Source organism: Flavobacterium sp. (assembly GCF_044349645.1).
Taxonomy (GTDB): Bacteria; Bacteroidota; Bacteroidia; order Flavobacteriales; family Flavobacteriaceae; genus Flavobacterium.
The window spans coordinates 1-42730 of sequence record NZ_JBIKQP010000019.1 but is presented as its reverse complement, the minus strand read 5'-3'; the positions used below and the strand labels follow the sequence as shown (position 1 = coordinate 42730).

The 42730-nt window shown below is 31.8% G+C and carries 38 protein-coding genes and 1 tRNA gene; 20 read left to right on the top strand and 19 right to left on the bottom strand.

What is annotated here, in order from left to right; translation table 11 throughout:
- The first annotated feature begins 105 nt into the window (after positions 1-105).
- The gene (locus tag AC9UFV_RS05595) at positions 106-783 is read left to right on the top strand and encodes a hypothetical protein (protein ID WP_509573685.1); all 678 of its coding nucleotides are present in this window, start codon (positions 106-108) and stop codon (positions 781-783) included.
- Between the two features lie 628 nt (positions 784-1411).
- On the opposite strand, the gene AC9UFV_RS05590 is transcribed toward AC9UFV_RS05595, so the two are convergent.
- From AC9UFV_RS05590 to AC9UFV_RS05570, 5 genes are all read right to left on the bottom strand, one after another.
- A tRNA-Val gene (locus AC9UFV_RS05590) sits at positions 1412-1486 on the bottom strand.
- Between the two features lie 58 nt (positions 1487-1544).
- A complete protein-coding gene (locus AC9UFV_RS05585) occupies positions 1545-2765 on the bottom strand; it encodes a bifunctional folylpolyglutamate synthase/dihydrofolate synthase (protein ID WP_509573683.1) in 1221 nt (406 codons plus the stop codon).
- 40 nt (positions 2766-2805) lie between these two features.
- Positions 2806-3690 carry an energy transducer TonB gene (locus AC9UFV_RS05580; RefSeq protein ID WP_509573681.1) on the bottom strand — a complete coding sequence of 295 codons (885 nt, stop codon included), beginning with the start codon at positions 3688-3690 and terminating at the stop codon, positions 2806-2808.
- Between the two features lie 82 nt (positions 3691-3772).
- Positions 3773-4999, bottom strand: coding sequence for a Glu/Leu/Phe/Val dehydrogenase dimerization domain-containing protein (locus tag AC9UFV_RS05575; protein ID WP_509573679.1), 1227 nt, complete (start codon positions 4997-4999; stop codon positions 3773-3775).
- A gap of 54 nt (positions 5000-5053) precedes the next feature.
- Positions 5054-6124 carry an anhydro-N-acetylmuramic acid kinase gene (locus AC9UFV_RS05570; RefSeq protein ID WP_509573677.1) on the bottom strand — a complete coding sequence of 357 codons (1071 nt, stop codon included), beginning with the start codon at positions 6122-6124 and terminating at the stop codon, positions 5054-5056.
- A 93-nt stretch (positions 6125-6217) separates the two neighbouring features.
- On the opposite strand from AC9UFV_RS05570, the gene AC9UFV_RS05565 reads away from it, so the two are divergent.
- Entirely contained in the window at positions 6218-7357 is a 1140-nt protein-coding gene (locus tag AC9UFV_RS05565) for an acyl-CoA dehydrogenase (protein WP_509573674.1), read from the top strand.
- Between the two features lie 71 nt (positions 7358-7428).
- Here the strand turns inward: AC9UFV_RS05565 and AC9UFV_RS05560 are convergent, their stop codons facing one another.
- The gene (locus AC9UFV_RS05560) at positions 7429-8661 is read right to left on the bottom strand and encodes a zinc-dependent metalloprotease (RefSeq protein ID WP_509573673.1); all 1233 of its coding nucleotides are present in this window, start codon (positions 8659-8661) and stop codon (positions 7429-7431) included.
- Positions 8662-8782: 121 nt separating this feature from the next.
- A complete protein-coding gene (locus AC9UFV_RS05555; RefSeq protein WP_509573671.1) occupies positions 8783-10933 on the bottom strand; it encodes a S46 family peptidase in 2151 nt (716 codons plus the stop codon).
- A gap of 404 nt (positions 10934-11337) precedes the next feature.
- Here AC9UFV_RS05555 and AC9UFV_RS05550 point away from each other — a divergent pair, with 404 nt between their 5' ends.
- Together AC9UFV_RS05550 and AC9UFV_RS05545 are read left to right on the top strand one after the other, a co-directional pair.
- Complete coding sequence (locus AC9UFV_RS05550) at positions 11338-12153, top strand: UDP-2,3-diacylglucosamine diphosphatase (RefSeq protein ID WP_509573669.1); 816 nt, start codon at positions 11338-11340, stop codon at positions 12151-12153.
- Positions 12154-12171: 18 nt separating this feature from the next.
- Complete coding sequence (locus tag AC9UFV_RS05545) at positions 12172-13161, top strand: glycosyltransferase family protein (protein WP_509573667.1); 990 nt, start codon at positions 12172-12174, stop codon at positions 13159-13161.
- 33 nt (positions 13162-13194) lie between these two features.
- Here AC9UFV_RS05545 and obgE read toward each other — a convergent pair whose 3' ends face one another.
- From obgE to hpt, 3 genes are read right to left on the bottom strand one after another with little or no spacing between them, the layout of a single operon-like run.
- Positions 13195-14229, bottom strand: a complete 1035-nt coding sequence (gene obgE / locus AC9UFV_RS05540) for a GTPase ObgE (RefSeq protein ID WP_509573665.1) — start codon at positions 14227-14229, stop codon at positions 13195-13197.
- Positions 14230-14267: 38 nt separating this feature from the next.
- A complete protein-coding gene (locus AC9UFV_RS05535; protein ID WP_509573662.1) occupies positions 14268-14840 on the bottom strand; it encodes an adenylate kinase in 573 nt (190 codons plus the stop codon).
- A gap of 32 nt (positions 14841-14872) precedes the next feature.
- Entirely contained in the window at positions 14873-15400 is a 528-nt protein-coding gene (gene hpt, locus AC9UFV_RS05530) for a hypoxanthine phosphoribosyltransferase (RefSeq protein ID WP_509573660.1), read from the bottom strand.
- Between the two features lie 193 nt (positions 15401-15593).
- Here hpt and AC9UFV_RS05525 point away from each other — a divergent pair, with 193 nt between their 5' ends.
- The 5 genes from AC9UFV_RS05525 (at position 15594) to AC9UFV_RS05505 (ending at position 22824) form a co-directional block, all read left to right on the top strand.
- Positions 15594-17240 carry a DUF1800 family protein gene (locus tag AC9UFV_RS05525; protein WP_509573658.1) on the top strand — a complete coding sequence of 549 codons (1647 nt, stop codon included), beginning with the start codon at positions 15594-15596 and terminating at the stop codon, positions 17238-17240.
- A gap of 11 nt (positions 17241-17251) precedes the next feature.
- Positions 17252-18898, top strand: coding sequence for a DUF1501 domain-containing protein (locus AC9UFV_RS05520; protein WP_509573657.1), 1647 nt, complete (start codon positions 17252-17254; stop codon positions 18896-18898).
- 63 nt (positions 18899-18961) lie between these two features.
- Positions 18962-20107, top strand: coding sequence for a 5-(carboxyamino)imidazole ribonucleotide synthase (locus tag AC9UFV_RS05515; RefSeq protein ID WP_509573655.1), 1146 nt, complete (start codon positions 18962-18964; stop codon positions 20105-20107).
- Positions 20108-20193: 86 nt separating this feature from the next.
- Positions 20194-20676: a 5-(carboxyamino)imidazole ribonucleotide mutase gene (purE, locus tag AC9UFV_RS05510; RefSeq protein WP_509573653.1), complete on the top strand. Its 483-nt coding sequence runs from the start codon at positions 20194-20196 to the stop codon at positions 20674-20676.
- A gap of 120 nt (positions 20677-20796) precedes the next feature.
- On the top strand, positions 20797-22824 hold the full coding sequence (locus tag AC9UFV_RS05505; protein ID WP_509573651.1) for a M3 family metallopeptidase: 2028 nt from the start codon (positions 20797-20799) through the stop codon (positions 22822-22824).
- A 31-nt stretch (positions 22825-22855) separates the two neighbouring features.
- Here the strand turns inward: AC9UFV_RS05505 and AC9UFV_RS05500 are convergent, their stop codons facing one another.
- A complete protein-coding gene (locus AC9UFV_RS05500; RefSeq protein ID WP_509573649.1) occupies positions 22856-23677 on the bottom strand; it encodes a UbiA prenyltransferase family protein in 822 nt (273 codons plus the stop codon).
- 140 nt (positions 23678-23817) lie between these two features.
- Here AC9UFV_RS05500 and gcvP point away from each other — a divergent pair, with 140 nt between their 5' ends.
- The 3 genes from gcvP (at position 23818) to AC9UFV_RS05485 (ending at position 28295) form a co-directional block, all read left to right on the top strand.
- A complete protein-coding gene (gcvP, locus tag AC9UFV_RS05495; RefSeq protein ID WP_509573647.1) occupies positions 23818-26667 on the top strand; it encodes an aminomethyl-transferring glycine dehydrogenase in 2850 nt (949 codons plus the stop codon).
- A gap of 68 nt (positions 26668-26735) precedes the next feature.
- Positions 26736-27119 (top strand): group III truncated hemoglobin, encoded by a 384-nt coding sequence (locus AC9UFV_RS05490; protein WP_509573645.1) that lies wholly within the window; start codon positions 26736-26738, stop codon positions 27117-27119.
- 117 nt (positions 27120-27236) lie between these two features.
- Positions 27237-28295: a 3-oxoacyl-ACP synthase III family protein gene (locus AC9UFV_RS05485; protein ID WP_509573643.1), complete on the top strand. Its 1059-nt coding sequence runs from the start codon at positions 27237-27239 to the stop codon at positions 28293-28295.
- Here the strand turns inward: AC9UFV_RS05485 and AC9UFV_RS05480 are convergent.
- Together AC9UFV_RS05480 and AC9UFV_RS05475 are read right to left on the bottom strand one after the other, a co-directional pair.
- A complete protein-coding gene (locus AC9UFV_RS05480) occupies positions 28292-29758 on the bottom strand; it encodes an MATE family efflux transporter (protein WP_509573641.1) in 1467 nt (488 codons plus the stop codon). The two genes, AC9UFV_RS05485 and AC9UFV_RS05480, sit on opposite strands and share 4 nt — an antisense overlap.
- A 2-nt stretch (positions 29759-29760) precedes the next feature.
- Positions 29761-30663, bottom strand: a complete 903-nt coding sequence (locus tag AC9UFV_RS05475; protein ID WP_509573639.1) for a glycosyltransferase family 2 protein — start codon at positions 30661-30663, stop codon at positions 29761-29763.
- Positions 30664-30724: 61 nt separating this feature from the next.
- On the opposite strand from AC9UFV_RS05475, the gene AC9UFV_RS05470 reads away from it, so the two are divergent.
- The 3 genes from AC9UFV_RS05470 to AC9UFV_RS05460 all read left to right on the top strand — a co-directional run bounded on the left by AC9UFV_RS05470 (position 30725) and on the right by AC9UFV_RS05460 (position 33171).
- On the top strand, positions 30725-31576 hold the full coding sequence (locus tag AC9UFV_RS05470; RefSeq protein ID WP_509573637.1) for a glycosyltransferase family 2 protein: 852 nt from the start codon (positions 30725-30727) through the stop codon (positions 31574-31576).
- Between the two features lie 84 nt (positions 31577-31660).
- Complete coding sequence (locus AC9UFV_RS05465) at positions 31661-32407, top strand: MlaE family ABC transporter permease (RefSeq protein WP_509519582.1); 747 nt, start codon at positions 31661-31663, stop codon at positions 32405-32407.
- Positions 32407-33171 (top strand): ABC transporter ATP-binding protein, encoded by a 765-nt coding sequence (locus AC9UFV_RS05460; protein ID WP_509573635.1) that lies wholly within the window; start codon positions 32407-32409, stop codon positions 33169-33171. The genes AC9UFV_RS05465 and AC9UFV_RS05460 overlap by 1 nt, the downstream gene beginning before the upstream one ends.
- Before the next feature lies 1 nt (position 33172).
- Here AC9UFV_RS05460 and AC9UFV_RS05455 read toward each other — a convergent pair whose 3' ends face one another.
- The 3 genes from AC9UFV_RS05455 to AC9UFV_RS05445 are packed head-to-tail and all read right to left on the bottom strand — an operon-like array spanning position 33173 to position 35522.
- On the bottom strand, positions 33173-34231 hold the full coding sequence (locus tag AC9UFV_RS05455; RefSeq protein ID WP_509573633.1) for a mannose-1-phosphate guanylyltransferase: 1059 nt from the start codon (positions 34229-34231) through the stop codon (positions 33173-33175).
- Positions 34232-34234: 3 nt separating this feature from the next.
- Positions 34235-34834: a SprT-like domain-containing protein gene (locus tag AC9UFV_RS05450; RefSeq protein ID WP_509573631.1), complete on the bottom strand. Its 600-nt coding sequence runs from the start codon at positions 34832-34834 to the stop codon at positions 34235-34237.
- Between the two features lie 10 nt (positions 34835-34844).
- Positions 34845-35522 (bottom strand): SDR family NAD(P)-dependent oxidoreductase, encoded by a 678-nt coding sequence (locus AC9UFV_RS05445; protein WP_509573629.1) that lies wholly within the window; start codon positions 35520-35522, stop codon positions 34845-34847.
- Between the two features lie 342 nt (positions 35523-35864).
- On the opposite strand from AC9UFV_RS05445, the gene AC9UFV_RS05440 reads away from it, so the two are divergent.
- From AC9UFV_RS05440 to AC9UFV_RS05425, 4 genes are read left to right on the top strand one after another with little or no spacing between them, the layout of a single operon-like run.
- A complete protein-coding gene (locus AC9UFV_RS05440; protein WP_509573627.1) occupies positions 35865-37220 on the top strand; it encodes a UDP-N-acetylmuramate--L-alanine ligase in 1356 nt (451 codons plus the stop codon).
- Between the two features lie 52 nt (positions 37221-37272).
- A complete protein-coding gene (radC, locus tag AC9UFV_RS05435; RefSeq protein ID WP_509573625.1) occupies positions 37273-37965 on the top strand; it encodes a RadC family protein in 693 nt (230 codons plus the stop codon).
- Positions 37966-37989: 24 nt separating this feature from the next.
- Positions 37990-38670 (top strand): YjjG family noncanonical pyrimidine nucleotidase, encoded by a 681-nt coding sequence (locus AC9UFV_RS05430; protein ID WP_509573623.1) that lies wholly within the window; start codon positions 37990-37992, stop codon positions 38668-38670.
- Between the two features lie 3 nt (positions 38671-38673).
- Positions 38674-39384: a hypothetical protein gene (locus tag AC9UFV_RS05425; protein WP_509573621.1), complete on the top strand. Its 711-nt coding sequence runs from the start codon at positions 38674-38676 to the stop codon at positions 39382-39384.
- Here the strand turns inward: AC9UFV_RS05425 and AC9UFV_RS05420 are convergent, their stop codons facing one another.
- Positions 39385-40662 (bottom strand): replication-associated recombination protein A, encoded by a 1278-nt coding sequence (locus AC9UFV_RS05420; protein WP_509573619.1) that lies wholly within the window; start codon positions 40660-40662, stop codon positions 39385-39387.
- A gap of 297 nt (positions 40663-40959) precedes the next feature.
- Between AC9UFV_RS05420 and AC9UFV_RS05415 the strand changes: the two genes are divergently transcribed.
- A complete protein-coding gene (locus AC9UFV_RS05415; protein ID WP_509573686.1) occupies positions 40960-41712 on the top strand; it encodes a rhomboid family intramembrane serine protease in 753 nt (250 codons plus the stop codon).
- A 39-nt stretch (positions 41713-41751) separates the two neighbouring features.
- Here AC9UFV_RS05415 and rlmB read toward each other — a convergent pair whose 3' ends face one another.
- Both rlmB and AC9UFV_RS05405 read right to left on the bottom strand, forming a co-directional pair.
- Positions 41752-42486: a 23S rRNA (guanosine(2251)-2'-O)-methyltransferase RlmB gene (gene rlmB / locus AC9UFV_RS05410; RefSeq protein ID WP_509573616.1), complete on the bottom strand. Its 735-nt coding sequence runs from the start codon at positions 42484-42486 to the stop codon at positions 41752-41754.
- Between the two features lie 63 nt (positions 42487-42549).
- The coding region (locus AC9UFV_RS05405) for a hypothetical protein (protein WP_509573614.1) at positions 42550-42730 on the bottom strand (181 nt) is incomplete at its 5' end.

The following is a 42730-nucleotide window of genomic DNA, read 5'->3' as shown; positions in this document are numbered from 1 at the left end:
CTAAAATGTTAAAAGACATTAAGAAATCTATAGGTAACAACGTTCAAAATTTGAGGATATTAAAAAAAATATCAGACGAAAGGGGTATTAAAATATAATTTTATTATGATTGATGTATTAGGCAATTTTCAAAAAAACAAACTTACTTTTATTACAGCTGGTTTTAGTGTATTTACTTTTCTAAGAGATATAGAAGATATGATTACACATTTTTTTTCCAACTTGAAGTATTTGCTTATTGCATTTGGGTTTTTATTAATTGTATTAATTTATAATTCATTAAGACGTAAAACAATGTTTAAAGACAGCTATAAAGAGTCTGAAGATTCTCCCCCTGTTTTTCAACATATTAATGGAAGAAGTAATTCAATAAAGAAGATTTCTTTTAAAATAGCAATTGTATTTTGTACTGCTTTTTTTATTTTCGGATTATTGTCATTGTCTTATGTAAAAAATTACCCAATATATTATATTAAAGTAAAAACATTTAAGTCTGAAGCTGAGGCAGTAGATTTTATGAATAAAATAAATATTTCCTTTAACAAAAATTCTGAAAATAATATTAAAGCAAGATGTTTAAAGCGATCTACCAATCCAAATAAATACTTAGATGGAAATTATATGGTTACTCTAAATGGTGGCTATTTAAGTAAAAATGCTGCGCTTAAAAAATTAAATAAAGCTAATATTATTTTAAATAATAAATATAATTTAACAGTTACAAATCCAACTAGAAATATATCGGTTAAAAAGAAAATTATGTATTTAATGGAAAACAATTAACTTTTTGATATTTAAATAATCATTTTGTAATATTTAGTATATTAATTATGAATAAAAATTATAAAACAATCCTATTTATATTATTTTTAATTACTGTCACAATTGGTTTTATAATTAAGATTCCAGTTCCACTTAGAAAACTTGGCGATAAAAATCTCCATACTTTGTTTTATTTTTTGCGTCAATTTTTTTATATGTATTAAGTAAAAATAATATTATTAATATTATTTTTTTAATTCTATTTGGAATTTTTATAGAGTATCTTCAGGAATTTTCTATTAGATTTTTCAATAATCATATACACGCTAAACATGACTTTGAAGATGTTTATGCTAATATTAAAGGAATTATTTATTATTTGATTTTATGTTATTTACTTTTTTAGTTCTCTGAATAAATCAATTTCATCAAAAAAATAAAAGATAAATTGCTCATTATTTTTTTTGCGTAACGTAAATTTTAATTATTTTTTTTCAAAATATAATCAATATTACTAAACCATTTTCTTCAATCACTAGGCCAATTTCGATTTTACATTTTATTATATCTATAAATTTCATTGAAATGTATAATGGGAATTGTATTGTATAAAATAAAAAAGACAAACTTTTTAGTTTGTCTTTTTTTGTGGGCGATGAGGGGTTCGAACCCCCGACCCCCTCGGTGTAAACGAGGTGCTCTGAACCAGCTGAGCTAATCGCCCTAAATAGGAGTGCAAATATAAGTCTCTTTTCGGTATTTGCAAACTATTTTTAAAATAATTACAATATTTCTGCTACTACAAAAGTGCTTCCTCCAATGTAAATAAAATCGGTTGAAGTTGCATTGTTTTTGGCGCTTTCATAAGCCTCTGAAACTGAATTATATACTTTTCCGATTAATCCAAATTCAATTGATTTTTGCTCTAAAATTTTAGCATCCAAACCGCGTGGCATATTTGGTTTACAAAAATAATAAATTGCATTTTTGGGAAATAAAGGCAGGATTTCATCCAAATCTTTGTCATTGACTACTCCAAATACAAAATGTAAAGTGTCAAATTGTTCTTTTTCTAGTTGGTTTAATACAATCTCTAAACCATGTTTATTGTGTGCGGTATCGCAAATGGTTTTTGGGGCATGATTTAATTGTTGCCATCTTCCCTGAAGCCCCGTATTTTTCCCAACATTTAAAAATCCATATTTCAAATCACTTTCTGAAATTTCAAAACTGGGAATTGAATTTAATATTCTTAAAGTTTGAATTGCAGTTTTCTTATTAGAAACTTGATATTCTCCTTTTAAATCGGAGGGATAGTCATTAGAAATGGTATCGGATGCAAAGAAAATTTCAGAATGAGTTGTATTTGCTTTAGCAACAAATACTGGTTTTGTTTCCGAAGTATATTCACCAATAACTACTGGAATATTATTTTTTATAATGCCCGCTTTTTCTTTTGCAATAGCTTCAAGCGTGTTTCCTAAAAACTGAACGTGGTCTTTTCCTATATTGGTAATAACCGAAATCAAAGGGGTAATAATATTGGTAGAATCCAATCGACCCCCTAATCCAACTTCTATAATTGCGATGTCAACTTTTTCTTTTTTGAAATAATCAAATGCCAAACCAACCGTCATTTCAAAAAAACTCAACTCATTTGATTTAAAGAAATCAATGTGTTTTTCTATAAATTCACAAACAAATTCTTCAGAAATTTCAATTCCGTTGATTTTGATTCGTTCTCTAAAATCTCTTAAATGAGGTGAGGTATACAAACCCACTTTATATCCTGCTTCTTGCAAAACAGAAGCGAGTAGGTGAGAAGTAGACCCTTTTCCATTGGTTCCCGCAACGTGAATAAATTTTAAATCATTTTCAGGATTTCCTAAATAATCAGACAATAAAATGCTATTCGTTAAATCTTCCTTATAGGCGGATGCACCTTGTTGCTGGTACATAGGAAGTTGGTTGAACATCCAATTTAAAGTTTCCTGATAGTTCATTAAATCTTGAAATGATTTAGGGTTTACGCTTTGTAAGTAATTATTGCGTCAGTTTAAAATTGTAAATTATTTTTCCTATTTGAGTTTCTGCAGCAGTTGCATCTGCTTGCCACTTTGTATTCATTGCTGCAATTTTGGCTTGTTCTAAAAGGCATTTTGCTGAATTTGTGGTACCCCTTACACCTGGATTTGCATTAGTAACTGTTCCTGATTTGTCTACTGAAATTTGAACCACCACAACGCCTTCTTCGCTACATGTATATTTTGGCTTAGGGGTGCTTAGTGCTTTTCTATTTCCTAATTGATAATTTCCATTTCCAGAACCTTTCCCAGATCCACTTCCTGTTCCGTAACCACTTCCCGTTCCTAATCCTTCACCTGATCCATTTCCACCTCCAGAACCCGTTCCACTTCCACCGCCACCATTGTAACCTTTTGAATTGGTATCGCCATTAGATTTCCCTTTATTTCCAGCCGTTTTATCGTTTCCGTCTCCTTCTTTATTGGAACCGTTTAATAAATTTGACAAGGCATCTGAGGTTGATTTTGAAGGCTTTGGTGTTGATTTTACAACCGGTTTATCTTCTTCTTTCTTTTCAATTTTAGTATCTGGTTTTTTAATTTCGGCAATTGCTGGAGATTCTTCATTTTCAGAAACTACAATTTCCTTTTCTTCAGCAGGAGTTTCAATAACTTCTTCAGGAGCTGAAGTTACGACCTCTTTAGAAGTATAATTATCTCCCGATCCAAAATCACTGTCTCCAAAATTTACCGCGATTTCTCCACCGCCACCGCCGCCTTCCATTTCAGGAAGTGGTAAGCTGTCACTAAATTTCAAAAAGAAAAACAATAAAAAAAGCAATACAAAACTTGAAGAAGTAATGATTATTGATTTTTTTTCTTGTTCAGTTTCAAATAGTTTCATTGATAGTAAAATTGAGATTTAAAGATAATACAATATTTAAAACGAAAAAGGAATCAAAAAATTGTTACTATCTTTTAGTAAATTACACCAATTGTTTTAATGCAATTTCAAATGCTGTGGCGCTAATATTAGTTTTTGAATTACTTATAGAATGTGCTTTTGCAATAGCATTTTTAATTGTATTTGAAGTATCATTAAATATAGATTCATCAGTCATTTGCACTTTTTTCTCCATAAAATAAGCAAATACTCTAGCCATTCCACAATTAGAAATGAAGTCGGGAATCAAGCTGATTTTTTGATCTACTTGTTCCATAATTGAGCCAAAGAATATTTCTTTATCAGCAAAAGGAACATTCGCACCGCAAGAAATTACTTCTAATCCTGAGGCGATCATATTATCAATTTGTTGTTGAGTTACCAATCTTGAAGCCGCACAAGGTGTAAAAATTTCTGCTCCAATTGTCCATATTTTTTCATTGATTACGTCAAAAGGAATCATATTGTCGGCAACCAATTTATTGCCATCTTTATTTAAGAATAAGGTTCTTATTTCTTCAAATGTAAATCCGTTTTCATTGATAAGACCACCGTCTCTATCGATGATTCCAACTACTTTTGCTCCCATTTCTGCTAAGTAAAAAGCGGCTGCAGAACCTACATTTCCAAATCCTTGAACAATCGCTTTTTTACCTTTTACATCACCTCCGTAAATAGTGTAAAAATGACGAACTGCCTCTGCAACTCCATAACCTGTAATCATATCGGCAACAGTATATTTTCGATTAACATCAGGAGAAAAAACTGGGTTTTCAATCACCTTCACAACTCCTTGTCTTAATTGCCCAATTCTATTGATTTTATCTGCTTCACTTGGTTTGAAATGTCCATTAAACACTCCTTCTTGAGGATGCCAAACACCGCATTCTTCTGTCATTGGGATTACTTCGTGAATTTCATCCACATTTAAATCCCCTCCAGTTCCATAATAACTTTTTAACAACGGTGAAACTGCTTTGTACCAACGCTGTAATACTCCTTTTTTTCTAGGATCATTTGGGTCAAAATTAATTCCTGATTTTGCTCCACCAATTGCCGGTCCAGAAACAGAAAATTTAACTTCCATAGTTTTTGCCAACGATAAAACTTCGTTCATATCCAACCCTTTTCTCATTCTTGTTCCACCACCAGCAGCGCCACCTCGCAATGAGTTAATTACCGTCCAACCTTCCGCTTCCGTTTCTTGATCTTTCCAGTTAAAAATAATTTCAGGTTCTTTATTTTCGAATTTTTTAAGTAAATCTTTCATTAATTTTTCCTTTTTTAGAATTGCAAATATAGGTAACTTTAATTTTTTATAGTATTATTTTGGATGGTATATTTTTCCGGAACTATGGTCTTTTGAAGCTCCAGTAACACTGCATAATGTATTGATTTCATTTCTTAATTTTAAAACTCCCAACATTCCAAATATTAATGCTTCTTTGAATTCAATTATTTTCTTTTCTGGTATTAATAATTTAGTTTCCTTTAAATAAAATTGAATTCTACCAATTAAAAAATCATTATAGGCACCTCCACCGGTAATCAATAAATTGGATTTTTTATTGGATAAAGCCAATCCAATTTGATAAGCAATGTGTTCTGTAAATGTTGCTAATTTATCTTCAATTGAAATATTATAACTTTCAATTATTGGTAAAACGATTTCTTTTACAAATTCAAATCCCAATGATTTTGGGTAAGATAAATTGTAAAATTCTATGTCATTCAATTCGTTTAGTAATTCTGAATTAATTTTTCCTGAACCTGAAATCGTTCCTTTATCATCATATTCTAAACCTAATTTATTGGCATAAAAATTCAAAACGGTATTCACAGGAGAAATATCAAATGCAATTCTTTTTCCATTTTCTTCAAAGGAAATATTTGAAAAACCACCTAAATTCAAACAATAGTCTGCTTCTGAAAATAATAATCGATCGCCAATTGGAACTAATGGTGCGCCCTGACCACCCAATTCAACATCTTGAATTCTAAAATCGCAAACCACTTTTTGGTTACAAATTGTTGCTATTTCTGGTAAGTTACCTATTTGTAAAGTAATTCCATTTTTTGGTTGGTGTAAAATGGTATGTCCATGGGAACAAACAGCATCTATAGATTCAAGTTTATATTTTGAAATAAATTTTGAAATAATATTTCCTAAAAATAAGGTGTATTCTTCGTCTAATTGTTGTAATTCTGGTTCAGAAAATCCAACAGCAATTTTTAAACGGTCAATCCATTCATGGCTGTAGCCAATAGTTTCAGATTCAAGGATTTGAAAATTCCATTTTCCATTTGTTATTTCAAAATTAAGGTGTGCTAAATCAATTCCGTCAAGTGAAGTGCCTGACATTACACCAATAATGTTATATTTTTCTTGAATCATCGGCTAAAATTAATAAATCATTTTGAGAATATGATAATTTAGAAGTATATTTGTTTGCGTTTTTTATATTAATCACAATTATTATTCCCGATTATGGATTTTAAACTTACAGAAGAGCATTTAATGATTCAACAAGCAGCTAGAGATTTTGCTAAAATGGAATTGTTACCAGGTGTAATTGAAAGAGATGAGCATTCAAAATTTCCAACAGAACAAGTGAAGATGATGGCTGAACTTGGATTTATGGGAATGATGGTTGATCCAAAATATGGAGGTTCTGGTTTAGATAGTATTTCCTATATTCTAGCAATTACTGAAATTTCAAAAATTGATGCCTCTGCAGCGGTAATTATGTCGGTTAACAATTCATTAGTTTGTGCCGGAATTGAAAAATATTGTAATGAAGAACAAAAACAAAAATACCTTGTGCCACTTGCAAAAGGAGAAGTTATAGGTGCATTTTGTTTGTCGGAGCCTGAAGCGGGTTCGGATGCAACTTCCCAAAAAACAACTGCAATTGATAAAGGAGATCACTATTTATTGAATGGTACAAAAAACTGGATTACCAATGGAAGTTCAGCCTCTACCTATATTGTGATCGCACAAACAGATATTGAAAAAGGACATAAAGGAATCAATGCCTTTATAGTTGAAAAAGGATGGGCTGGTTTCGAAATTGGACCTAAAGAAAAGAAAATGGGAATTCGAGGTTCTGATACTCATTCTTTAATGTTCACTGATGTTAAGGTTCCAAAAGAAAATAGAATTGGTGATGATGGTTTCGGATTTAATTTTGCTATGGCAGTTTTAAATGGAGGTAGAATTGGTATTGCTTCTCAAGCTTTAGGAATTGCAAAAGGAGCTTATGAATTGGCTTTACAATATGCTCAAGATAGAAAAGCTTTTGGAAAAGAAATTTTCAAACATCAAGCAATTGCTTTCAAATTAGCCGATATGGCTACTCAAATTTCAGCCGCTGAAATGTTGGTTTTAAAAGCAGCCTCTGAAAAAGATGCAGGTCAAGATATTTCTCAATCAGGAGCTATGGCGAAATTATTTGCTTCTCAAACGGCAATGGACACCACAATTGAGGCAGTTCAAATACATGGTGGTAACGGATATGTTGCCGAATATCATGTAGAAAGAATGATGCGTGATGCTAAAATCACTCAAATTTATGAAGGTACTTCTGAAATTCAAAGAATCGTAATTTCAAGAACGTTGATTTCATAGTAATTAATAAAATAAAAAAAAAGTCCTAAAGCATATGTTTTAGGACTTTTTTATTTATGGATAAATAAAATTTATTCTATAATTATTTTCTTTGTAAGACAATCTCCCTTACTTCTGATAGATATCAAATAAATACCTTTCATAGTGTCATTCAAAGTAATAATTTGATTTAAATCGCTATTGTTTACATATTCTTTTTCAAATACAATTCTACCAGTTGTATCATATATTACAATTGAATAATCATCTAAAATTGATTTTAATTGAATATCAAAAATCCCTTTATTTGGATTTGGAACAATAGAAAAATTATTTGTAAAAAAACTATTTGTACTTAATACATCGGTTAAAAACTGACTTGATATTGTATTGTAATAAGCAAGCATTCTAGTTGCTTGACCAGCAGTAAACATATACATGCATGCATCATTCGTATAATCCATGTAATTGACAGTTAAAGTATTCTCGCCATTACATTGTGATGTTGCTCCAGCTGCAGGACATCCATATACAGGTGCACTTGAAGGCGGTGTGTCGCACACTCGATCTCCTTGAGTATTACAATTTGAATTAGTACAGCCCGCGAAGGTGTGATTTAAATTAAAAAAATGTCCTAATTCGTGAGTTAGTGTTCTCCCTAAATTATAAGGAGACCTTGGAACAAAACCTGGGCAACCAGCTCCTTTTCCAAAGGCACTATTTGAAATAACTACTGTTTGACCATTTGATGGAGAACCTCCTAGTGGCGAATATCCCAATAAATTTTGCCCTGCATTTCTACAAACCAAATTCATATAACCGCTCCAATTTCCATCTGAGTCGGCGCCTCCTAAAAAATTAGTTCCAAAGGTTACCGCTAAATCTCCATTGACTAAATTTGATCCACCAGGATGATTTTGATTTGCCAATACAAATCGCACGTCCAAGCTACCAGTATTCACACCTGGATAATTACTACTTGCGTTTGTCCATTGAGAAATATCCGGATTTAATCCATTATAATCCAAATTCAATATGTCAACTTGAGTTTGAGCTAAAGCTCTTAAACATGCTGTTGGTGCTGTTGCATCAGGAAAATGAACTGCAACCGGAATTATTATTGTAGCATTTGTACTGGATGTGGCGTTAGAGTTTCTCTGTAATTTTGCCAATTCAATTTCAAACTTTGCTTGAAGGTTCAAGTAGTTTTGTCTTGCAATCGGATCGTTCATTATTTGTTCCATTTTTTGTTCCATACCACAAGTTCTGTCTTGTGAGTAACCCATTTGAACAATCAATAAAGCAATTAGCAATTTAAGTTTCATATAATTTATTTTAGACCTCAAAAGTAACAATTATTTATATTTAAATTTATTTAATTTAAAAAATAAAAAAAGTCCTAAAAACAAACGATTTTAGGACTTTTAAATTATTTATAGTTGGATATTATTTTGTCAATGTCATTTCATCAACAATGTGTTTTGCACCAGAGTATTTTTCAATAACCCATAATACATAACGAATATCAACATTAATTGTACGTTGTAATTTTGGATCGAAAATAACATCACCAGCCATAGCTTCAATGTTACCATCAAATGCCAACCCGATTAATTCTCCTTTTCCATTCAATACTGGAGAACCTGAATTTCCACCTGTAATATCATTATCAGTTAAGAAATTTACGTGAAGTGAACCGTCTTTATCAGCAAAACGACCGTAATCTTTGTTTTTGTTCATTTCTAATACACGAACAGGTAAATCAAATTCTTCATCACCTTTTTTGTATTTTTTCACTTGTCCATCTAAAGTGGTGTAGTTGTTAATCTTAGCATCATTTCTTTTATCCGCAGGTAAAGAACGAACTTTTCCATAAGTTAAACGCAAAGTAGAATTTGCATCTGGATATTTAATAGTTCCAATTTTTGACTCTCTTAACCCTTCCACTAATAAACGGAATGCAGCACCATAATCATTTTGTGCTTTTGCAACAGCATCCGATTTATTATTCATATGTGCAACTAAATCATTTGAAAGTAAGTACAAAGGATCGCTTGCTAAAACAGCATCACTTGGATAATCTAAAAATGCTTTTACTTTATCTAAAGAAGTTAAAACACTCATTTCAAAAGCAGCATTTACAAATTTAGAATAATCGTAGTTACTGTCTTTTCCAATTTTTTCAACCATTGGAGCAATTCCATATCCAACAGATTTTGTAGCATATAATTTTAATTGTGCAGTCAAAATATCTTTTTCAGCAGGAAGGTAGGAATCTTTGAAGAAACCATCAGCCATTTCAACAATTTTAGGAGCCATTGTAGCACGTTTAGCAGCATCTGCTTTTGCATAAGCATCCAATTGTCTTCCTAATGTACGGCCAATTGTTCCATAAGAGGAAGTTCTCATCAACTGTTGAAGGTAATTATCGTGACGCGATTTTTCATTCGTCAACGCATAGTAAGCATTAATTGTAGCTACAACATTACCATATTTAGCTTTGTTTTCTTTTTTATTTGCCCATTTGTTGAATTTTGCTTCTTGAGCTGCTTTAGATTTTGATGTTTCAAATTTGCTTAAAGCATCGATCATTCCTTGACGGTTTTTCCAATAATTTGCAGTTGATGCGAATTTTGAAGCGTAAACTAAACGAATTGCAGCACTTTGATCCATGTATTTTTTCATGTTGTCCATACCCGTTTTTGCTCCTTCAACCCATGCAGGATAAGCAAATTTTACGTTTTGCTCAATACCACCAGCTGGCATCCAACGGTTTGTTCTTCCAGGATAACCTAAAATCATAGCGTAATCACCTTCTTTTACTCCGTTTAAATTTACTGGTAAATAGTGTTTTGGACTTAACGGAACATTCGAAGTAGAATAATCTGCAGGATTTCCGTCTTTATCAGCATAAATTCTGAACATTGAGAAATCGGCAGTATGACGTGGCCATTCCCAGTTGTCAGTATCGCCACCAAATTTTCCTAGACTTTCTGGAGGAGTTCCTACCAAACGAACGTCTTTATAATCTTGGTAAACAAAATAGTAATATTCATTTCCTTGAAAAAAGGGACGAACAGAAACAGTGTATTTCCCGCCTTCATTGTTTTCTTTTTCAATCGCTGCAATTTCTTGATTAACCGCTTTTTCTCTTTCCGCCTCAGTCATTTTATCATTTACTTTGGCTAAAATTCTTTTGGTACAATCGTCCATACGAACGAAAAAACGAACGTACAAGCTAGAAGGTTTCATTTCTGAAGCTCTGTTAGCAGCCCAATAACCGTCTTTCAAGTAGTTTTTCTCGGCAGTAGACAATTCAGCAATAGCATCATAACCACAATGGTGGTTCGTTAATACCAATCCGTCTTTCGAAATAACTTCAGCAGTACAACCGCCATTAAATTGAACAATTGCATCTTTCAAACTGTGGTTATTGATGCTGTAAATTTCTTCAGCGGTCAATTGCAACCCCATTTTTTGCATGTCTCGGTGATTCAAACGCTCAATGAACATTAAAAACCACATTCCTTCATCGGCCTTAACGGTCGTTGGAATTAATAGGACCCCAATAATTAGGGATAAAATAAATTTTTTCATATTTAGTTTGTTTTTTTTAATAACTGCGAATATAAATCATTTTCATTATTTTATTGTTATTCAACGTTTAAAAAGTGATGATTTTAAATTTTCGTTTTTTTATTTGGGCGAATGGCCGGGCTCTACGCTATATCCACGTGTTTGTTTCGTCGTGCCTCCTTCCAATCACGCGGGATGCCGCTGCTATCCCTATCGCGGTTTTGTGTTAGTAACAACTTGAAAATTTTGATTTGTCAATCTGAATTTATTTCAGATTCTATAAAGTGCTAAAATTATTTCTTTATCACAAATTTTCAAGATTAGTAGTTTTCAATTTATTAACTTTTGCAAAAACAAATAACCTTATGATAAAATAAAAAGCACGATAAATTAACACTACAATAGGAATTTTGTCAAAACTAAAAATGAAAAATAAAAGAAAAATTCCATTAGTAGTAATTAGTGATGTTCACCTCGGAACCTTCGGATGTCAAGCTACTGAATTACTCCAATATTTAAAATCTATACAACCCAAAACCTTAGTTTTAAACGGCGATATCATAGACATGTGGAATTTTTCGAAAAGTTATTTTCCGCCTGCTCACATGAATGTTTTGCGTCACATTATCAAAATGTCGGCCAACGGAACTCGACTTATATACATCACCGGAAACCACGATGAAGTATTGAGAAAATATTCCGACCTTATTTTGGGCAAATTCGAATTGGTTGACAAATTAGTTTTAGAATTAGATGGAAAAAAAGCCTGGATTTTTCATGGTGATGTATTCGATTCTTCCACACAAGGATATGCAAAAATATTAGCCAAAATTGGTGGTAAAGGCTACGATTTATTGATATTAATCAATAGTTTCTTGAATTGGATAATGGTTTTATTAGGAAAAGAAAAGCGAAGTTTCTCCAAGAAAGTGAAAGACAGTGTTAAAAAAGCAGTCTCGTTTATCACCAATTTTGAAGTTACAGCCGCGGAAATTGCCATCGATAAAAAGTACGATTATGTGGTTTGCGGTCACATTCATAAACCTCAAATGAGAGTGGTTAGTAACGAAAACGGATCGGTATTGTATTTAAACAGTGGCGATTGGGTGGAAAACTTAACCGCATTAGAATATAAAAATGCTGAATGGAGCATTTATGAATACAAAAAGGAACATTATCAAAATTCTGAAGCAAACGAAGATTTGGTTCCTGAAGATTATGCTTCAAAAATTCTCTCCTAATTTAGATTAAATTTACAAATGAAAATATTCTACGCAATACAAGCAACGGGCAACGGTCATATAAGTAGGGCGGTGCAGTTGTATCCCTATTTGAAGAAATTTGGCACTGTTGACTTTTTTATGAGCGGTAACAATGCAAGTTTGAATGTTGATATTCCAATAAAATATAAAAGTAAAGGTTGTAGTTTACATTATTCTAAATGCGGAGGTTTGGATTATTGGGAAACAGCTAAAAACATCAATCCTGTGCAAATGTATCAAGATGCAAAAGCACTGCCATTAAAGGATTATGATATGGTAATTAACGATTTTGAATCGATAACTGCATTGGCGTGTAAGCTCCAAAAAGTGAAATCGGTGCAATTTGGTCACCAGGCAAGTTTTAAATCAAAGTTGACTCCGCGGTCAGAAAATAATAATTTAATGGGAGAGTTGGTTTTGCAAAAATATGCTCCTTCAAATAAATATATTGGACTTCATTTTAAAGAATACGATTCTTTTATTCATCCTCCAATAATTAAAGACGATATTGTAAATGCTACTCCCACCAACTTAAATCACATTTCTGTTTACTTGCCCTCTTTTGATAAAGAGTGTTTGCAAACAGCATTTAATAAAGTGAGCGATATTCAATTTCATTGGTTTTTAGGTGATGTTAATGAGCAATATACCATTGGAAACATTACTTATTTTCCGGTAAACCAAAAACTTTTCAACGATAGTTTGATTACAAGCCATGGAATTATAACTGGAGGTGGATTTGAAACTCCCGCTGAAGCATTGTATTTAAATAAAAAGGTACTTAGTATTCCAATTCAAAACCATTATGAACAAGAATGTAATGCTGCAGCTTTAAAATTATTGGGGGTTCCCGTGCTTAGCAAAGTGGGTGACAATTTTAATATTGAAATTGAAAATTGGCTAAACGGAAAAATCATTTATCCAAAAATTGAGGCCAATGATATTCCAAAAACACTGCAATATTTATTTGACACTTATAATGATTAATAAAAAAAAGCCATCAATCGATGGCTTTTTAATTTATAAATTATGACTATTTTCTGGAAGTTCATCTTCCATATTGAGCATGTTCCAAAGCTTGTCTTTTAACTCTGTTAGCCCTTGTTGAGCAACAGACGAAATGAATAAATAAGGAGTTCCTGCAAACTCTTTATCCAATTCTATTTTTAGCTCCGCTTTGAGTTCATCATCCAACATGTCGCATTTTGAAATTACAACAATGCGTTCTTTGTCCAACATTTCGGGATTGTATTTAGTCAATTCGTTGACTAGAATATCGTATTCTTCTTTAATATTTGGAGTATCAACAGGTATTAAAAATAACAACGTTGAATTTCTTTCGATGTGTCGTAAAAAGTAATGACCTAGCCCTTTTCCTTCAGCAGCACCTTCAATAATACCGGGAATATCAGCAATCACAAACGATTGAAAATCACGGTAAGCTACAATTCCTAAGTTTGGTTTTAAAGTAGTAAACGGGTAATCGGCAATTTTTGGTTTTGCTGAGGTTAATACGGAAAGTAAAGTCGATTTTCCGGCATTTGGGAAACCTACCAATCCAACATCTGCAAGTACTTTTAATTCTAAAATAATATCAATCTCAGTAGAAGGCAATCCAGGTTGAGAATACCTCGGCGTTTGATTTGTTGAACTTCTAAAATGCCAGTTTCCTAAACCACCTTTTCCTCCTAGTGCAACAATTTTTTTCTCGCCGTGTTCAGTAATTTCGAATAATATTTCGTTAGTTTCTTTATCACGAACTACCGTTCCTAGTGGCACCTCAATGTATTTATCTTCTCCATCAGCACCGGTGCTTCTATCGGAACCTCCATCGCCACCATGACCTGCTTTTACGTGTTTGGCAAATTTTAAATGAAATAATGTCCAAAGGCTTTTGTTTCCAACAAGATATACGTGTCCACCGCGACCACCATCACCACCATCAGGACCTCCTTTTTCAATAAATTTTTCCCGGTGCAAATGGGTAGAACCCTTTCCGCCTTTGCCAGAGGAAACATATATTTTTACGTAATCTACGAAATTTCCTTCAGTCATTTTCTTGTTTTTTATTCTAAATTAGTAGTAATTAAAAATTATAAGCTTTCAATTACAGCGCTCAATCTTTTGGTGATATCTTCAATAGAACCAATTCCGTCAACTGGATAAAATTTATTTTGGTAACTATAAAAATCTATTAAAGGAGCTGTTTTTTCATTGTATTCTTGGTATCGATTTCGAATTTTATCTTCGTCTTGATCGTCCACGCGCCCACTGGTTTTTCCTCTTTCTAATAATCTTTTTATTAAGATTTCATCGTTTGCTTCCAATGCAATAGTTGCAGTGATATTCCAATTTTTTGTAGCTAAAAAAGCATCTAAAGCTTCTGCTTGTGCTAGTGTTCTTGGAAATCCGTCAAATAAAAATCCTTTAGTATCAGGGTTTTTTTCAACAGTGTCTTGTAACATTTTTATGGTAACTTCATCAGGAACCAAATCTCCTTTATCCATGTAACTTTTGGCCAATTTACCTAAGTCAGTTTCGTTTTTAATATTGTATCTAAAAATATCACCAGTTGATAAATGAGTTAGATTGTATTTTTCTTTTAAAAATTCTGCTTGAGTTCCTTTTCCAGCCCCTGGCTTTCCAAATAAGACAATGTTAATCATGATTGAATGTTTGTTGTATTTGTAGTTATTTATTATTTTAATTGATAAACTTCTGTTAAATTTCTGCCTAAACCGTCATAATCTAATCCGTAACCTACGATGAACTTGTTTGGAATTCGTATTCCAATATAATCCAATTTCAGGTCTTTTTTATAAGCTTCTGGTTTGAAAAATAAAGTGGCAATTTTAAAATGTTTTACATTTTGTTTTTTGAATAATTCTTTTAATTCCTCTACTGTATTTCCAGTATCAACGATATCTTCAATAACAATCACAGTTCTTCCTGTTAAGTCTTGGTTTAAACCAATTAATTGTTTTACTTCATCGGTGGAAGAAGTCCCTTCATATGAGGCTAATTTAATAAAACTTACTTCACAAGCCTTTTTATAATGTTTCATAAAATCCGAAACAACCATAAAAGAACCGTTCAAAACCCCAATAAATACAGGAATTTCATCAGCAAAATCAGCTTCAACTTGAGAGGCCATTGTTGCAATTGCAAAATCTATTTCTTCAGAAGAAATAATAGGAACAAATTGTTTATCGTGTAATTGAATCAATTTTCTGATTTTTTATAAGCCGCAAAGATATAGAATTCACATTTTACAATTGGTAAAGCAACTATATATTTTATTTTTCCAGATAATAATTCATTATAAAACAAGTAATTAAAGCAACTTTTTTTATAAAATGTTAATTTTGTATTAAACTAATTTGTATTTTCGAAGTCTAAATGGTATTAATCAATTTGTTATGGCTTCATTAGACCAACATACCGGTGTTTTAGGACAAAGAAATGCAAGGCATTTATTAAGACGAGCTTCTTTTGTTTACAGTAGATCTTTAATTGATCAATATGCGCTTTTAACGCCAAATCAGGCATTGAATTTACTATTCTCAACTAGTACACCTTTGGTAAATTTGCCGTATGACCCTCTTCCAACAACTGCTCCTGATGGATTTTGGACAGAATCTACAGCCTCACCTACTTCTTTTGCTAGACAAAGCGCAAAAGGTGCAATTGTAGCAGGCTGGTGGTGGTATAATGCAATAAACAGTCCTAATTTAAAATATAAATTATCTCATTTTTTATCAACTTGTTTTACTGTTGAAATAGACGCTTCATCTTCTGCAACCGATTTTTATGATTATATCCGATTGCTATTACATTATTCCTACGGGAATTATAAAACCTTAGCAAAAAAAATGACGTTGAATAATAATATGTTGTACTATTTGAATAATACTTCAAATATAAAAACAGCGCCGAACGAAAATTATGCTAGGGAGTTTTTTGAGCTATTTACAATCGGGAAAGGACCACAGATAGGGGTTGGAAATTACACGACATACACTGAAGCTGATGTTGTTCAAGCAGCACGTGTTTTAACAGGTTTCAGAAGAATGAGTAATCGATCTGTAATTGATCCAGAAACCTCTTTACCAAAAGGTTATAACGTTTTTTCATTTCATCATACCAGTAATAAAACCTTTAGCAGCGCTTTTAATAATACCGTAATTACTGCTGCTACTAATGATGCTGGGATGGACACTGAGTTAAATGATTTTGTGAATATGGTTTTTAACCAACAAGCCACTGCCAAAAACATTTGTCGCAAAATGTACATTTATTTTGTGAAAGGAACTATAACTCCTGAAGTTGAAGCCGACATAATTACTCCATTAGCCCTAGATTTTTATAACAATGGTTATGAAATTGCTCCTATAATTAGAAAATTATTAGAAAGTAAGCATTTTTATGATTTGGATGATTCCGATTCTACAAATGAAACTATTGGTGGTATGATAAAATCTCCAATAAATCAGCTTTCTGAAATTTGTACTTTCTTGAAAGCAACCATTTCTGATCCAAATACTAGCGCCTACGATTTTTATTATAAGTTTTGGTCCCTGTTTGTATACAATAGCTTTTTAACCGGATCAAATATGATGCTTTTTAATCCTGAAAATGTTGCCGGACATCCTGCTTATTATCAAGCGCCAGGGTTTGATAAAAATTGGATTTCTGCAACTAATTTAATTTCGAGGTATCGTTTAGGTGAATCATTATTAGATGGAATAAATAGAATTAGTGGAAATGCAACTATAATTACTAAAATTAATATTTCAAATGTAGTTAGATTCGGAAATATTATTTCCGTTGCCAATGATCCATTTATTTTAACATCTGAATTGTGTAATGCACTTTTTGCTCAAAATCCAGATACTAATCGGGTTAATTATTTTATGAGTACTTTTTTACTTCAAGGGATGGCAAATTTCTATTGGACAAATGCTTGGGATGATTATATCGCAACTGGAGTAAATACAGTTGTAGAATCAAGATTGAAATTATTGGTAACAAATATTTTGAGAGCGCCAGAATCTCAAATGTTTTAATACTATTTTATATGAAAAGAAGGAACTTTATTCAGTTAACCGCATCAGCATCAGCATTATCGCTTTTGCCAACGGAAGTATTCGCTCTATTTAAATCGGCTGGAATGACTACTTGCCCAAATGTGAATGCAAAAAAAATAGTATTGGTTCAATTATCTGGTGCAAATGATGGACTAAATACGGTAGTCCCCTTAAATCAATACGATACTTATGCAGCTTTGCGCCCTAACATAAAATTAAATAATGCAGGCCAAACTAATGGTTTAATTAATTTAGACACTACCTTGCCTTTGGCAAATCAAATTGGACTTCACCCAGCACTAACGGGATTTAAAAGTTTGTACGACCGAGGATTAATGAGAATTGTTCAAGGTGTTGGATATCCATCTCAAGATAAATCACACTTTAAGTCTACCGATTTATGGTTGACTGGTGGTGACGGAACTTCTGCCAATAATAATATTGATAGTGGTTGGATTGGAAGATTTTTAGAAAATTATTATAGTAATTTCTTATCTGCTAGTTTTCCTTTGGGGATCCAATTAGGAAGTAGCGATAATTCTTTGGGATTTCATGGAGAAATTGAACACGGAATGTCAATTAATATAAATGGGCAAGATCCTGCTGGTTTTTACTCAGTTTTAAATGGTTTAGGAGGGGCACCGCCAACTTCAATTCCCAATTCTGAATATGGAGATTTAATCCGTTTTATTTTAGCTAGCGATGCCGAAACAAATTTATATGCTCAAAGTATTTCATCAGCTTTTAGAGGTGGAACCAACTCAGCAAGTGTTACCTATCCTTCAACAAGTTTGGCAAACCAGTTAAAAACAGTAGCTAAATTCATTTCGGGAGGTTTACAAACAAAGGTGTATTTAGTAAAAATAGGAGGTTTTGATACCCATGATATTCAAGTTGCTTCAAATACAACTACTCATTTAGGGACTCATGCCAATCTTTTAACACAAGTTTCAGAAGCTATAAATTCTTTTATTACCGATTTAAATAATCAGAATTTAGGAGATGATGTAATTGCAGTTCCCTTTTCTGAATTTGGAAGAAAAGCGGGTGAAAATGGTAATTTAGGAACTGATCATGGTGAAATTGCTCCAATGTTTGTTTTTGGAAAATCAATAAATCCTGGGGTTTCAGGAACAAATATCAATCTTTCAGAAGCAGTATCTGCTAATAACTATCAAGTACAAACTGTACAGCACGATTATCGTCGCGTTTTTAGTACAATTCTTCAAGATTGGTTTGGAGCCAGTAACCAAACATTAGATTTAACTTTTTATAATGCTACTACGAATCAAGGTTTTGCAAATAGTAAAGTCAGTAATATGATAAAAACTGAATTCGCAGTACCTCCTAACTGCTACAACAATTCGTTATTATCAACTAACGATTTTACAAATAGAAGTGATATTGTAGTATACCCAAATCCAACAGTGGAAACTGTAAATATAAATTCAGTTAATAATTCAATTAATGTAGTTTCTGTGTATTCTTTGGATGGTAAATTAGTTGCTACCTTTAGAAATCCAATGACTTCAGATAGTTATTCTATAGATGTTCAAAATTTAGCAACTGGAATTTATACATTAAAAGTAGAGACCAATAATGGAAGTTTTACAAAGAGAATAATTGTCCGTAGATAATTTTAAATAGTGTAACTTTTTATTTTTACTCTTTTAAAGTATCTTTGTGAAAAATTTATTTTAATGAATTATTTTTCTTCAGATTTTAAATTAGGAATCCTTGGCGGAGGTCAGTTAGGAAAAATGATGTTGTACGATACTCGAAAATTCGATATTCAAACTTTCGTACTCGATTCAAGTCATGAAGCACCATGTAAAATAGCTTGTAATAAATTTTTTCAAGGAAATTTAATGGACTTTGATACCGTTTATTATTTCGGAAAGCAAGTCGACGTGTTAACTTTCGAAATTGAATTGGTAAACCTAGATGCTTTAGAAAAATTAGAAAGCGAAGGAGTTAAAGTTTTTCCATCTCCAAAAACACTTCGATTAATTCAGAATAAAGGAATTCAAAAAGATTTTTATTCGAATAATAATATTCCTACAGCAGCTTACAAAAGATTTGAAAATTTAGAATCGCTTATTGAAGAGTCACAAAATTTGAAATTACCATTTGTATGGAAATGCACTGAATTTGGCTATGACGGAATGGGAGTAAAAATTATTCGAACACTTTCAGATTTAGACAATTTACCAAATGTAGAATGCATTTCTGAAGAAATGATTCCGTTCAAAAATGAACTATCTGTGATTGTTTGTCGAAATGTGTCTGGAGAAATTAAAACGTATCCCGTAGTTGAAATGGAATTCCATCCAGAAGCAAACCAAGTAGAATATGTAATTTGTCCAGCACGAATTGATGACAAAGTAGCTGAAAAGGCTCGTGCAATTGCTTTAAATGTTTCTGAAAAATTCAATCATGTTGGACTTTTAGCAGTCGAAATGTTTCAAACAATCGATGACGAAATTATCGTTAATGAAGTTGCACCACGTCCACATAATTCGGGACACCACACTATTGAAGCTAGCTATACATCCCAATTTGAAAACCATATCCGAGCAATTTTAGATTTACCTTTAGGAAATACTGATAGTAAAGTCGCAGGGATAATGGTAAATTTGGTTGGTGCCGAAGGGTTTTCAGGTGATGTGGTTTATGAAAACATAGAAACCATAATGGGTTGGAATGGAGTAACGCCTCATATTTATGGTAAAAAAGAAACGCGCCCTTTCAGAAAAATGGGACACGTTACTATCGTAAATGAAAATATGGTTGAAGCCCGAAAAATTGCCGAAAACGTTAAAAATACAATTAGGGTAATAAGTTGAAAATAAAAAATTAAATGATTTAAAGATTCAAAAAGTAGTACAAATTTTTTTAAATCTTTAAATTTCAATATTTAAATATTAAAAAAATGAAAGTAGCCGTAATAATGGGAAGTATTTCCGACATGCCAGTAATGCAAGATGCAATTGACATTCTAAATGGTTTTGATATTGAAACTGAAGTAGATATTGTTTCGGCACACAGAACCCCAGAAAAATTAGTAGAGTTTAGTAAAAATGCACATCTACTTGGGATTTCAGTTATAATTGCTGGAGCAGGAGGAGCTGCTCATTTACCCGGAATGGTCGCTTCAATGTCGCCACTTCCAGTAATTGGAGTCCCAGTTAAATCAAGTAATTCTATTGATGGTTGGGATTCTATTCTGTCAATTTTGCAAATGCCAGGCGGCGTTCCAGTGGCAACTGTAGCCTTAAACGGAGCCAAAAATGCAGGAATTCTTGCAGCCCAAATCATCGGCACTCAAGATAAATGTGTATTAGACAAAATTATTTTGTATAAAGAAGGCTTGAAAGATTCGGTAAATAAATCTTCTGAAAATCTTAAAAAGTAATCATTTTAGAAGCTATTTCCCGCTATACATTTCAATCTTTTCTTTTTTAAGAAAAAAAGAAAAGGATTTCCATTGCTATCGGGGCTAACCATAACATCTTGCAATTCAAATAAACATAACATGAATATCTTAACTCAGTATTTCAATACAAAACACAATACGGCTCCTTTTTCTCAAATTAAAAATGAAGATTATCTTCCAGCAATAAAAAAGGGTATCGAAATTGCAAAAGCCGAAATCGATGCAATTGTTAATAATCCAGATAAACCAACTTTTGAAAATACAATTGTGACGATGGAATTTTCAGGTGATGTTTTGGATAGAGCCTCAAGTATTTTCTTCAATTTGAATTCGGCAGAAACAAGTGATGAAATGCAAAAAATAGCCCAAGAAATTTCACCATTATTATCAGAATTTGGAAACGATGTTCGATTAAATTCAGTTTTATTTGCAAAAGTAAAAGCAGTTTACGATCAAAAAGAGTCACTTAATTTAAATACTGAACAAGCCACATTATTAGAAAAAAAATACAAGAGTTTTTCTAGAAACGGCGCTAATTTATCGGAAGATAAAAAAAGTAAATTACGAGAAATCGACATGCAATTGTCTAAATTAAGTTTGCAATTTGGGGAAAATGTATTGGCCGAAACACAAGCTTTTCAATTGCATATCACCGATGAAAGAGATCTTTCAGGATTACCAGAAGGAACAATTGAAGCAGCCCATCTATTGGCTAAAAGCCAAGATAAAAAAGGTTGGATTTTTACCCTTGATCACCCAAGTTATATTCCATTTCTTACCTACGCAGATAATAGAGAATTAAGAAAAAAAATGGCAATTGCATTTGGTTCAAAAGGATTTCAAAATAATGAATTCGATAATCAAAACATCGTTCTTAAAATTGCCAAACTACGTTTTGATAGAGCGCAATTATTAGGATATAAAACCCATGCTCATTATGTTTTAGAAGAGCGAATGGCGCAAACACCGGAACAAGTAATTTCATTTTTAAATGATTTATTAGCAAAAGCCAAACCTGCAGCTCAAAAAGAATTTGAAGAATTAGCTGCATTTGCAAAGAAATTAGACGGAATTGACCAACTAGAAAAATGGGATGGAGCGTATTATTCTGAAAAATTGAAGCAACAATTGTTCAATTTGGATGATGAGATTTTGAAACCTTATTTCCAATTGGAGAAGGTTTTAGAAGGCGCATTTACAATCGCAGAAAGACTTTATGGAATAACTTTCACCGAGATTTTCGACATTGATAAATACCATGAAGAGGTTAGAACTTTTGAAGTAAAAGATAAAAACAACGAACTTGTTGCCGTTTTTTATGCTGATTTCTTTCCTAGAAAAGGCAAGAGAAATGGTGCTTGGATGACCTCGTTTAAATCGCAATTTGTTTTAGATAATAAAAATGAAAGACCTCACATTTCAAATGTTTGTAATTTCACAAGACCAACAGCAACGAAACCTTCTTTATTAACTTTTAATGAAGTTACCACTTTGTTTCATGAATTCGGACACGGTTTGCATGGTATTTTAGCAAATACAATTTACCCAAGTTTGTCAGGAACAAGTGTGTTTTGGGATTTTGTAGAATTACCAAGCCAGATTATGGAAAACTGGTGTTATGAAGCGGAGGCTTTGTCATTATTTGCTCATCATTATCAAACAGATGAAATGATTCCAATGGAATTAATTCAAAAAATTAAAGAAAGTGCGAGTTTTCAAGAAGGAATGGCAACTTTACGACAATTGAGTTTTGGATTGTTAGATATGGGTTGGCACGGCCAAGACCCAACTACTATATTGAATCTAAAAACATTTGAAACAGAACAATTTTCTGCCACTCAATTGTATCCAGACGTGAAAGAAAATGCCATGAGTACTGCTTTTTCTCACATATTTCAAGGTGGGTATTCTTCAGGATATTACAGTTATAAATGGGCTGAGGTTCTCGATGCTGATGCGTTTGCCTTTTTCCAAGAAAAAGGAATTTTCAACGTTGAGGTAGCTACAAAATTTAAAGAAAATGTACTTTCTAAAGGCGGAACAGAACATCCAATGGTTTTGTATAAACGTTTTAGAGGACAAGAGCCAAAACCGGATGCTTTAATTAAAAGAGCAGGATTGATATAATTAGTATAATCGTAGTGAAAGCTTCGGTTTTTTATTTTGAGAATAAATACAAAAGCCACCAAACAATGGGTGTACTTTCAACCCAAAAATCAGTGAAATATTTTGATCGATTTTCATTAGAAAAAAACAGAAAAAAACCTATCACAATTGCAATTACTGAATTCAAAAGTGATTCTAAATATTGATTATTGATATTATCATTGAAAAATCCAATACCGATAAATAAAATCAACAAAACCAAACCGAGATTTTTAGTTTTTGCAACACCAATTTGTTGTGGTACAGTTTTTAAATGGGGATCGTCATTTTTCAAATCTTTTATCTCAAATATTAATATTAATGAAAATATTAAAAGTAATCTCTGGAGGATTAGTATTCCTATTTGGAAATTTATTTTATATTCGCAATTAATTATTGGCAGGAGTAATGTTACTCCAACCCAGCAAATAGCCACGATGTAAATTTTAAATCCCGCCCAATTACGCGCATTTTTTTTATTTGGGAAAAAGGGTAAAGTGTATAATATGGTCAAAATTAAAACTACGGATGCAATAATTTTAGTGATTTTTTCAAGTTCTAGGAAGTAGTAAATTCCAATTATTAAGGCGAGAAAACTCAATCCTGCAATTGCTTTTAATTTCGAACTCATGTTATTTTTTTTGGCTCTGGCCAAGGCATCAAATTTTACAAAATTATAGCCAGCAATTGTTCCAAAAAACGCAAAAAATGCGACTGAATAATTTATTGAAATGTTTAAGGTTAAGTAAGTGCAATTCACAAGTGCAAAACACGACAAAGCAATATGAGTACTCGAATCGAGGTAAAAATCAAAAAGTTGTTTTAATTGCTTCATTAAACAAAAATAATTAAACTGTTAATAAGAATGGCTTTTAGTTGAAAAATACTTAGAAATTGGCTTCAAAATCCCGTAAAATTTTGAATTTAATACATAAATTTGCACTTCTAAATAACATCAACACTTTTAATAAAAATATGAAAACAGATGCTTTTGCTTTAAGACATATTGGACCAAATGAAAATGAGCTTCAACATATGCTAAAAACAATTGGTGCAACGTCACTTGATCAATTGATTCTTGAAACTATTCCTGAAGATATTCGATTAAAAAAACCATTAAATTTAGCACCTGCAATGTCAGAATATGAGTTTTCAAATCATATTGCTGAATTGGGAAATAAAAACAAAGTGTTTAAAACCTATATCGGTTTAGGATACAATCAAGCGATTGTTCCTGCAGTTATTCAGAGAAATATTTTTGAAAATCCAGGTTGGTACACTGCTTACACACCTTATCAAGCGGAGATAGCTCAAGGACGTTTGGAAGCAATTTTAAATTTTCAAACTATGGTTATTGAATTAACTGGGATGGAAATTGCTAACGCTTCTTTGTTGGATGAAGGTACTGCTGCTGCTGAAGCAATGGCTCTTTTATTTGACGTAAGAACTCGTGATCAAAAGAAAAATAATATTTGTAAGTTCTTTGTTTCTGAAGAAATTTTACCTCAAACTGTTTCTGTTTTAATTACTCGAGCAGCCCCTATTGGTGTTGAATTGGTAATTGGAAATCACGAAACTTTTGATTTTTCAAATGAATTTTTCGGTGCAATTTTACAATATCCAGGTAAATTCGGGCAAGTTCATGATTACGCTTCTTTTATTGCAAAAGCTAAAGAAAATGAAATTAAAGTTGCCGTTGCAGCAGATATTTTAAGCTTAGTAAAATTAACTCCTCCAGGAGATATGGGAGCTGATGTAGTTTTAGGAACAACGCAACGTTTTGGAATTCCGTTAGGTTACGGTGGTCCTCACGCTGCTTATTTTGCTACAAAAGAGGAGTTTAAAAGAAGTATGCCAGGAAGAATCATAGGAGTTACAGTTGACACCAACGGAAATCGTGCTTTAAGGATGGCATTGCAAACTCGTGAGCAACACATTAAAAGAGATAAAGCAACTTCAAATATTTGTACAGCACAAGTATTATTGTCAGTTATGGCCGGTATGTACACAGTTTACCACGGTCCAAAAGGATTGAAATATATTGCAAATAAAGTTCATGCTTCAGCTGCGACATTAGCAAATGAATTGAAGAAACTAGGTTATGAACAAACTAATAATGCCTTTTTCGATACTATTGTTGTAAAAGCAGACGCTAAGAAAGTGAACAAGTTGGCATTAGAAAATGAAATTAACTTCTATTACATTGACGATGCTTCAGTTTCAATTTCTTTGAATGAAACTACAAGTATTTCCGATTTAAATAAAATTCTCGAAGTTTTTGCTGCTGCAAATGGAACTCAGTCAACTTCAATTCAAGAATTAACTTCTACGAATCATTTTCCAGAACATTTAGAAAGAACTTCAGAATTTTTAAAACACGAAGTATTCAACAGATATCATTCAGAATCTGCAATGATGCGTTACATTAAAATGTTGGAAAGAAAAGATTTGGCTTTAAATCATTCAATGATTTCTCTTGGTTCATGTACAATGAAATTGAATGCCGCTGCTGAAATGTTGCCTTTGAGTAATCCAATGTGGAATAATATTCACCCATTTGTTCCATTTGAACAAGCACAAGGATACAAAGAAATGTTGACAAAATTAGAGCAACAATTGAATGAAATTACTGGTTTTGCTGGGACTACTTTGCAACCAAATTCAGGTGCTCAAGGAGAATATGCTGGTCTAATGGTTATTCGTGCTTATCATCAATCTCGTGGAGATCACCATAGAAATATTGCCTTAATTCCATCATCGGCACACGGAACAAATCCTGCTTCTGCAGCCATGGCCGGAATGAAAGTTATTGTTACTAAAACCCTTGAAAACGGAAACATTGACGTTGACGATTTACGTGAAAAAGCAATTTTATACAAAGACGAACTATCTTGTTTGATGGTAACTTATCCATCTACTCATGGAGTTTTTGAAAGCGCTATTAGAGAAATTACTCAAATAATTCACGATAATGGAGGTCAAGTTTATATGGATGGGGCCAATATGAATGCTCAAGTTGGATTAACAAATCCAGCTACAATAGGCGCTGATGTTTGCCACTTAAATCTTCATAAGACATTTGCAATTCCACATGGTGGAGGTGGTCCTGGTGTTGGTCCAATTTGTGTTGCACCGCAATTAGTTCCGTTTTTACCTTCAAATCCTGTAGTTTGTACTGGTGGTGAAAATGCAATTACAGCAATATCTGCTGCACCTTGGGGATCTGCTTTAGTATGTTTGATTTCTTATGGATACATTTCAATGTTGGGAGCTGAAGGAGTTACCAACGCTACTAAATATGCAATACTAAATGCAAATTATATAAAAGAGCGTTTGAATGGTCATTATGATACTTTGTATTCTGGCGAAATGGGTCGTGCGGCTCATGAAATGATTATAGAGTGTCGACCGTTTAAACAAAAAGGTGTTGAAGTTACCGATATTGCAAAACGTTTAATGGATTATGGTTTTCACGCTCCTACAGTTTCGTTTCCAGTTGCAGGAACCATGATGATAGAGCCTACTGAAAGTGAAAATTTAGAAGAATTGGATCGTTTTTGTGATGCAATGATTGAAATTAGAAAAGAAATTGAGGCAAGCAGCATTGAAGATCACGATACTGTTTTGAAAAATGCTCCTCACACACTAGCAATGGTTACAGCTGATGTTTGGAATTTTCCTTACACCCGAGAAAAAGCAGCTTTTCCATTGGAATACATTTCTGAAAACAAATTTTGGCCTACCGTTAGAAGAACTGATGATGCTTACGGTGATAGAAATTTAGTTTGTTCTTGCGCCCCAATTGAAGCGTATATGGAAAATTAAACAATATAATTTTAACTTAAATCCATCTCAAAAGTCAAATTTCGAGATGGATTTTTTTATTTTTGAATATGAAAGATATTGAAAACCAAGACGATTTATATTATTTAGTCGATAATTTTTATAAAAGATTATTGTCAGATGCTTCTATAAGTTACATTTTTACGGATGTTGTGAAAATTAAGTTGGAAGAACATTTACCGATATTAGTTACATTTTGGTCACAAGCAATTTTCGATACCGGTGGGTATTTCAATAATCTAACTAAAATTCACCTGGATATTAATGAAAAAGAAAATCTAACACCTGAGTTATTTACCATTTGGCTAAATCACTTTAATAACTCGGTTGATGATAATTTTGTTGGAACAAATGCTGAAAAAATCAAAACTCAAGCTTTAAGTTTGGCAACCATAATGCAAATTAAAATAAATATTGATAATAAAAATAAATAATCAATAACTATTGAACTTATTATTTGATTAATTCACAATTACACACTTCATTAGGTTGATTTATCGTTAATTAACGATTTTAATTATTAAATTAGCTTGTAATTATATTTCAATGCGATGAACATAAAAATAACAGGCTCCGGAAGTTACCTACCAGAAATTATTGTAAGTAATTTAGATTTTACCAATCATCATTTCATGAATGAAGACGGAACACCATTCGCCTATAGCAATGAAATCGTAATTGGAAAGTTCAAAGGCATTACTGGAATTGAAGAAAGAAGGTATGCAGAAACCTCATTAATTACCTCCGATATGGCCTATTTGGCTTCTGATAAAGCAATAAAAAATTCGGGAATTGATCCAGAATCGTTAGATTATATTATTGTTGCTCATAATTTTGGAGATATTAAGAGTGGAACCATTCAATCGGATGCTTTGCCTTGTTTAGCCGCTCGTGTAAAAAATAAATTACAAATTCAAAATCCAAAATGTGTCGCTTTTGACATCCTTTTTGGTTGTCCAGGATGGATCGAGGGAATGTTACAAGCCTATGCTTTAATTAAATCTGGAATGGCTCAAAAATGTTTGGTTATTGGCGCAGAGGCATTATCAAGAGTTGTAGACCCTCACGATCGTGATTCTATGATTTATGCTGATGGAGCAGGAGCAACCATTGTAGAAACTACTGATGAAAATTGTGGTATTTTATCTCACGAAAGCGCTTCCTATACTTATACCGAAAAAGACTATCTTTTTTATGGAAAATCGTTTAATAATGATTTAGATCCAGATGTTTTTTATATAAAAATGCATGGTAGAAAAATTTACGAATTTGCTTTAAGCAATGTTCCCACAGCCATGAAAAGCTGCTTGGAGAAAAGTGGAATCGCAATTGAAGAGGTGAAGAAAATTCTAATACATCAAGCCAATGAAAAAATGGATGAAGCAATTATAAACCGTTTTTATAAATTATACAATCAAACTCCACCTGATGGAATTATGCCTATGAGCATTAACTTTTTAGGAAATAGTAGCGTGGCAACGATTCCAACTTTATATGATTTATTGGTGAATAACCAACTTGAAAATCATGAAATAAAAAAGTGCGATATTTTACTTTTTGCTTCGGTAGGAGCAGGTATGAATATTAACGCTTTTGTTTATCGATATTAGAATCTCAATTTCTGAATCGTTTTTTCAAGCCAAAAATTGTAAGAATAAACTAATTTTAAATTGTAAATAACCAATAGATTTAATGACAAGCAGAATAGTGTTTTGTATATTAAGTTCAATAAATGGTTGTTTACTATCGGTAAATAGTAGCTAGTTAATAATACTAATACAAATACCAAAATCAATTTTAAATACGAATAATCGAAAGGTAAGATTTTGAATTTCTTATAAATAAATAACAATTTCGATAAATTAAAGAGTATCATGGAAATCAAAGAGGCAACCGCAACTCCTTCAATTCCGTAGTTTAGTACTTTTATAAATAATAGATTAAGAGATACATTTAATATAATCAATAATCCAATTGCTATTAAATTGAATTTATAATATTTAGAATACGTAATTATTTCCCCATTAAATCCAGTTCCCATATTGATCAATACATTAAATCCTAAAATCAAGATTACAGGAATTGAATCAATTAGATTTTCATGAGTTGGCAACAGCATAAATAAATTATTAATTCCCAAGAAAATACAACTATAAAGTAGCGCTCCAATAAAGAAAAGCAGCTTTGAAATTTCTTTGTATTTTAAATCAAGTTCTGAAATTTGGTTGTTTTTAATGTAGTTTGAAATTATTGGTGCATATAAAATAAAAATCCCTGTTGCAGGCACCGCTAGGGCTGAAGCCAATGTAACTCCGATGCTAAAAGTACCATTTGCTTCCATAGAAATAAACTTTGGAATCATAATGGAGTCGATTCGAAAGGCAAATACTGAACCCAAACTTCCAGCAAATGCAAACATCGAAAAGCGGTACATTTCTTTCTTATTAATTTCTGAAAATAATGATTTATAATCAAATTCAAATTTTGGTTTGAAGTAATAAAACAGGTAAATCCCAACAAATACAGCTATCAATCCATAGGAAATAATATAGAAAAGTAGTGACTCTTGAATAGAATAATATTGGTTTAAAACCAATAAAAAGATTATTGGTAAAATAAGTTTTGGAATAATATTATCAAAAAAAGTAGGGATTGCTATTTTACCAATAATAGTAGATTGTTTTTTAAACAAATCGATTAAAGCCAGTGAAAATCCAATTGGGAAAGCCAAGTAAATATATTTTAAACCTGATAATGCCGGAATTAATGAAGTTAATCCTATTAATGAAAGTAAAATAAATCCGATTGAAAAAATGGATAAAACACTATATGAAAATAGTTGTTTTTCTTGTTTAGAATCTAATTTTGGTCCAAATTTAATTAGCGTTTGTGAAGCTCCTAAAAGCATTATTGGAAATAAAATTTGAGCTAAAGATTCTACATATCTAAAAATCCCAAGCATTTCTTTGTTTTTTGGATAAATAAAAAGTGTAGAAATAATTCCAATAAGAATTCCTACATAATTAATTATGGTAAAGAAAAAAGCTTGTTTGTGAGTTTCTTTATTTGACATAATTATAGTGGTAAAACACCATTTATCCCTTTAATTGATTTTTTTCGAATTTTTAATAACATTCCAATATTCAAAAGTAAGTTAAAATAATACAATAAAAGTTTAATAAATATAGAAATTGACTTTAGTACACCTAGATTTGAAAAATGAAATTTTGATAACCCAAAAACCGATTTTAATCCTAAAAGTACTGCAATAAAAAGTGAATTATTACAATTAATCATCTGATTTAAAACCAAATACTTTGATTGTAATTCTATTTTATTTGGATTCAATTTTACAATTCGGTCATGACAAATTGCAGAATTTTTCACCACCCCAATTTTATATCCATGGTATTTAACTCGTTCGCAGAAATTCCTGTCTTCACCATAATGACTAAATATTGGATCAAAATAGCCGGTTTTAGTAAAGCATTCTTTTGAAACTAACCATGCGGCAGCATTAATAAAAGGAACTATTCGAATCGATTCTGAATCTTCTACTTTTTCAAATCTATTGAAATATGTATTGAAATTTTCATCAAAAGTTATTTCATCAGCTGAATAGTGTAAAGGACTAACTATGCCTAAATTTGGTTTTTCGAATAAGGCTTCAACTAAACTTGAGATTGTATTTTCATAAACCCAAGTGTCCTGATTTAATAAAAAAACTGCGTCTGCTCCTTTTTTAAGTGCAACATCAATTCCTATATTATTGGCTTTGCCAAAGCCTAAATTTTCTTTATTTTGAATAAGTTCAACTGTGCTAAATTCCTTAATGGTAGAGATGCTTTTATCGGTTGATGCGTTGTCAACGATAATAATATCAATTGGGTAATTTGAATTTAAAAGTGAATTCAAGTTCTTTTTTAACCAAATTGCCCCGTTAAAAGTTACAATAACAACAGCTATTTTCTTTTTCAAATGAAAGTTATTTTTTAATCACTACAAAAATAATGATATTTGCAGTAGACTTTGTAAAAAAATGAAATATTACATTATTATTCCGGCCCATAATGAAGCTGATTTTATTGCCTTGACATTAGAATCATTAGTTTCACAAACTGTTTTGCCTTCAAAAGTGGTAGTCGTAAATGATAATTCTACTGATGAAACTGCTACAATTGTTGATAATTTCAGTAAAAACCATTCTTATATTTCATTGGTAAACAAAACTTCAGAAGCGATTCACATGCCAGGAAGTAAAGTTATTCAAGCTTTTCATAAAGGATTTGAAACAGTAGATTCGAATTATGATATTATCGTAAAATTGGATGCTGATTTAATTTTGCCAAATAATTATTTTGAGACAATTTTAAATCATTTTAAAAGTGATAGTAAAATTGGAATGGCAGGCGGATTTGCTTACATAGAAAAAAATGGCGTATGGATTTTGGAAAACCTAACCGATAAAGACCATATTCGCGGAGCATTTAAAGCTTATAAAAAAGAATGTTTCCTTCAAATTGGGAATTTAAAACCAGCAATGGGTTGGGATACAGTTGACGAATTGCTTTGTAAATTTTACGGATGGAAAGTAGTTACGGATGCTACTTTAAAAGTTAAACATTTAAAACCTACCGGAGCAAATTACAATAAAACTGCGCGATTCAAACAAGGAGAAGCTTTCTATTCAATTGGTTATGGTTTTTTTATTACCTCTATTGCTTCAATGAAATTGGCTTTTTTGAAAGGGAAACCATTGTTGTTTTTGGATTATATTCAAGGGTTTTTGAGAGCAAAATTTAATCATAAACCGCTTTTGGTTTCCAATGAACAAGCGAAATTTATAAGAAATTATCGATTAAAAAAGATGAAAGAAAAAATCTTCAAATAATCAAATAACTGATTTTTCAAAATTAACATCCCTAATAATTCAAAAGTCGCAACTTATCGTTAATTTCGCCAATATATTTAATTTATGATGCTTATTCGTTACATATCGCAAATCGGAAAATACTTCATGATGTGGGGTGAAATTTTCAAAAAGCCTACTAAATGGTCGGTTATGAAAGTTCTCATTTATAAAGAAATTGACGATTTAATTATTGGTTCTCTTGGAATTGTAGCGTTTATTTCGTTTTTCGTTGGGGGAGTTGTAGCAATTCAAACAGCCTTAAATTTAACGAATCCCTTAATTCCTAAATACTTAATTGGATTTGCAACCCGACAATCTGTAATTTTAGAGTTTGCACCTACTTTTATTTCGGTTGTAATGGCAGGAAAAATGGGTTCATTTATAACGTCAAGTATTGGAACTATGAGAGTTACAGAGCAAATTGACGCTTTGGAAGTAATGGGAGTAAATTCCCTAAATTATTTAGTTTTCCCTAAATTAGTTGCATTGTTATTGTATCCTTTTTTAATTGGTATTTCAATGTTTATTGGTATATCAGGTGGTTATATCGCTGCTGTTTATGGAGGTTTTGGTACCGAAGCTGATTTTGTATCTGGGTTACAACAAAAGTTTATTCCATTTCATATCGCTTACGCATTTATAAAAACATTTATTTTTGGACTTATTTTAGCCACAATTCCTTCCTTTCATGGATATTATATGAAAGGTGGAGCGCTTGAAGTTGGAAAAGCAAGTACTGTTTCCTTTGTTTGGGCTTCTGTTTCAATTATTGCTGTGAATTATATTTTAACGCAACTTCTTTTGACCTAATGATAGAAATAAATAACATAGAAAAGTCATTTGGCGAAAGCAAAGTACTTAAAGGAGTTTCGACAATTTTTGAGACTGGAAAAACCAATTTAATTATTGGGCAAAGTGGTTCTGGAAAAACAGTATTACTTAAAAGTTTACTTGGAATTCATTCGCCAGAAGTTGGAACTATTTCATTTGACGGAAGAATATATTCTGATTTACCTGCAGAAGATAAAAGAGAATTACGAACAGAAATTGGGATGGTTTTTCAAGGAAGCGCTCTTTTCGATTCTATGACAGTTGAAGATAACGTAGGTTTTCCTTTGAAAATGTTTACCAATAATTCTAAATCTGAAATTCAAGATCGAGTAAATTTCGTTTTGAAAAGAGTAAATCTCATTGATGCAAACGGAAAATATCCTGCCGAAATATCCGGCGGAATGCAAAAACGTGTAGCTATTGCAAGGGCAATTGTAAATAATCCAAAATATTTATTTTGCGACGAACCTAATTCTGGATTAGATCCAAATACGGCTATTTTAATTGATAATTTGATTAAAGAAATCACGGAAGAATACAATATTACAACCGTTATAAATACTCATGATATGAATTCCGTTATGGAAATTGGAGAAAAAATAATTTTCCTTAAAAACGGATTAAAAGCTTGGGAAGGCAATAAAGAAGAGGTCTTTAGAACCGACAACCAAGCAATAGTTGATTTTGTATATTCTTCGAATTTGTTTAAAAAAGTTCGTGAAGCCTACCTAATGGGCAAGTAAATTATTGTTTTAAACTGGCAACTACTCCTTTAATTTCCTGCTCTTTTGATTTCGGATAAATAAGTAAAACATTGTCTTTATCAACCACAATAAAATCTTCTAACCCATCAATAATCACCAATTTATCTTTCGATGTGCTAATAATATTACTTGAAGAATTTTTTAATAAAACGGTGGCATTAACAACTGCATTATTATTTTCGTCTTTATCTAATTTTTCATGCAATGAACCCCAAGTTCCAAGATCATTCCAATCGAAAGTAGCTGGTAAAACATAAACGTTTTTGGCTTTTTCTAAAATAGCATAATCAATTGATACATTTTCAGCATTTGCATAATTTTCATTAATAAAATCGGATTCCGAATTGGTGTTGTAATTTTCATATCCTTTTAAAAACAATCCAGTCATTTGAGGTTGGAATTTTTCAAAAGCTTCAACTATAGATTTTACAGACCAAATAAAAATTCCTCCATTCCATAAAAAATTTCCACTTGCAAGAAATGATTTTGCAGTTTCATAATCTGGTTTTTCACGAAATTGATTAACCGTTTTTATTGGGTTATTATCTGATTTATTATATTCAATATATCCAAATCCAGTATTTGGGAAAGTAGGTTTTATACCTAATGTCATCAAAGAATTCTCATTCGAACAAAAGTCAAAACATTGCTTTAAATTTTCAGTAAACAGCGCTTCATCTTCAATCCAATGGTCACTTGGAGCAACTACCATTACAGCATCGGGATTTTGTTTTTTTATTTTTAAAGAGGCATATAAAATACAGGGTGCGGTATTTCGCATCGCAGGCTCCAATAAAACCTGCTCTTGTTTTACCATTGGCAATTGTTCTAAAACCAAGTCATTGTATTTTTCATTAGTTAGAATTAAAATATTTTCAACAGGAATAAGTTTTGATAATCTGCTGAAAGTTTTTTGTATTAAGGTGTCGCCTGATCCAAGCATATCATGAAATTGTTTTGGAAATTCAGTTGTACTAACAGGCCAAAATCTTGATCCAACTCCACCAGCCATTAGAATGGCATAATAATTTTTATTCATTTTCTAATTTTTTAAAAGCTCTACTTCTGCATTTGGATTAAATAAATAAGTTCGCCCGGAACTCATTTCTACACATTCATATCTTTTTACTCTTTGTGCAATTTTCTTAAATATTTTCCCATTTGAAATTCTAAAAACACTTCCGTAAGGAAGTTCAAAGATATAGTTTTTATCGTTTTCAGCGTCATATTGTTTTAATGCCAAAGACAATGTAGCATCAGTATCACTACTCGCTTTTGGATTTTTAAAATGTCGAGCTAATAAAGGCAATAAATTTGGCGGAAAAATTTCTGGCCTTATAAAAGGCACCATTAATAATTGAAAGCTATATTTCCATTCGTCTCCGTGAGGTTTTATATTTCTACCAAATTTTTCAAATGCAACTAAATGGGAAATCTCGTGTATTAATGTAATTAAGAATTTGTATTTGTTCAAATTGGCATTTACAGTAATTTCATGTTTGCCGCTTGAGCCCCTTCTATAATCTCCATGTCTTGTAACTCTTTCATTTACAATTTTAAGATGAACTTGGTTGGCTACGATTAATTCAAAAACTGGATTGACAGCTTGTTCTGGGATATATTTTGATAATGTTTCGTTCAAGAATTTTAATTTAAGGCGTTGATGATGATACTTGTATAACTTTTCCGTTGTAATATTTATTTCCTATTAAGGTGAAATCAAAAATGTAATTGGCCATTTCTGCTGCCGATAAATTCGCTTGATAACCCGGAAATGCTTCGGCTAACATTTCTGTTTGCACAGCTCCTAATGCTAACACATTAAAGGAAATTCCTTGTTCCTTGTATTCTTCTGCAAGTAATTCTGAAAGTGTAATTACCGCCCCTTTACTAGAACTGTAAGCTGATAATCCTGCAAATTTCATGCTCCCTTGAATTCCTCCCATGCTACTAATCGTAACAACGTGGCTTCCTTTTGAAAGAAATGGTAGGCAAATTCTAGTCAAATTAGCAACCCCAAAAACATTCACCTTGTAGATATTTTCAAATTCTTCAGTTGAAGTTTCTTCAAATGGTTTCAATAATAATGCTCCAGCGTTGTGAACTATTGCATCTATTTTTTTCATTGAAGAAGCTAAAAATTGTTCAACTTGTGTTAAATCTTCTTCCTTAGACAAATCTACGGAGAGACAAGTGACATTATTATTTTCAATTAATATTTGAGGTATTTTTCTTGAAAGAGCTAAAACATGGTGACCAGCATTTGCAAATTGCAATGCTAATTCTAATCCAATCCCACGTGAAGTACCTGTAACTATTATGTTTTTCATGATGCTAAATTAAATAAAATTTAATAAATATCTTAAGGTTTTCTAATATACAATTATAATTTTAAAATAAATAAAATTATCTAAATCCTTTATTAATTTCAAAGTAATTCTAATCTTAATTTCTTATTTTTGACAATGTTGAAATTTGTTATTACAAATGTGGAGAAGTCTTTGACATGAAAGCCTAAGATAGTAATAAATTTATCGCATTAGAAATTTGTAAGTCAAAAAATGCTTATCGAGTTCCCTCCAATTTGAATAAAAATAAAATTGGATAGCCCGAAAAAGCAAAGTCAATTTTAGAAGAAATAAAAAATTAAACATTCATAAATAAGTTAAATAATGCGTACTCATTTTATAGCAATTGGAGGAAGCGCGATGCACAATTTAGCATTGGCATTGCATAATAAAGGATATCAAGTTACAGGAAGTGACGATGCTATTTTTGAACCCTCAAAATCCAGATTAGAAAAAAAAGGAATTTTACCCTTGCAATTAGGATGGTTTCCTGAAAAAATAACTTCCGAGATCGATTCTGTAATTCTAGGAATGCACGCAAAAGCAGACAATCCCGAATTACTTAAAGCGCAAGAATTAGGATTGAAAATTTATTCTTATCCTGAATTTTTATACGAACAATCAAAAAATAAAACTCGAGTTGTAATTGGCGGATCCCATGGAAAAACAACAATTACCTCCATGATTCTGCACGTGATGCATTTCCATAATATTCAAGTTGATTATATGGTTGGTGCACAATTAGAAGGATTTGACACAATGGTTCATTTAACAGAAGAGAACGATTTTATCGTCCTTGAAGGAGATGAATATTTGTCTTCGCCAATGGATAGACGTCCAAAATTTCATTTATATCAACCAAATATCGCATTGATTTCGGGGATTGCGTGGGATCATATTAATGTATTCCCAACCTATGAAAATTATGTTGAACAGTTTGAAATTTTCATCAAAATGATTACCAACGGTGGCATTTTGGTTTATAATGAAGATGATTTAGAAGTTAAAAGAGTGGCGGAAGCTGCCACAAATCCTATTCGTAAATTACCATATTCAACCCCGGAATATTCCGTAAAAGACGGAGTTACCTTATTAGAAACTCCAGAGGGTGCAATGCCAATTGAAGTTTTTGGAGCTCATAATTTAAATAATTTGGCTGGTGCAAAATGGATTTGCCAAAACATGGGCGTTGACGAAGCCGATTTTTATGAAGCAATTGCTAGTTTTAAAGGTGCCTCAAAGCGTTTAGAGAAAATTGCAGAAAGTAAAATGAAAGTTGCCTATAAAGATTTTGCACATTCGCCAAGTAAAGTAGCAGCAACTACCATAGCCGTTAAAGAACAATATCCAAATCGAACTTTAGTTGCGTGTTTAGAATTGCACACTTACAGTAGTTTGAATGCTGAATTTCTTAAAGAATATCAAGGCGCACTAGAATATGCTGATGTTGCAGTGGTTTTTTATTCGCCAGATGCAGTTAAAATAAAACAGCTGGAAGAAGTTACTTACGATCAAATTGCAAAAGCGTTCAACCGCGAAGATTTGATTATTTATACTAATCCTGCTGCTTTTAAAGAGTATTTATTCAATATCAATTTTGAAAATTCAGCACTTTTATTGATGAGTTCTGGAAATTATGGAGGTTTAAACTTTGATGATGTTAAAGCTTTGATTGAGTAATTAACAGAATTATTTTCACTTTATTATTAAACGCCAATTATCTTATTATTCAATGGAAAATAATTCATTCCCAATTACAAATTGGTCAGAAGACGACCGTCCACGAGAGAAATTAATGTTAAAAGGAAAAGCTGCTTTAAGCGATGCCGAATTAATAGCAATATTAATAGGTTCAGGAAGTAGGAATGAAAGCGCAGTCGAATTGAGCAAAAGGATTTTGTCCAGTGTGGATAATAACTTGAATGCTTTAGGAAAATTATCATTATCGCAATTGCTAACTTTCAAAGGAATTGGCGAAGCAAAAGCTATTTCTATAATTGCTGCAATGGAATTGGGCCGACGAAGAAGGGGAGAGGAAGCCGCAGAATTAAAAAAAATAACTTCTAGTAAGATGATTTTTGAAATTATGCAGCCTATAATTGGAGAATTACCTCACGAAGAATTTTGGATAATTTATGTCAATAATTCCAATACAATTGTTTCAAAATCGCAGTTGAGTAAAGGTGGAATAACCGCAACTTTAGTTGATGTTCGATTGATATTTAAGCATGCATTAGAAATTGGAGCTACAGGAATTGTTCTCTGTCACAATCATCCTTCTGGAACTTTAAAAGCCAGTGATGCCGACATTAAGATTACAAAAAAAATAAAATTAGCTGCTGATAGTTTAGATATTACTATTTTAGACCATCTAATTATCACCGAACACGGATTTTTGAGTTTTACAGATGAAGGGATTTTATAAGCTTAAAGCAAATAGAAATTAAATATGAAAATTGACCATGTATTTTTTGATTTAGATCACACACTTTGGGATTTTGAAAAAAATTCAGCCTTAGCTATTGAAACTATATTTAAAAAACACGCAATTAATGTCGATTTACAACAATTTCTTTTTCATTATGTACCTATAAATATTAAATATTGGGAGTTGTATCGAGTTGATAGAATAACCCAATTTGAGCTGCGTTTGGGTAGATTAAAAGACACGTTCCAGCTATTAAATTACGAAATTGACGATGAAAAAATAATTTTCTTATCTGAAGAATACATCGAATATTTACCAAAATTCAATTACCTTTTTGATGGTGCAATTGAAATTTTAGACTATCTAAAACCAAAATACAATTTGCATATTATAACCAATGGATTTCAAGAAATTCAAGGGAACAAATTGAAAAATTCAAATATTCAACATTATTTTGATACGGTGACCAATTCAGAAATGGCTGGGGTAAAAAAACCAAATCCTTTGATTTTTGAATATGCAGTAAAAGAAGCTAAGGCCTCTAAATCAAACAGTATTATGATTGGAGATTGTATCGATGCAGATGTAAATGGAGCTTTAAATTTTGGTATGGACGCCATTTTATTCAATATAGATCCTTCAAAATCGTATAATAATATTAAACAAGTTTCACATTTATTAGAATTAAAAAAACACCTTTAAATTATGAAAAAAATACTATTTATATTGCTGTTTTTAGCAACGAGCATAAGTTATTCTCAATCATTAAATGATTATAAATATGCTATTGTGCCTTCAAAATTTGAATTCATTAAGGAAAAAGACCAATATCGGTTAAACACACTTACAAAATTATTAATGGAGAAATATGGTTTTATAGCCTACTTTGATAATGATATTTTACCAAGTGAAGTAGCTGAAAGTGACTGTAAAAAAGTATTTGTTGATGTAAAAAGTAATGGAAATTTATTTGTAACTAAATTGACCGTGGTTTTAAAAGACTGTAAAAATGCGGAAGTATTTACTTCAGTTGAAGGAAAAAGCAGGGAAAAAGAATTAAAAGTTGCTTATAATCAAGCGTTGCGTGAGGCGTTTTCTTCATTTGATAAATTGGAATATAAATATAGTGGTAATGATAATCGCATTAGCAATGTCAATAACGATGTTAAAGTACCAATTGTAAATCAAAAGTTATTTGCAAAACCGTTAGGTGAAAATTTATTTCAATTATTAACTAATGACACTGACATTCCTAATTTAGTATTGACCATCGCCAAAACTAATAATCCTTCAATTTTTATTGTTGAAGAAGCTATGAGATCAGGAGTTGTTTACAAAAACAATAATGAATGGATTTTCGATTATTATGAAAATGAAAAATTTGTTTCCGAAAAATTAAATATTGTAAATTTATAATCAATAACCGTATTTATCTTTCCAACGATTTTTTAAAAATTCACGTGTGCCATTTTCTCTAGGATTTTCCCCTGGATTATAAAGTTTGGTTTCTGAAATATCTTCAGGTAAAAACTCTTGTTCCGCAAAATTATTTGCAAAATCGTGCGAATATTTATAGTCTTCTCCATAACCCAATTCCTTCATTAATTTAGTAGGAGCATTTCGTAAATGAATTGGAACTGCCAAATCTCCGGTTTGTTTTACCACTTGTTGAGCTTCATTTATGGCCATATAACTCGAATTACTTTTTGGAGAAGTAGCTAAATAAATAGCACATTGACTTAGTAAAATTCTGCTTTCGGGATAACCAATGGTCGAAACTGCTTGAAAAGTATTATTTGCCATTATGAACGCTGTAGGATTAGCATTCCCAATATCTTCGCTCGATAATATCAACATTCGACGAGCAATAAATTTAACATCTTCGCCACCTTCAATCATTCTAGCCAACCAATATACTGCGCCATTTGGATCACTTCCACGAATCGATTTTATAAAGGCCGAAACTATATCATAATGTTGCTCACCCGTTTTGTCATATAAAACGGTATTTAGCTGGACTAATTGAAGTACTTTTTCATTTGTAATAATTATTTCTTCCTCACTTGAAGCATTTACAACCAATTCAAATATATTCAAAAGCTTGCGCCCATCACCACCTGAAAGTCTCAAAATGGCTTCCGTTTCCTGCAAAACGATATTCTTCAATTTTAAAAATCGGTCTTCTTTAATTGCTCGCTGTAACAAACTTTCCAAATCTGATTTTGAAAATGCATTCAAAACATATACTTGGCAACGAGATAATAATGCCGGAATAACTTCAAAACTTGGGTTTTCAGTAGTTGCACCAATCAAAGTAATCCATCCTTTTTCTACCGCTGCCAATAAAGAATCTTGCTGTGATTTACTAAATCTATGAATCTCATCAATAAACAAAATTGGATTTTTTGTAGTGAACAATCCGCCGCTCTGTTTCGCTTTATCAATTACTTCACGAATTGCCGCCACTCCTGAATTTATTGCACTCAACTCATAAAATGGTCTTTTTGATTCCTGAGATATTATCTGCGCCAAGGTAGTTTTTCCCGTTCCAGGAGGCCCCCATAAAATTAACGAGGGTATAATTCCCTTTTCAATTTGTTGGGTTAGTGATCCATTGGGTCCCACTAAGTGCAACTGACTTATATATTCGGATATTTTTTGAGGGCGAATTCGCTCTGCTAAAGGTGCTTCCATCTCGTAAAATTACTATTTTTTTTGAAACTATTTTTCCTTTTTTTTGGAGCATTATCCAGCACTCCGTTTCAAGTCCTCGCCAAAACAAGTATTTTTCTAAGCCTAAAAAGGAGCTTACTTTGGTCGCTCTTTTTAACCAAGAAAAAATCACTTGTTTTTGTCTTCGGGCTTTTCACTTCGGTCTGGGCTAGCGTTTTCGAAAAATTGTAATTAATGGTTTTATCTGACAAAATAGCACTTTGTTTTTTTGGTTTTATTTTTGATTATATTGTAAAGAATTTCAACGATAAACGTTTCATGAACGACAACCATTTTAAATATTCAATTTCAGTAATATTATTACCATTTTTAATTGTAATGTCATTGTGGATTCTATTTTGGGTTGACATTCGTTTTCATTTAAATTTAGATCAATTCGGAATTTATCCGAGAAATTTCTTTGGATTAATTGGTATTATCTGCGCGCCATTTCTTCATGGAAATCTAGAGCATCTTTATAACAACTCTATTCCTCTATTAGTATTATTAGCTGCTTTGCGTTATTTCTATAGAGATATCTTCTTCAAAATTTTATTAAACGGAATACTACTTTCAGGATTAATAACTTGGGTTATCGGTCGCGAATCATTTCATATTGGTGCAAGTTCCTTGATTTATGTATTGGCAAGCTTTATTTTCTTTAAAGGAATTATGACTAAATATTATAGATTAGTAGCGCTTTCATTGCTTGTAGTTTTAGTTTATGGAAGTATGATTTGGTATATTTTTCCAAATGTAAAGGAAGGAATTTCCTGGGAAGGACATCTTGCGGGTTTAATTACTGGATTTGCATTTGCTTTAATTTATAAAACCCCTGAATATAAAAAAATCATAAAGTACGATTGGCAACACCCAGATTATGATCCATCGAATGACAAATTTATGCAACGATTTGATGAAAACGGAAATTTTGTAAATCCACCTATTGTTGAGGAAGATCCTGAAATTGATACTTATTTTAATTCAAGTCATTCAGTCAACTACGAATTTAAAGAAAAAAAAATGGATTAAAACCAGAACTTTAATCCATTTAGAAATGTTTTATTTTAATTATTGTCTTTGTCGAACAGCTTCATATAAAAAAGCCCCGCAAGCCACAGAAACATTAAGTGAGCCTATTGTTCCAAACATAGGAAGCTTTGCTTTTTCATCAACAATTTTTAATACTGAAGGATTTACACCTCTATCTTCAGATCCCATAATGATAGCCACAGGTTCGTTAAGAGAAATGTCATAAATATTTTGATCAGTTTTTTCAGTAGCGGCAACAGTTTTTATTTCACTTGCTTGAAGTAAGAAAATCGCATCTTTAATATGTTCCACTTTGCAAATTGGAATATTAAAAACGGCACCAGCAGAAGTTTTAACAGTATCACCATTTACAGGAGCAGCTCCCGATTTTTGAATAATAATTCCATTTACTCCAGTACATTCAGCTGTTCTAATTATTGCGCCAAAATTTCTAGCATCTGAAATTTGATCAAGTATAAGAAAAAGTGGTTTTTTCCCGTTTTCAATTACTGTTTCTATTAAAGATTCTAAATCAAAAAAGGAAATAGGAGAAATACTTGCTACTACCCCTTGGTGATTATTAGGTGTAAGTCGGTTTAATTTTTCAACAGGAACGTAAGAGAAATTAGTATTATTTCTCTTCATCACTTTCATAAGGTCTTTCATTAATTCCCCTGAAATTTCTTTTTGCACAAAGACTTTGTCAATTTCTTTTCCAGACTGAATTGCCTCAATTATTGCGCGTATTCCAAATATTAAGTGTTCTTTTTCCATTTTGCAAATATATAAAAAAACCATCCCGATTAGGATGGTTTTATAAATTTAGAATGTATGATTTTAATATCCTGTATTTTGTTGGATTCCACCATTTGCATTTAACTCAGCTTGTGAAATAGGTAAAGCCCATTTGTAGCTAGTTAAAGATAAATTAGTTGGGTTTGCACCTGGAATGTTCCAAGAAGCTGAAGCATAATCAGCAGGATCTCTATCTAAAGAAGCACCAGCTAAAGTTCCTAAA

Coding starts and splice junctions, on each gene's coding strand:
- AC9UFV_RS05595 (WP_509573685.1), top strand. CDS start 106: ATGATTGATGTATTAGGCAATTTTCAAAAAAACAAACTTACTTTTATT.
- AC9UFV_RS05585 (WP_509573683.1), bottom strand. CDS start 2,765: ATGAACTATCAGGAAACTTTAAATTGGATGTTCAACCAACTTCCTATG.
- AC9UFV_RS05580 (WP_509573681.1), bottom strand. CDS start 3,690: ATGAAACTATTTGAAACTGAACAAGAAAAAAAATCAATAATCATTACT.
- AC9UFV_RS05575 (WP_509573679.1), bottom strand. CDS start 4,999: ATGAAAGATTTACTTAAAAAATTCGAAAATAAAGAACCTGAAATTATT.
- AC9UFV_RS05570 (WP_509573677.1), bottom strand. CDS start 6,124: ATGATTCAAGAAAAATATAACATTATTGGTGTAATGTCAGGCACTTCA.
- AC9UFV_RS05565 (WP_509573674.1), top strand. CDS start 6,218: ATGGATTTTAAACTTACAGAAGAGCATTTAATGATTCAACAAGCAGCT.
- AC9UFV_RS05560 (WP_509573673.1), bottom strand. CDS start 8,661: ATGAAACTTAAATTGCTAATTGCTTTATTGATTGTTCAAATGGGTTAC.
- AC9UFV_RS05555 (WP_509573671.1), bottom strand. CDS start 10,933: ATGAAAAAATTTATTTTATCCCTAATTATTGGGGTCCTATTAATTCCA.
- AC9UFV_RS05550 (WP_509573669.1), top strand. CDS start 11,338: ATGAAAAATAAAAGAAAAATTCCATTAGTAGTAATTAGTGATGTTCAC.
- AC9UFV_RS05545 (WP_509573667.1), top strand. CDS start 12,172: ATGAAAATATTCTACGCAATACAAGCAACGGGCAACGGTCATATAAGT.
- obgE (WP_509573665.1), bottom strand. CDS start 14,229: ATGACTGAAGGAAATTTCGTAGATTACGTAAAAATATATGTTTCCTCT.
- AC9UFV_RS05535 (WP_509573662.1), bottom strand. CDS start 14,840: ATGATTAACATTGTCTTATTTGGAAAGCCAGGGGCTGGAAAAGGAACT.
- AC9UFV_RS05525 (WP_509573658.1), top strand. CDS start 15,594: ATGGCTTCATTAGACCAACATACCGGTGTTTTAGGACAAAGAAATGCA.
- AC9UFV_RS05520 (WP_509573657.1), top strand. CDS start 17,252: ATGAAAAGAAGGAACTTTATTCAGTTAACCGCATCAGCATCAGCATTA.
- AC9UFV_RS05515 (WP_509573655.1), top strand. CDS start 18,962: ATGAATTATTTTTCTTCAGATTTTAAATTAGGAATCCTTGGCGGAGGT.
- purE (WP_509573653.1), top strand. CDS start 20,194: ATGAAAGTAGCCGTAATAATGGGAAGTATTTCCGACATGCCAGTAATG.
- AC9UFV_RS05505 (WP_509573651.1), top strand. CDS start 20,797: ATGAATATCTTAACTCAGTATTTCAATACAAAACACAATACGGCTCCT.
- AC9UFV_RS05500 (WP_509573649.1), bottom strand. CDS start 23,677: ATGAAGCAATTAAAACAACTTTTTGATTTTTACCTCGATTCGAGTACT.
- gcvP (WP_509573647.1), top strand. CDS start 23,818: ATGAAAACAGATGCTTTTGCTTTAAGACATATTGGACCAAATGAAAAT.
- AC9UFV_RS05490 (WP_509573645.1), top strand. CDS start 26,736: ATGAAAGATATTGAAAACCAAGACGATTTATATTATTTAGTCGATAAT.
- AC9UFV_RS05485 (WP_509573643.1), top strand. CDS start 27,237: ATGAACATAAAAATAACAGGCTCCGGAAGTTACCTACCAGAAATTATT.
- AC9UFV_RS05480 (WP_509573641.1), bottom strand. CDS start 29,758: ATGTCAAATAAAGAAACTCACAAACAAGCTTTTTTCTTTACCATAATT.
- AC9UFV_RS05470 (WP_509573637.1), top strand. CDS start 30,725: ATGAAATATTACATTATTATTCCGGCCCATAATGAAGCTGATTTTATT.
- AC9UFV_RS05465 (WP_509519582.1), top strand. CDS start 31,661: ATGATGCTTATTCGTTACATATCGCAAATCGGAAAATACTTCATGATG.
- AC9UFV_RS05460 (WP_509573635.1), top strand. CDS start 32,407: ATGATAGAAATAAATAACATAGAAAAGTCATTTGGCGAAAGCAAAGTA.
- AC9UFV_RS05455 (WP_509573633.1), bottom strand. CDS start 34,231: ATGAATAAAAATTATTATGCCATTCTAATGGCTGGTGGAGTTGGATCA.
- AC9UFV_RS05445 (WP_509573629.1), bottom strand. CDS start 35,522: ATGAAAAACATAATAGTTACAGGTACTTCACGTGGGATTGGATTAGAA.
- AC9UFV_RS05440 (WP_509573627.1), top strand. CDS start 35,865: ATGCGTACTCATTTTATAGCAATTGGAGGAAGCGCGATGCACAATTTA.
- radC (WP_509573625.1), top strand. CDS start 37,273: ATGGAAAATAATTCATTCCCAATTACAAATTGGTCAGAAGACGACCGT.
- AC9UFV_RS05430 (WP_509573623.1), top strand. CDS start 37,990: ATGAAAATTGACCATGTATTTTTTGATTTAGATCACACACTTTGGGAT.
- AC9UFV_RS05425 (WP_509573621.1), top strand. CDS start 38,674: ATGAAAAAAATACTATTTATATTGCTGTTTTTAGCAACGAGCATAAGT.
- AC9UFV_RS05420 (WP_509573619.1), bottom strand. CDS start 40,662: ATGGAAGCACCTTTAGCAGAGCGAATTCGCCCTCAAAAAATATCCGAA.
- AC9UFV_RS05415 (WP_509573686.1), top strand. CDS start 40,960: ATGAACGACAACCATTTTAAATATTCAATTTCAGTAATATTATTACCA.
- rlmB (WP_509573616.1), bottom strand. CDS start 42,486: ATGGAAAAAGAACACTTAATATTTGGAATACGCGCAATAATTGAGGCA.